We start from the raw sequence: 57,671 nt of genomic DNA, 5'->3' as shown, positions 1-57,671 counted from the left end.
CTTGTAGAGAATTCCAAAACTGAAGAAAAACATTTTACCCCAGTTCATGTTAAAGTTCAATATGTTAATGCATCTGATGAATTAGATATATATGGTTTGAAGAATGATGATGAGTTTGGGGAGGATTACGTAGATGCCATTTTTATTGGAGAAAGAGGGGAAATCATTAAAGGAGATAACGATGTTTATAAAGTAGGTCGCGAAGTCGAAAAAATGTCCAAATCCAAATACAACGTCGTCAATCCAGACCAGATTTGTGTGGATTATGGTGCAGACAGTTTACGTTTGTATGAAATGTTTTTAGGGCCATTAGAGCAATACAAACCTTGGAATACGGCTGGTATCACCGGTGTGCATTCTTTCCTAAAAAAAATGTGGAAATTGTATATTGGTGAAGAAGGTTTAAATGTTTCGGATGCAGAACCAAGTAAGGACAGTTTAAAAACACTTCATAAAACCATTAAAAAAGTTCAGGAAGATATCGAGAATTTCTCGTTCAATACATCAGTTTCTACCTTTATGATAGCCGTTAATGAATTGACTGCTCAAAAATGTACTAGTAAAAAGATTTTAGAACCGTTATTAATTTTATTATCACCTTATGCACCTCATATTGCTGAAGAATTGTGGAGTCAATTAGGACATAAGGAGTCTATTTCAACAGCTCCATTTCCAAAATTTGATGCGAGTTATTTGGTTGAAAGCAGTAAAAACTACCCAATCTCTTTCAATGGAAAAATGCGTTTTACATTAGAATTACCAATGGATTTTGATGCAAAGCAAATTGAAGAAGCGGTGATGGCAAACGAAAAAACCCAAGAACAATTACAAGGACGTACTCCTAAAAAAGTCATTATTGTTCCTGGAAAAATTGTAAATATTGTTGGTTAACGTCATTACGAGGAACGCAGCGACGTGGTAATCTGTTCAGTATAAAGTCTAATTAAAAGTTTGCCACAACTTTTTATCAAAAGTTTCGCAATGACGGTATAAATAAAATTTTTAAACTATGAAATATATATATTTTATTTCGATTTTTTTTCTGTTTGTGGCATGTTCAAACAGTAAAGCAAAAAAGCAAATTGTAGAATTATCTTGTGGTCAATGTCAGTTCGATATGAAATCTCAAAAAGGTTGTGATTTAGCTGTTCGCATCGATGGTAAATCTTATTTTGTAGATGGTGCACATATTGATGATTTTGGTGATGCTCATGACGAAGGCACTGGATTTTGTGAAGTTATTAGAAAAGCAGAGGTAGAAGGCGAAGTAATTAATAATAGGTTTAAAATAAGTTCGGTTACATTGCTGGATAAATGATAAAGACAGTCCTGCCATGATTTTCGCAAATGGCATTACTGTAATATCAGTTTTTGCTTTAGTGCTTTTCAAAATTAAGTATGGTAAGCAAAGTAAACTGACAAAATTTCATCTATAAAAAGTGGCTTTATTTTTGCTATATTTAGTTAAAATTAAAGATTAATAAAATGATAGGATATTATATATTAATAGGTGGCTTAGCCTTAGTAAGTTGGTTAGTAAGCAGCACCTTAAAACGTAAATTTGAGAAGTACTCTAAAGTACAATTGCGCAATGGGATGAGCGGTAAGGAAATTGCCGAAAAGATGTTGTCGGACCATGGAATTTATGATGTTGAGGTGATATCTACACCAGGACAGTTAACAGACCATTATAACCCAAAAAACAAAACAGTAAATCTTAGTGAATCGGTTTATAATCAGCGTAATGCATCTTCTGCAGCTGTTGCAGCTCACGAGTGTGGACATGCCGTACAGCATGCTAAAGCTTATGCTTGGTTAGAAATGCGTTCAGCTTTAGTGCCTGTTGTTAGTGTTACTTCAGGGATGTCTCAATGGTTAATCATTGGTGGATTGGTTCTTGGTGGTGCAGCTGGACTTGGTTTAGGCTGGTGGGTTGCCGTTGTTGGAGTTTTTATGATGGGTTTTGCAACCATTTTTAGTTTCATTACATTACCAGTTGAATATGATGCCAGTAATCGTGCGTTGGCTTGGTTGAAAAATAAAAATATGGTTACACCTGATGAATATGTGGGTTCTGAAGATGCTCTTAAATGGGCAGCAAGAACCTATTTAGTGGCAGCTATTGGTGCTTTGGCAAACCTATTATATTGGGCACTTCAAGTGTTTGGAGGAAGAGATTAAAACTTAAAAAGTTATATATAAAGCTCTGATAGATTCAGAGCTTTTTTGTTTATTTATAGTTAAACTAAAACCATGGATCAACCTTTAGAAAATTATCAAAAAAATTTAAAAATATATCAAAAAGAAGATGTTAAGCTAAACAAGCAGATTACCGTTTTGAGTATGCTTAGAGTATTGGTGTTTTTAGCCTCTGTTTTTGGTATTTACATGGTATTTAACTATTGGCAATTTGCCTTTTCGATTGGCTTGGTTGGAATCTTTATTTTCACATATTTGTTATCAAAATACACAAGCAAAAAAACAGAAAGAGATTTAAATAAAGCCCTTATAAATGTTAATGAAGAAGAAATTAATATCATTTCGGGAAATTTTCATCACAGGAATGAAGGGTTGCAATTTCAAGAAGCAAATCATTTTTACAGTTTAGATATCGATTTATTTGGAAGAGGTTCCTTTTTTCAATACATCAACAGAACGACTATAAATGAAGGAGCACAAAAGTTGGCAGATGCATTAAAAGCTAATAAGATTAGTGAAATACAGATACGTCAGGATGCTATAAAAGAATTAAGTGAAAAAACAAATTGGCGTCAATATTATTCGGCAACATCAAGCCTGGTTTCTGTAGATACATCGGCTCAAAATATTATAAAATGGCTGAAGGAACATAAACCTTTTTTACCAAAATCAATGACTTTTTTGCCAATAGCTTTTGGCATGATTTCTTTAGTCATATTAGCGCTGGCAATTTTTAATATTATTGATAAATCATTAATTGGTTATTGGCTTCTTGTAGGGTTAGGTATTACGGGAACGTATCTTAAAAAGATAAATAATTTAGCTTCAAATTCAGATAAGGTTAAAGATACTTTTCGACAATATGCCTCACTTCTAAAGCAAATTGAGAATGAAAATTTTGCATCAGAATTATTGCTTCAAAAACAAAATCAAATAAAGTCTGAAGCAAGAAAGGCGTCTGAGATTTTCAAAGAATTTTCAAAAGCTTTGGATAATCTTGATAACAGGAACAACCTGATTTCAGCAATTTTTGGTAACGGATTATTTCTTTTAGATTTAAAAAACAGTTACCATGTTGAGCAATGGATTTTAAAATATGCTGATAAAGTTGAGGATTGGTTTGAAGTAGTCTCATTTTTTGACGCTTATAACTCATTTGGAAATTTCGCTTTTAATCACCCAGATTTTGTGTTTCCTGAAATAGCAAAAGGCAAGCGTGTTATTAAAGCAACACAACTAGGTCATCCGTTATTGAATAAAACAAAGCGTATCGATAGTGATTTGTTAATTGATAACGAACAGTTTTTTATTGTAACCGGTGCTAACATGGCTGGAAAAAGCACTTTTTTAAGAACCGTTTCACTTCATATTGTTATGGCAAACGTTGGGTTACCAGTTTGCTCCAAAACAAGTCAATATAGCCCAATTAAGTTAATTACAAGTATGCGAACCAATGACTCTTTAACCGATGAAAGTTCGTATTTCTTTTCAGAATTAAAGCGGTTAAAATACATTGTTGAGGCCATTAAAGAAGAACCTTATTTTATTGTTTTAGATGAGATTCTAAAAGGAACAAATAGTACAGATAAAGCCATTGGCTCAAGAAAATTTGTTGAGAAACTGGTAGCTTCAAATGCAACGGGAATCATTGCAACCCACGATTTAAGCCTATGTGAAATTGAACAGGAATTAAAGGAAGTTAAAAACTATTATTTTGATGCTGAAATTATTAACGATGAACTTTATTTTGACTATAAATTAAAAGAAGGAGTGTGCAAAAACATGAATGCATCATTCCTTCTTAAAAAAATGGATATTGTTTAGGCGTTACTTTTTTGGATGAACCAATGTCATTTCATTAATTAAATTGGTTGCTCCTGCATATTTATCAATTATAAAAAGCACATAACGTAAATCGACCATAATGTTTCTGCAAATTTCAGGATCGTAATACATATCGCTCATGGTGCCTTCCCAAACACGGTCAAAATTTAAACCAACTAGGTTTCCATAAGCATCTAAAGCAGGACTTCCAGAATTTCCGCCTGTTGTATGGTTAGTTCCTAAAAAGCAAACAGGAACTTTTCCATTTTTGTCTACATATTGTCCATAATCTTTTGCTGCATATAAATCGCGTAATTTTTGCGGAACATCAAATTCATAATCTCCTGGTATATATTTTTCAATAACACCGTCTAAATAACTTATGGCATTGTAATACACAGCATCTCTGGGAGAATAACCACGTACTTGACCATATGTAACCCTTAGCGTACTGTTGGCATCTGGAAAATAACGAGCATTAGGTAAGGCTTCCATTAATGCCGTCATGTATTTGGTTTGTAAAGCCGTAATAGTTTCGTTTTTTTGTTGATATTCTGGATTGGTAGTATTATTAAACTCATCAATCATTGGTTTTGCGTATTGATAAGCAGCATCTTTATTCAATTTTTTGATAATATCCTTGGCGTCGCCTTCAAATATCTTTAGAGCATTGTCTAAATTGGTAAAAGCAGTATTGTTGTAAATAGAAGGGTCTGCATGTTTTCCGTATAAAGGCATCACGTTTATAAAAACACCTTTGTCTACACCAGCATCAAAATCTTTATGGATTCCTTTTAAAGTATTTGTTATACCAGCTTTGGCTTTTTCTAAATTTTCAGGGTTTGCTGTTATAGCTTGCTCAAACTGATAAGCTCTATATGTCATTTGCATCAATTCGTTGGTGGTTATAAAAACCTCAATGAAATTTCGACGTTTAATGTCGATAGGAGCAAAATCTTTATACAGACTATCAAATTCTGTTAAAATTGATCCATATTTATCAGTCAGACCTTTTTCTTTTAATGCTTTTGTGAATGTTTCTTCAAAAGCACGTCTTTTTTCAACAGCATTGCTTTTTTCAATTCCTAAATTTTCTCCTTTCCATTTTTTCCATGCATTGGCAATTCGTGCTTGTTTAGAGGCATATTTAATTCGTACAGCATCACTTTTTTTCATTTCTGTATCAATCACTTTTAGAGCTGCTTCGCGAATGGCAATATTCGTTGGGTTATAATTTTTAGTAATGTGTTCAATTGCAACAGCAGGTAAATACTCATTGGTGGTCCCTGGAAACCCAAATACCATCGAGAAATCTCCTTCTTCAATACCATCTAAAGAAATTGGTAAAAAGTGTTTTGGGGTATATGGTTTATTGTATTTGCTGAATTTTGCCGGATGATTATTGGCGTCGGCATAAATTCTAAATATCGAAAAATCGCCTGTATGTCTTGGAAAAACCCAGTTATCTGTATCACTACCAAATTTACCAATACTTGTTGGAGGAGCACCAACTAAACGGATATCTTCAAAACGTTCTGTAACAAACAGGAAGTATTGATTGCCTTTGTAAAATGATTTAATTTTTACATCTTGCCAAGGTTCTCTTGTCCAATTTTTCATGATACCGTTACTGGTTTTGGTTATAACAGACTGTTTGTCTTTCTCTGTCATATCATCAGTAATATTTGCCAATATTTCTTTTGTAACATCATGAATACTTACTATAAACTCTACGTATAAGCCATCATTAGGAAGTTCTTCATCAAGAGACATGGCCCAAAAACCATTTTTTAAATAATCGTTTTCAAGAGAAGAATGAGATTGTATCGAACTAAACCCACAATGATGATTTGTTAATATTAAACCTTGTGGTGAAATCACTTCACTTGTACAACCACCATTAAAATGACAAACGGCATCTTTCAAACTTGAATTATTAACATCATAAATATCTTTAGCTGTTAATTTGCTTCCAAGGCTGGTCATTTCATCCTCATTCATGCCATTTAAAAGAGAGGGAATCCACATACCTCCTTGTTGTGCAGAGAGATTAATTGTTATAAAAAACAGGAGAATTTTAATATATTTCATAAAGTTTAAAATTGAATGGGCGCAAAAATAAAATGCGACTAATTATTGTTGTAAATTTACTATATATTTAATAAATAAATGGAACTTATTTCTAAACTTCCCAATTTAGAGACCACCATATTTTCAGTAATGAGCGCTTTGGCTAAAGAGTACAACGCCATTAATTTATCTCAAGGGTTTCCTGATTTTGAAAGCGATCCAAAACTGATTGATTTGGTTACTCAAGCCATGAAATCTGGATATAACCAGTATGCTCCAATGGCTGGAGTTTTAGAATTGCGTGAACGTATTGCAGAGAAATATGATTTGCTTTATCAATCAGGGTACCATCCTGAAGCAGAAATAACCATAACATCGGGTGCAACCCAAGCTATTTCTTGTATTATATCTGCTTTTATTAGAAATAATGATGAAGTAATAATTTTTAAACCAGCGTATGATTGTTATGAACCATTTATTGAATTGAATGGAGGAAAGGTGATACCAATTCAACTCGAATATCCAAAATATGAAATTGACTGGGATACTGTAAAACAAAAAATTAATGCTCAAACCAAGATGATCATTATTAATACACCACACAATCCTAGTGGACGTATTTTTTCTAAAAACGACATGCTGAAATTGCAGGGATTAACAAAAAACTCGAATATATTGGTTTTAAGCGATGAAGTTTACGAGCATATTACTTTTGATGATGAAAAGCATCAAAGTGTTTGTTTGTTTCCTGATTTAAAATCTAGAAGTTTTGTAGTAGCTTCCTTTGGAAAAACATTTCATAATACAGGTTGGAAAATAGGATATTGTTGTGCACCAAAAGAGCTTATGGAAGAGTTTAGAAAAGTGCATCAATTTAATGTGTATTGTGTAAACCATCCCATGCAAATAGCCTTAGCTAATTATCTTAAAGAATCGAGTAATTATCTTGGATTATCGCAGTTTTACCAAGAAAAAAGAGATTTGTTTTTAAGTTTGATTAGCTCTTCAAGATTTAAGTTTATCCCTTCAAAAGGCACCTATTTTCAAGTGTTGGATTATTCTGAAATTACACAAGAAGCAGATATCGAATTTGCTAAACGATTAGCAATAAAACATGGCATTGCTTCCATACCCTTATCAGTATTTAATGTAAACAATTTAGACCATAAAGTATTGCGTTTTTGTTTTGCAAAAACCTCAGATACTTTAAGAAAAGCAGCCTATATTTTAAACTCTATTTAATCATGCAAGAACACCTCAAAATTGCGCTTATTCAAACTGATTTAGTTTGGGAAAATTCAAAAAAAAACAGAAAGCATTTAAAAGAAAAAATAGAAAGTCTGTCACAGGAAATAGATTTGATTGTACTTCCTGAAATGTTTTCAACCGGTTTTACAATGAATGTTAATGATGTAGCTGAACCTATGGATGGGAAAACCATTGAATGGATGAAAAAGAGAGCATATAATACTAATGCTGCCATTGTTGGAAGTCTTGTTATTTCTGAAAATAATAAGTTTTATAATAGGTTGTTGTTTGTAGAACCTTCGGGAGAAATTGAATATTATGATAAGCGACACAGATTTGCCTTATCAGGTGAGGACAAAGTGTATTCTGCTGGTTCAACCAAACTAATTATTGATTATAAAGGCTGGAAAATTTGTCCTTTAGTTTGCTACGACCTGCGGTTTCCGGTTTGGGCAAGAAATACAGAGGATTATGATGTTTTAATATATGTTGCCAATTGGCCAAAACCTAGAATTTTAGCTTGGGATACTTTGTTAAAAGCTCGAGCAATTGAGAATATGTGTTACTGTATTGGCGTAAACCGTGTTGGAATTGATGAAGACCAAAATGAATTTTCTGGTAATTCTGCTGCTTATGATGTTTTAGGAAATGCCATTAGTAATATTAAACCAAATAAAGAACAGATTGAAGTGGTTGCTTTAGAACGAAACCACATCAATTTTTATAGAAACAAACTCAAATTCTTGGAAGATAAAGACGCTTTTAGTCTTCTTTAAATTCTAGAGTTTCAGTAGTTCCCCAATCAGCTCTAATTTCTACTTCTTTAAAAAAGCTAACTTTCTCTGGTTGTATTTTTTTCAAGTAATTACCTGAGTCAAATTTTTTATTGCCATTAGCATCCCATATAACCCTAATAAAATATTTAGCAGGAGCTAAATTTAAAAAGTCTATAGCTTCAGGTTTTGTAGAATATTGCTCAAACTTTACATCTCCTTTATCATTTGTTAATTGAAAAATGATTGGATATTTGGCGTTTACTAAAGTAAAGCGAGCATAACCAAAATCAGATTCTTTTTTAGTTTTTAAATTATACTTTAAAGTGTCATTTGTTTTACCATATAAGTCTGAAAATGCTTCAGGTAATACTTGAACTCTATAAACGTTATCTTCTGTTTTTTTAAAATTAAAAGCATAACTGTTATTTATAGTGTCGAAAGAAGTTGTAAAGTCAACAAGTGTTGAATCTTTACTCATAATGGTCATTTTTGAAGCATCAAATGATTGAAAAGGAATACTCGCAGAAATTTTGAAATCTTCTTCATAACCAATGCTTCCAATAGGTGTAGATTTTATTGTTAATGAATCACGTTTTAAATTTCGTATTTGTACCGTATAGTCTTTTTCAAAATCATTATTTGTAACTTTAAAAAGAAGTGAGTCTGCTTCAAGTTTTGGAGAGTACCAATAGTAAAGCGAATCTGCTTTTATATCTTTAGTAATACTAAATTTAAAATCATCAGGAGTATCAGAAAGTAATTTAATTTTCATGTTTTTGTAATCGCCTTCGTAGCCAAACACAATTTTTTCTCCTGCCATTAATTGAGGTCTTAAAGCTTTAAAATCTGGTTCTTCTCTAAATAATTTTAAATCATAAAAAGTGTTTGTAGGAATTGTTATGAATTGATTGTGAAAAGCTATTTTGTCAATTTTTTGCTGAAATTTATTATCTGTATTCACATCTTTTAAAGCGTAAAGCATGTAAGTTCCTGCTTTAATATTTTCAATTGAAAATGTAGAAACGCTATCTAATGTATTGGTTATATATTTTGGGTTTTCTTTGTAAATGATAGAGTCGTTAAAGGTAGAATCTACCTCATATAATCCAACAGAAACAAAAGTATCGGGTTTTCTGTTTAAGGCATCAAAAATTTGCCCATTCACTGTCAATGAATCAATATAATCGCCGGTTGAAAACACATATCTGTAATATGGGAACGGATTACCTTCATTATTATCAGAAATACTATTTCCAAAATTAAAGGCATACGTGGTATTTGGTTGAAGCGTATCAAAAATTTTAATGGTTATAAACTTACTGGCACCACCTAAAGGCGTAATTTCAGGTTGCGTTTTCATTGGTGGAGAAATGATAAGTTGTTTTTGAACGTCTTTAATTTTAATATACTCGTCAAAATATATCTTAATTGTTTTTCCGCTAAAATTTATTGAATAGTTCTCAGGTTCAGACTTCAAAATTTTAGGAGGAGTTATGTCTTTTTCACCACCTTGAGGAGTTCCTCTATTAGCACAGTTAATAAAAATAAGGGCTATAAAGACTATAAAAATAAAATTTGAAAGCGTTTTATTCATTACAAAAACAAAATTTAAGCAAACCTACATAATTTTACAGATATAACGATAAAACTCATTATGCAATTGCCATAGCTGCTACACTTATTTTTACATTTTCTGCCTGTTGTAAAGCAGTAATGCAGGCTTCCATAGTGGCACCTGTAGTTATTAGATCATCAACCAAAAGAATATGCTTATTGGCAATGCTGTTTTTATTTTGAAGCATAAACAATTCGTCATTATTTGTCCAACGTGCCAAACGATTTTTAAGCGTTTGGGAATTGGTGTTGGTGACTTTTAAAAGCACATCGTCAGCATATAAAACATTTAAGGCTTCAGCAATATGTTGGCCAAATTTGGTTACTTGATTGTAACCTCTTTTTTTTAGCTTTTTTTTGTGCAACGGTACAGGAATCACCATATCAATATCTTCATAAGCTTTAATGGTTTTTAAATCACTTCCCAACCAATCGCCTAAAAATACGCCAATCTGTTCTTGACCTTTATATTTCAATCCATGAATAAGTTGCTGTACCATTCCTTTTTTTTCAAATCGCAACAATGCTGTCGCATTTTCAACTTTAACGCGGCCATAAAATATTTTTAAAACGGTATCATTATCATTAAAATGGAAATCAGTTACAGGTAAATTATTCCTGCAATTTGTACATAAATCAAGTTCATTATCATTTAAAAGTTCATGACATGTATAGCAAACCTTTGGAAAGAATAAATTAATGATGGACTTTAACATTGAAAAACAGATATGTACTTATGTAAACTTAACTAAAAAATATATCAAAATGTGACATAATTTTTAGCAAACAATTCCATTTGTTTAAATCGCTTTTTTATTTTTGCACCATGACAAATCAAGACGATCAATTTAAGAAGGTAATCTCTCATGCAAAGGAGTACGGATATGTGTTTCAGAGCAGTGAGATTTATGACGGATTAAGCGCTGTTTATGACTATGCACAAAACGGAGCCGAATTAAAGAAAAATATCCGCGAATACTGGTGGAAAGCCATGGTACAAATGAATGAAAATATTGTAGGTATTGATGCTGCAATATTTATGCATCCCACTACGTGGAAAGCATCTGGCCATGTTGACGCCTTTAACGACCCTTTAATTGATAATAAAGATTCAAAAAAGCGCTACAGAGCAGACGTTTTAATTGAAGACTATTGTGCTAAAATTGAAGCTAAAATTGATAAGGAAGTTGAAAAGGCTGCAAAACGTTTTGGTGACACTTTTGATAAAGAGCAATTTTTGGCAACTAATCAACGTGTTGTTGAATACCAAGAGAAAATAAATGCAACTCTTTCTAGAATGGCAAAATCTTTGGAAAATGAAGATCTAGCCAATGTGAAGGCACTTATAGAGGAGTTGGAAATTGCCGATCCGTTAACAGGGTCTCGAAACTGGACAGACGTGAAGCAATTCAATTTGATGTTTGGTACTAAGCTTGGTGCATCTGCAGAAAATGCTATGGATTTGTATTTGCGTCCGGAAACTGCTCAAGGTATATTTGTCAACTTTTTAAATGTTCAAAAAACAAGTCGTTTAAAAATTCCTTTTGGAATTGCACAAACAGGTAAAGCCTTTAGAAATGAAATTGTTGCAAGACAATTTATTTTTAGAATGCGTGAGTTTGAACAAATGGAAATGCAATTTTTTATAAAACCAGGAACGCAAGTTGAATGGTATAACCACTGGAAAGAAACAAGATTGAAGTGGCATTTAAGTTTAGGAATGGGTGCAGAAAACTATCGTTTTCATGATCATGAAAAACTAGCCCATTATGCCGATGCTGCTGCCGATATTGAATTTAAATTTCCATTTGGTTTTAAAGAACTTGAAGGTATTCACTCAAGAACAGATTTTGATTTAAGTCAGCATGAAAAATATTCAGGTAAAAAACTGCAATATTTTGATCCAGAAGAAAACAAAAGCTATGTGCCTTATGTGTTAGAAACCTCTATCGGTTTAGACAGAATGTTTTTAGCTGTGTTTTCAAATTCATTAAAAGAAGAAACGCTTGATGATGGAAGTACCAGAACGGTATTAGCTTTGCCAAGTGTATTAGCACCTATTAAAGCAGCAGTTTTGCCTTTAGTTAAAAAAGATGGTTTGCCAGAAATAGCGCGTCAGATTGTTGATGAATTAAAATGGGACTTTAATGTGGTTTATGATGAAAAAGATGCTGTTGGAAGGCGTTATAGAAGACAAGATGCCAATGGAACTCCATTCTGTATAACTGTTGACCATGATACGTTAGAAGATAATTCAGTAACCATTCGTTATAGAGATAACATGCTTCAAGAGCGTGTTAAAATTGAAGCTTTAAGAGATATTATTAAGCAAGATGTTGATATGCGTACTTGGCTTATGAAGATGTAATAAAACAGATGTTATCATGCTGAAGATGTCATTTTGAGCGAAGACGAAGGGTTGTTTCAGCATCACACAATATCACAAAACCCAAGCAACTGCTTGGGTTTTTATTTTAAATACTAATCTGCCTATCAATTTGTTGGTCTAAAGAAATAAAAGTTTCCGTTCTGGAAACGCCGGAAATGGACTGTATTTCTTTGTTAAGTAAATGCATTAAATGCGCATTATCTTTACAAAGTATCTTAATAAAAACACTCCAATTACCAGTAGTATAATGACATTCTAAAACTTCGGGTATTTTTTTTAGTTGCTTAACGGCTTCAGGATTGCTCATAGCTTTATCTAAATAAATACCAATAAATGCCATAGTTGTATAGCCTAAAATTTTTGGATTAATAACAAATTTAGACCCAGAAATCAAACCTGATTTTTCAAGTTTTCGTAAACGTTGATGTATGGCTGCTCCTGAAATTCCTACATTACGTGCAATTTCAAGAATAGGAGTTCTGGCATCTTCCATTAAAGCGCGAAGTATCTTTTTGTCGATACCATCTATATCTAGGGTTTGATTTGTGGTTTTCATTCTGTCTTACATTTTAAAATATAAATATAGATATATGATTTTAAACTGTAACAATAATTGGTGTTATAGATATTGAAAAAAATTAAATATTTAAAGGATTGTAACCAAGGTAAGGCACTTCTTTTTCTTTAAATGTAATGCCAAAATTAGTTAGCTCTTTTAAAATTGGCTCATACACCTCTTTTGTGATAGGAATTTGAACTCCAGGAGTTGTAATTTTTTTATTTAAAATAGCCAAAGTAGCAATAGCAACTGGTAACCCAACTGTTTTGGCCATAGCTGTATAAGTCTGGTCTTCCCCAAGCGATACCATTGTAGAGTCAATTTGATATTTCTTGCCATTTAATTCGTATCCAAACTTATGGTACATTACAAGCATATCTTTGTCATCTTTTGCTAGCGTCCAGCTATCCATTAATATTTTTTGAAGTATTTGGGCTGGTGTTGCTTTTTTGAGTTCAACCATTTTTTTAGGATTGAAAATATCCAACTCTACAAGTTTATCCCAAACAATATCATCTTGATCGATTTTTAAGGCATGCCTGAATTTTAATTCAACAGAATCAGATGGACTGTAAGGTAAAAATGCATTAATATAATCTCTGTAGCTCATATGCTCACTATCATCTATAGTATAACTATCATCAGTCAAACCAAGCATAACAAACATATTCCAAGCACGACTAAAACCAACACGTCTCATGGTACCTCTATATAGGGTTTTAATAGAATTTAACCCGTAAGCACTCTGATATTTTAAAGAATCCCGGTTAGCATATACTTCAAATCTGCCAAAACCATCTACTTCTAAAAATTCAGTACGTCTAAATAATCTATGGTATGGAATGTATTTATAAGTGCCTTCCTGCAAAAATTTTGCTGCTCCACCTTGTCCAGCAACAACAACATTTCTTGGGTTCCAAGTAAATTTATAATTCCAAAGATTGTTGTCGCTTTCAGGAGCTATTAATCCGCCAGTAAAAGATTCAAATAAAATCATTTTTCCTCCTTTGGCTCTAATTCTGTCTATCACTTGCATGGCACTCATGTGGTCAATACCAGGATCAACGCCAATTTCGTTCATAAAAACCAGTCCTTTATTTATTACTTCTTGATTTAAAGCTTCCATTTCTGGGCTTATGTACGAAGCTGTTACCATATTTTTCCCAAATAGAATACAGTCTTTTGCTACATTAATATGCAAACTTGCTGGCAGCATAGATATTACTATGTCACTGTTTTTAATGGCTTCAGTACGCGAGTTTGAATCAAAAATGTCCAACAAAAAGGCATTGGCATTTTGATGGTTGTTAATAAGATGTTTCGCATGATCAATATTAATGTCTCCAATAGATATTAATAGATTTTCAGATTCAGATTTATCTAATAAATATTTTATTAAATAAGAAGTAGATTTTCCTGAACCAATAATTAAAATCTTTCGCATAATGAATTTAGTTGAGTAATTTTGTTAGCACTAATGTAATAAATACAAAGGGTTTTATAAACTCACAATAACTATAAATATGAACAAAACAATATTAATTTCAGCCTCGCTTTTAGGTGTTACAGGAATAATTTTAGGAGCATTTGCAGCCCATGGATTAAAGCAATTAATCTCTATTGAATCGGTTCAAACATTTGAAACTGGTGTACGATATCAAATGTATCATGCACTATTTCTGCTTTTTGTGGGAAGCACGTCATATGTTTCTAATAAATCAAAGAAAGCTATTTATTATTTTACAGTTATTGGTTGGTTATTTTTTTCTGGATCTATTTATGGATTAGCTACTAATTTATTAACAAATTTTGATTTTAAAACGATTGCTTTTATAACTCCAATTGGAGGTTTGTTCCTCATAATTTCTTGGATTTTATTGTTTGTGAATTTCGTAAAAAAACAGTGATAATATTCAAAAAAAATAAGTGAAAACATTAAAATAATATTTTATTTTTGCCGAATAATTATTTTTAATCAAAATTATGGCAAATTATAACCAGTTTACGAAAACGATTGAGTTGGAGCAATACGGTATCAAAAAAGCGCAAGTTAGATATCAACTTTCACCTGAAGAACTTCATAATATTTCTATTGAAAAAGGTCAAGGTGTTGAAGCATCATCTGGAGCTTTAGCTGTTAATACAGGAGAATTTACAGGAAGATCACCTCAAGACAGATTTATTGTTGAAGATAATATTACTAAAGACAAAGTCTGGTGGGGAAATATTAATATTCCTTTTTCTTCAGATAAATTTGAAAAACTATATAATAAGGTAACAGATTATCTTTCAAACAAAGAAGTGTTTGTAAGGGATAGTTATGCTTGTGCTGATGAAAATTATAAATTAAATATTCGAGTGATTACAGAATTTCCTTGGAGTAATCAATTTGCTTATAACATGTTTCTTAGACCTACAGAGGAAGAATTATTGGCCTTTGAACCAGAATGGATTGTTATAAATGCCCCTGGGTTTTTAGCAAATCCTGAAGAAGATGGAACACGACAACACAATTTTGCTATTTTAGATTTCACAAGAAAAATTGCTTTAATTGGAGGAACAGGTTATACAGGAGAAATTAAAAAAGGTATATTTTCTGCTTTAAATTTTATCTTACCAGTTTATAAAGAAACCTTACCAATGCATTGCAGCGCCAATGTAGGTAAAGATGGTGATACTGCTATTTTCTTTGGACTTTCAGGAACCGGAAAAACAACACTTTCAGCAGATCCAAATAGAAGACTAATAGGTGATGATGAACATGGATGGACTAAAGAAAACAGTATTTTTAATTTTGAAGGAGGTTGCTATGCTAAAGTAATTAATTTGTCAGCAGAAAATGAGCCTGAAATATACAATGCTATTAAACCAGGAGCCATTTTAGAAAATGTTATTTTAGATTCTAATGGACATGTTAATTTTGAAAACACATCTATAACGGAAAACACAAGAGTTAGTTATCCCATTGATTTTATTGATAATATTTTAGTTCCATCAATTGGTAAAAACCCAAAAAATATCTTCTTTTTAACAGCTGATGCTTTTGGGGTCTTGCCTCCAATTTCAAAACTAACACCTAGCCAAGCGGCTTATCACTTTATTTCGGGTTATACTGCTAAAGTTGCTGGTACTGAAGCTGGTGTTGTAGAACCACAACCTTCTTTTTCTGCTTGTTTTGGAGCTCCTTTTATGCCATTGCATCCTGCAAAATATGCAGAAATGTTAAGTAAAAAAATGACTGAAGCGGGTGTTAATGTTTGGTTGGTAAATACGGGTTGGACTGGTGGCCCATATGGTGTTGGAACACGAATGAAACTAAAATATACTCGTGCCATGATTAATGCTGTATTAAATGGTGATTTAGGATTATATACTTATGATAACTATCATATACATTCTGTATTCGGAGTTGCTCAACCTAGAGAGTGTCCAGGAGTTCCAACTTCTGTTTTAAGTCCTAGAACTACTTGGAATGATGATGAGGCTTATTATAAAACAGCCTTTAAATTAACGAATGCTTTTAGGGAAAACTTTAAGAAATTTGAGGCTTTTGCAAGCGAAGAAATTCGTCGAGGCGGACCCCAACGATATACATTTTAACAAAAAAAAAAGAGCGACTTATTTAAGTCGCTCTTTTTTTTATATAAAATCTATTATTTAGCTTTATTAACTTTGTCTATATATTTTTCTAAAGCCATGGTCATAGATGGAGTTTCAGCAGTTGGTGCAGCAATATCTACACGTAAGCCTTTCTCTTCAACAGCTTTAATGGTGGTGTCTCCAAAAACAGCAATTCTTGTATTGTTTTGTTTAAAATCTGGAAAGTTGTGGAATAATGATTCAATACCAGAAGGGCTAAAAAACACTAATATATCGTAATATACATCTGCTAAATCTGAAAGATCACTTATTACTGTTTTGTAAAATGTGGCAAGTTTCCAGTTAACACCTAAGGCATTCATGGTGTCTGGAACTTCAGGTTTTACCTTGTCGGTATTTGGTAATAAAAACTTTTCGTCTTTATACTTTTTAATTAATGGGGATAATTCAGAAAACGATCTTTTTCCAACATATATTTTACGTTTTCTGTAAACCACATATTTCTGCAAATAAAAAGCCACGGCCTCTGATTGACAAAAATATTTCATAGTATCTGGCACCTTAAAGCGCATTTCTTCAGCGACTCTAAAAAAATGATCAACAGAATTTCTGCTAGTTAAAATGATAGCAGTATAGTTGTTTAAATCTACTTTTTGTTGTCTGATTTCTTTTGCCGAAACACCTTCTACATGAATAAAAGGTCTGAAATCTATCTTCACTTTTTGTTTCTCTTGAAGATCAAAATAGGGCGAATTTTCTATTTTAGGTTCAGGCTGTGATACTAAAATTGTTTTCACTTTCATAGGGCGCTAGTAGTTTCTGTTTTTATTATGAAATAAATACCTTGTAAATTATAATATAAGGCGCGATTTCAAGTGCGCAAAGATACAAAATAAAATAAAATAAGTTTTGTTTTATTAAACTTAGATTTGTTTTAATTGTAGTAATTAACCCTAAAATATTGATTAAAAGAAGAAAAATAACAATTGCAAAAAGGACCGTTAACGAAGGCTTAAAACTATAAACCAACAAAAGGTTTATAGGAATTAAGAATATGCCCAATAAATTCTTGTAACTTATTTTTTGAAACAGATATTGATCAATTAATTTATCAATTTCAAAAAGACTTCCTATAAGTCGTTCTAAAAGTACTTTTATTAAAATAAAAATACCAATTCCAAAAGTTATTTTAAACATGGAATCTATGGTTGGTGTTAAATTATTATTTTCAAACTGCAAACAGATAAATGTAAATATGCCTGCCGATAAAATTAAATTTATAAATATTAAGGCATCAAACTTATCAAAGAACTTTTGCTCTTTGGCGTAAATTTTAAGATACTTTGAGTTTCCTATCACATAAACAAAATCATTGAAACGCTTTGGATGAATTGCTTTAGCAATGGCAATAAAAAGAACACCTACTACAATTAAAATAGTAAACAATTCATATTTAGGAAGGTCTCTAAGCATGTCATAAAATTATTATAAATAATAATATATAGTTGTAATTATTAAGGAATATTTAAAAAAAAGTAAATTTTAAATAATGTACATTTGCCAAAATATTCGCATTTAATGTTTTGTCTGTTAAAATTAAATTTAGGTTTAAATTACATTAAAATAAGATTGGGGAATTTATGAAAAACGCCGTTGTAATTATACCAACATATAACGAAATTGAGAATATCGAAGCTATTATTAAAGCAGTGTTTTCTCAATCTGCTTTTGTAAACATTCTTATTGTTGACGACAATTCTCCTGACTTAACAGCATTGAAAGTTAAAGAATTACAAAAAGAGTTTCCTCAACGCTTATTTTTAGAATTAAGAAAAGAAAAATCTGGATTAGGTACTGCTTACATTCATGGATTTAGGTGGGCATTAAAAAACCATTATGAGTTTATTTTTGAAATGGATGCCGATTTTTCCCATGACCCAAAAGACCTTATTAAATTATATCAAGCATGCGATGAAATTGGCGCGGATGTTGCTATAGGTTCGAGGTACATAAAAGGAGTTAATGTTGTTAATTGGCCAATGAACAGGGTTTTAATGTCATATTTAGCCTCTGTTTATGTGAGAATAATTACAGGAATGAGAATTAAAGACACAACAGCTGGTTTTGTTTGTTACAGAAGAAATGTATTAGAAACTTTAGATTTAAATAAAATTAAATTCATAGGTTATGCGTTTCAAATAGAAATGAAATTTAAAGTGTATCTTAAAAAGTTTAATATAATTGAAGTTCCGGTGATATTTACAGATAGAACAAAAGGAGAATCAAAATTAAGTTCAGGAATAATTTCAGAAGCTATTTTTGGTGTAATTTCAATGAAACTTAATAGTGTTTTCAAAAAATAGAAAGGATTTATGAAGAAAAGAACAATACTTATAAAAAATGCACATATTGTAAATGAGGGTACAACATTTAGTGGTGACATATTAATAGAAGATGAATATATTAAAGAAATTGGTGAATCTATAAGCGCTAAGTCTTCTGACGTTTTTGTAATTGATGCTGAAGGAAAGCATGTGCTACCTGGAGTTATTGATGATCAGGTTCATTTTAGAGAGCCAGGATTAACCCATAAAGCTACTATTGAAACGGAATCTAAAGCAGCTATTGCTGGTGGAATCACATCATTTATAGAAATGCCCAATACGAATCCACAAACAACAACAATTGAGGAATTAGAAAAAAAGTTTGAGATAGCTTCAAAAACATCCTATGCTAATTATTCATTTATGTTTGGTGGAACAAATGATAATTTAGAAGAAATTTTAAAAGTAGATGCAACTCAGGTTGCTGCTTTAAAACTTTTTCTTGGATCTTCAACAGGAAACATGTTGGTTGATAACCCAAAAGTATTAGAAAATATATTCAAAAATACCAACCTGTTAATAGCGGTACATTGTGAAGATGAAGCTACAATTAAAGCGAATTTAGAAACCTATTTAGAAAAGTATGGAGAAGATATCCCAATTAAATGTCATCCAGAAATTCGTAGTGAAGAAGCTTGTTATTTGTCCTCTTCAACGGCTATTGAATTAGCTAAAAAAACTGGAGCAAGATTGCATGTGTTTCATTTGTCAACAGGAAAAGAAACAGAACTTTTCACTAATAAAATCCATTTAAAAGACAAGAAAATTACTGCTGAAGTTTGCATTCATCATTTATGGTTTACAGACGAAGATTATGAAAAAAAGGGGACTTTGATTAAATGGAATCCGGCAGTAAAAACTAAAAAAGATAAAGATCAACTTTGGGAGGCGTTGCTTGACGACAGGATAGATGTTGTTGCTACAGATCATGCTCCACATACATTGGCAGAAAAGAAAAATGTGTATACCAAGGCACCTTCAGGTGGACCTTTGGTACAACACGCGCTTTCTGCGATGTTAGAAATGTATCATAAAGGAAAAATATCCATTGAGAAAGTTGTTGAGAAAATGTGTCATAATCCGGCAATTTTATTTCAAATTGAAAAAAGAGGTTTTATTAAAGAAGGTTATTTTGCCGATTTGGTTTTAGTCGATTTGAATAATCCTTACACCGTAAAAAAAGAAAATATTTTATATAAATGTGGTTGGTCTCCATTTGAAGGCACCACCTTTAAATCGAGAATAACACATACGTTTATTAATGGTAATTTGGCTTATGAAAATGCTAAATTTCATAATTTTAAATCTGCAAAACGATTAACTTTTAACAGATAATGTTTAAACGAATCATCATATTCATTTTTGCCTCTTTATTATTGGTTTCCTGCTATAACATTAGCAAGCCAGAAAAGCCTAGTCATCTGCTTTCAAAAAAAGAAATGATCAATATTATTATAGACCTTAGATTGCTGGCTTCTGCAAACGGATCAAACCAAATTATTTTAAAAAAGAAAGGTATTTATTCTGAGGCTTATGTTTATGAAAAATATAAAATAGATAGTTCAACATTTGCTTTAAGCAACAATTATTATGCTTATCATATTGATGATTATGACGAGATTTATAATAAAGTTAGGGATAGTTTAGAAGCACTAAACAAATTCTATGACGAGCTATTACTTAAAGAAGAAGCAGAAAAAAAGAAACAAGATTCTTTAAACAGAATTAAGAAAAGAGATTCTTTAGACATTATAAAAAAGAAAGATTCGCTAAAATTGTTGAATGTAAACGATTCAATTATTGATGTTATATTGAAAAAAAAGAAAGTAACTCCAAAGCTTATTGAACCTGTTTCAAGTACAACGAACCAATCTCAGTAATACTTTCAGAAACTGGTTTAAAATCATATTGAAGCTGTGATTTGATTTTTGTATTTTCAAAAGTTTTTTGAGTACTTAAAGAAGAAACCAAATGTTTGGTGAGTTGTCTTCTTTTTCCAAACAGTTTATGGTTCAGCCAATCTAATCGCCAACCAATTTGCAATAATTTTATAGATGCAAGTTTCTCAGGTATTTTCGCATTTACAGCTTTTGCCATGGCTTGTAAAAAATCTTTATAACTCCAGTTTTCAGCAACCAAAATAAATCGCTCATTAGTAATATTACTTTTGGTTAAAGCTACCATAATGCTTACAACATCTTCAACGTCAACCAATCCAATAGAACCAGAAGTAAAATATTTAAGACCTTGATAAGCTTTTTTAAATAAGCTTCCGCTTCCATAACGCCAAATACCAGCTCCTAAAATAACACCAGGATTGACCATTACAATATCAAGCCCTTCTTGTGAACCTCTCCAAACTTCTATCTCGGCACCATATTTAGTAATGCCATAAATAGTATTGTTGGCTTCAGGATTCCATTCAGATGTTTCATTTATTATATTAGTGTTGTTGGGAAGCCCTAAAGTTGCAATAGAGCTTACATGGCATAGTTTTTTTATGTCATTTGAAAGACAAAGGTTTACAACATTGGCTGTTCCTTCAATATTTGTTCTTCTTAATAAATGATATTTGTCGGGTTCAAAAGAAACAAAAGCGGCACAATGATATACATATGTAATGTCTTTAAAAGCTTCTGAAAGAGAAGGAATATCAAGAATGTCTGCTTCAAACCATTCTATGGAATTAAAAATAGTTTCATAATTATCTGTGTAACAAGAGAACACATCTTTAATGTTAGCCAATTTTTTTTCATTTCTATAAATGGCTCTAACCTTTTCTCCATCACTTGCCAATTTGTATAACAAATGTGAACCAACCAAACCTGTGCTGCCTGTTACTAAAATCATGCAACTAATGTAAAGAATTATTCAGAATACATGAGTAATTCTACATTGATTTTTATCTTTGCCGTAGTTTACCAAAAATATTAAAAAATGATTAAAAATTTTGTAGAAGAATTGACTTGGAGAGGGATGATTCATACCGTAATGCCTGGTGCCGAAGAACATTTAATGGAAAGCATACGTAGTGCTTATGTTGGCTTTGATCCAACGGCCGATTCTTTACATATTGGAAATTTAGTGCCTATCATGTTATTGGCGCATTACCAACGTTGTGGACATCGTCCTGTTGCTTTGGTTGGTGGAGCTACCGGTATGATTGGTGATCCTTCAGGGAAATCTAACGAGCGAAATTTACTTGATGAAACTACGTTACGCCATAATCAAGAAGCTATTAAGAAGCAATTGGCTCATTTTTTAGATTTTGAAAGCAATGCTGAAAATGCTGCAATTTTAGTTAATAATTACGACTGGATGAAGAATTTTTCATTCCTTGAATTTATTCGCGATGTTGGTAAACACATTACTGTAAATTATATGATGGCAAAAGATTCTGTAAAAAACAGGATTTCTTCCGATTCTACAGAAGGGATGAGCTTCACAGAGTTCACCTATCAATTAGTTCAAGGCTACGATTTTTTACATTTATATAATGATAAAAATTGCACGATTCAAATGGGCGGTAGTGACCAATGGGGAAATATCACTACAGGAACAGAATTGATAAGAAGAATAGGAAATGGTAAAGGATTTGCTATTACATGTCCATTAATCACAAAATCTGATGGGTCAAAATTTGGAAAATCCGAAGGCGGAAATGTTTGGCTGGATGCCAATAGAACATCACCATACAAATTTTATCAATATTGGTTAAATTCAAGTGATGAAGATGCTGAAAAGTATATTAAAATTTTTACGTTTTTAACCCAATCAGAAATTGAAGCTTTGGTTAAAGAACATACGGAAGCACCACATTTGCGCATTTTACAAAAGCGTTTAGCTGAGGAAATTACTACCATGGTTCATTCAAAAGAAGATTTGGAGAATGCTATTAAAGCCAGTAATATTTTATTTGGAAACTCTACCGGTGATGATTTAAAGCATTTGAACGAGCAAACCTTTTTAGATGTTTTCGATGGTGTGCCACAAGCAGAAGTATCAATGGCAGATGTTGAAAATGGATTGGATGTTATTGGAGCCTTAGCTGAAAAAACAGGATTTTTAAAGTCAAATGGCGAAGCCAGAAGAGCACTAAAAGAAAATTCAATTTCGGTTAATAAAGAAAAAGTGGGTGAAGATTATAAAATCACTACGTCTGATTTGATTAATGATAAGTTTGTATTATTACAACGTGGTAAGAAAAATTACTTTGTGATACGTGTTCAATAAAAAAGCCTGACAGGGAAATCAGGCTTTTAAAACTAACCAACCAGCTAAAAAATTATTTTCTTTTTTATAGCTGGTTTTTTTGTCGGTAATATTTAATAATCCTTACAACTTAAAATCATTATTTTTTCAAAGAAACTATTTATAAAACCATAAGATTGCAACCGCGAATATCTGAATGGTCAAAACGTCCAATCACTTCAAACAAACCATCATCGTGAACGCGCCCTAAATCTTGTGTAGCAATAAAAGAGCAAGAATTAATATTTGCCAAGTCAATCACATTTATGCCACCCGTTTTTCCAATAGGTTGAATGCTCAAAGCATCTTCGGTATCGCGAGTTAGAATGCGCATCCAATGTGGCGAACTGTAAAATCCATTGCCTTTCGAATACGCCTGACTTAACAATTCAGTCATTCCATATTCACTATGGATATTGTCTACACCAAACCCTTTTTTTAATTCATGGTGAAGTTCTTCACGTATCAATTCTTTTCTTCGTCCTTTCATGCCGCCGGTTTCCATAACGATAGTATGTTTTAAGTTGAATTGATAGGTTTCTATTAAATCCAATAAGGCAAACGAAACACCAATGAGAAGCACTTTTTTCCCTTTTGAATCTAAATCAATCAACGTGTTTTTTAATTCAGATAAGTTGTTGAGATAAAACCCACTTTCCGGATGGTTTGATTGCTTAATCATGGCATCCACCATATAAATTAATGAAGAGCCTTCGCGTTCTAAATAAGAAGGTAATAAAGCCAGAATCACATAATCTTCAATGGCGCCATAAAACGTTTCAAACCCTTTTGTGAAACTTGATTTATAAATATTTAAATTGGTGACAAAATGCTTACTTGTAATTGCTCCTGTAGTTCCTGAACTTGTAAAAGTTGTTTGAATAGGATTTTGAGAACTTAAAACCTCATGGGTTTTAAAAAATTGAATGGGTAAAAAAGGAATGTCCTGAATGGTTTTTATATCACTTGGATGTTTGTATAACAAATCACAAAACGACCTGTAAACTTTGTTGTTTTTAAACTGATAGTTAAAAATATCCAAAGCCAATGCATTGAATGCTTGCTCAGTTTGAATATTAAAAATGGCGTTAAAATCTATCATTTAATGGCTGTCAGTTCGAGTGAAAATTGGCATACAATTTTTGTATCGAGAACATAAGACAAAAGTACTAAAATAAAAAAGCGTTACCATTGGTAACGCTTTTAAAATAATATGATTTTTAATGCTTATTCTATAACTAATTTTGTGGTAGAAATGGCATTGTCTTGAGACACTTTCATTAAGTAAAGACCAGAAGTTAAATTAGAAACGTTAAGAGTGTTGTTACTAACGGTTTCATTAATTACTTGCTTACCTAACATATCAAATACAGCGACAGACATTTTTGCATTGCTTTTGCTAGTAATGTTTACATAACCTAATGAGGTTGGGTTAGGATACATAGCAAAACCTTTAATTTGATTGAATTTTGTTGATAAAGTTAATTCAGATAAAGAACGAGCTGTAAATTGTTCTGCACCATTAAAATTACCTACAATAACAAGCATATTGGTTGCACCAGTTGGAATAGTTTGCCCTATATAATCTGCTTCAGAAAAATTAGTTCTAAATGTTGAGGCGGTACCATCATTTATCACATAATTTAAAGGTGCAGTAAAATTGTTTATGCCATTGCCATCTGCAAATGTAACTCCATTTAGACGAACTAATTTGCTTTCATAAGTTCCCAAACTAGCTTGAACATCTGCTATTGTAACCACTTCTGGTGTAATTATATTTCCTGTTGAACTTGGAGCACCCCAATCGGCAAATGTAGGAATGAGTTCCAATAACCCGTTAAAAAGTTCTAGATGTCCTCTTATGTTAGTGACACCATCTCCTTCGCTATAAACCGTGGAAATGTCAAAAAAGGGATCATGAACCAAAATGCCTCCTGTGGCATCTTGAAAATATTTTTGGTTGTTTAAAGACCTAGAATAGGTATTAATGACTTCTCCGGTAACACGATAATAAGTGTCTGGGTCAACAGTACCTGCTCTAAGCGTAGCTAAATCGGGCACATCATTATAGGCCGGGATAGTAATTGTAAATGAGTATGTAACAGCAGGCACCAATGAATTACCTGAATTGTCAACCAATTCTGAAAAGAAAAAATAAGTTTTGGTTACGGTCAACCCAGATATTGGGTATTCAAAGCCATCGTTAGATGTAAAGATGTTACCGCTATCCACCATACTATTATCACTAGTGTCTTCAACATACCAAGCAATATAGCCATCGCCGCTATTATCGCTAACACCGCCGCCGGCATCATTGGACATGGTAAAGTTTGTAGTAATGAAATCAATGGTAGCATTAACATCTTCGGGAGACCCAATAGTGTTGCTTCCATCTGCGGGACCGTTGTTAATGGTAAGGGTAGATATTAAAGCGCTAGAAGTTGCGGTAAATGAGAAATCATCAATAGCTAATATTCCATCTGATCCACTATCATTAGTGTCAACCCATTTAATCCATAAAGTCCCGCCATTCACCAATGGTGAGGACATGGTAACGGTAACGTTCATCGCCGCTTGATTGGCAGGTAAATTGCCATCAACCGCTGCTGCTGCTGTAGTTGTAGTTAAAATTTCATTAATGTCAAGTGTTGAAGCTGTTACCCATGTTCCATTATCTAAACCAGTAGCATCAATGCTGTAAGAAAAAGCGAGCACTTCATTTACAGAATTTGAACTTCCTGATCTCCATTGTTCAACCAACAATGCAATATTAAACTGGGTTATTTGATCTCCAGTATTATTGATAAATGACATTCCAAAAGCAGGAACTGTAGTGCCAGAAGCTAGAGAACCAAAGGCTCTATCGGGAGCAGAAGCTGTTCCAACATTATAAATATTTCCAGAAGTAGTAGCACCATCAGTAACCGCCATCGTTAAAACTTGATTTAATGTGCCACTTCCGGCAGCTCTAATAGCGGTCCAATTTGTTGGAAATGTAGTTCCTAAAGAGGTCATTCCATCAAAATTTTCAGAATAAGCATTATTTAATGCCGTTATAGAAGCCTGCCCAAAAGACAAACCAGAAATTAAAATACTAAAAAGCAAAATGTAAAGTTTTTTCATATTAAGAGAAATTAATTAATTAAGTTATAAAAATAACGATAAATTTGAATAAAAACTAAAAAACAGCCTATTAAGCTGTTTTTTAACAATGAAATAACATTTACGTTACTTTATCACTAATTTCCTGGTTTCACTAATATTATTTTCGGTAATCTTTAAAAAATAGACACCAGTACTTAGTTGTGCAATGTTTAATTCTTTACCAGATAAATCAGTAGTATATATTTGTTTTCCTAAAACATTGAAAATTTCAACTCTTTTAGTAAGGTTCTTATTGGTAGTAATATAAACGAATACTCTACCATTATTTACAGGGTTTGGGTATATTGAAAGACCATCAATATGTTCTTGCTGGGGCACATTATTTCGTCCTGTTTGAGAAAACCCTTGTTGGACCATCAAAAACAAAAAGGAAAAAATAAATAACACAAAGTAGTTTTTTTTCATAGTAGGCTTTTATAACTAGTAAAATTAATTAATTACTTCAAAAGTTGTACCAAAGTAATGTTAAAAGTTTCTGTTTTACGTCGAAAGATTAAAACACTGTAACTTATACGTTACCAAAAGGTTATTTATGCTAAATTTACTATAAATCTGTGTTATTAATTTTATCTTTACTTCTGGAAATAATTTTTCTAAACGTATTTAAAATATGAATAAAAAAGATATTAAAATTCTTTTAGTTGACGATGAGCCAGATATTTTGGAAATTGTTGGTTATAATTTATCAAACGAAGGCTACCAAATATTCACAGCCGAAAACGGTGTTGAAGCCGTTAAGAAAGCTAAAAAAGAGCTGCCGCATTTAATAATTCTAGACGTAATGATGCCAGAAATGGATGGTATTGAAGCTTGCGAAATTATAAGAAAGAATCCTGATTTAAAAGATACTATTATTACGTTTTTAACCGCACGAGGTGAAGATTATTCACAAGTAGCCGGTTTTGATGCTGGTGCTGATGATTATATAACAAAACCTATAAAACCAAAAGTTTTAGTTAGTAAAGTACAGGCGCTTTTAAGAAGATTTAAGCAAGAAGAAGTTGCAGATTCTGTTAAAATTGGAAATCTGGTTATAAACAGAGATGAGTATAAAATCGTTTTAAAAGGAACAGAAATTGTGCTTCCACGTAAAGAATTTGAATTATTATCTTTATTAGCTTCAAAACCTGGAAAGGTTTTTAAACGTGATGAAATTCTTGACAAAGTATGGGGTAATGAGGTTGTTGTAGGTGGTAGAACGATTGATGTACACATTAGAAAATTACGAGAAAAAATAGGAGACGATTGTTTTAAAACAATAAAAGGAGTAGGCTATAAGTTTGTAGATTAATGCGTCCAAAATTTAAAAAAACATATAAATTCGCGATCAAAACATCGCTGTATATAACTGTTTTTATAACGCTCTTAATGGGTGTTTTTTTATACAGTTTTTATACAATTAACTGGTTGTTGCTTTTAGCATTTGCCCTTATTTCATATGTGTTCTCATTTATAGTTATTCAGTTTAGAGTAGAAAGGTTTATATACAAAAGAGTTAAAAAAATATATGACGATTTAACGCTCTTAGAATCTACTAATTTAACACGCGGACCCATAAATACCGATATGGGAACCCTCACACAAGAAATTGATAAGTTTGCCAGAGACAAAAAACTTGAAATTGAAACTTTAAAAGTTAGAGAGCAATACAGAAAAGAGTTTTTTGGTAACGTTTCGCATGAATTGAAAACTCCATTATTTACAGTACAAGGATATATTTTAACATTGCTTGACGGTGCCATGGATGATAAAAAGATTCGTAAAAAATATCTTGAAAGGGCCAGTAAGGGAGTAGAACGCTTGGTTTATATTGTGAATGATTTGGATATGATTACCAAATTGGAAATTGGTGATTTAAGTCTGAATATTGAAAGTTTTGACATTGTTGAAATGGTAAGAAACGTGTTTGAAATGTTCGAAATGAAAGCCAACGAAAAAAAGTTAACCTTAACTTTTGATATTGAATATCCAAAACCAATTATTGTTAATGCAGATAAAGAACGAATACAACAAGTGTTAATCAATCTTATAGTTAATTCCATTAAATACGGACGAGCAAAAGGAACAACAGAAGTAAGTATAGAAAATCTTATAAAAAATAAAGTAATCGTTAGGATTACAGATAATGGAATTGGTATAGGAAAGTCAGATTTACCTCGTTTGTTTGAGCGTTTTTATAGAGTTGATAAAAGTGGGTCAAGGGCAGAAGGAGGTTCTGGTTTAGGACTTTCAATTGTTAAACATATTATTGAAGCTCACGATGAAAAAATTTATGTTGAAAGTGAATTTGGTGTTGGAAGTGAGTTTTCATTCACGCTTGAAAAGGCTAAATAAAGTTTCAAAATCAGTTTCTTTTTCAAGGCTCAAAAAACCATTATAGTTCTCTATTTTTTCAAGTTTTTCAATAGTAAATTCACTTTGTTTACAATAGGGTGCAATGTTTAGTTTTTCCAATCGTTTTGCTAAATATTCTTGTTCGTTTTGTCCTGGAGTTGGTATAAAAAAAACTTTCTTTTCAAGGATTGTTAAATCCATTATGGTAGTATAACCAGAGCGAGAAATAATTAAATGACTGCTTAGAATTGCTTTTTCAAGCTCAAGGCTTTTCATGAAATTATAAATAGTAAGGTTCTTGTTTTTAATTTTAGTTTGGGTGCTCTCAACAACACCTCGAACCAAAATGATGTGGCCTTTATAATTTTCAAATTCTTTTAGAATCTTTTCTTCTAAAACGCTTCTTTGAGGTTCAAGACCAGATAATACTACCAGTATGTCATTTTCTAAAGAGATTGAATTGTTTTTTGAGAACCTGCTTAAAACACCAATATATTTAAGGTTTAATTTATGAGATTCAATATGACCTAGTTTACCACTTAAATTCGAGTTATTTTCAAAATCTGGTATCCAACATTCGTCATGTTTATTAATAATTTTTTGATGAATTTTTGTTGTTAACCAAGTAGTAGTTCCACTATAAACTCTTAATTGGTGAGTTATATAAACAGAAGGAATTCCTTTTTTTGTACTATAAACACCAAATCTATTATCTGAGATAATTCCCTTAATATCATAAATTTTAATAATGTTTTGAACTTCTCTTTTTTCTTCATTAATGGCTTTAATTAGTTTTGGAAGTTTTTTAAAAAGCTGCCATTTCAAAAAGAATTTATATTTAGAATAAGAGATATGGTAAGTAGGAAGTTCTAAATGAATTAATGTTGGAAACTCTTTTTTAAGTAAGTTTAAAGCAGCTCCATCACTTGCAATAATAGGTTCAAAATTTTGTCCCATTAAGGCATTAATAATTGGAATGCACCTAGTAGCATGACCTAAACCCCAATTTAAAGGAGCAACTAAAATCCGTTTTTTATCATTCATCAGTCAGATGCAATTCTTTTTAAAAATGTAATTGATGTCTTTACAAAACATATTAATTGGCATTTCAAATAAAAACAAAGATAAAGCTAATTTGTTTCCTTAATTTTGCCAAAATTTTTAAAAGCGTGGGAAGTAAAAACAAACTTAAAAGATTTAAAGAAAACGAAACCTTTAAAAATGTATTTCAGCCAACTAGAGACGAACTTGTTAGTGGAGAATATGCATTAAAAGGACACTGGAATGAAACATATTTTAAAAATGATAATCCATTGGTCCTAGAATTAGGTTGTGGAAAAGGAGAATATACGGTGGCATTGGCTAAAAGATATCCTGATAAAAACTTTATTGGAATTGATATAAAAGGAGCTCGTTTTTGGCGTGGTGCTAAAACAACTGTAGAAGAAAATCTTGATAATGCGGCATTTTTAAGGACCCAAATTGAACTTATAGATTTTGCTTTTGAAAAAAATGAAGTTGATGAAATTTGGATTACATTTCCAGATCCTCAAATAAAATACAAGCGAACCAAACACCGTATGACCAATTCGGCTTTTTTAAAGAAATACAAATCAATTTTAAAACCTGATGGTGTTGTTAATTTAAAAACGGATAGCGAGTTTATGCACGGATATACACTTGGTTTGTTGCATGGAGAAGGGCATGAAGTGTTATATTCTAACCATAATGTATATAAACAAGAAGGAAGTCCTGATGAAGTTACCAGTATTCAAACCTTTTATGAGTCACAATATTTAGAAAAAAACAAAGCGATTACTTATATTAGATTTAAAATTAAATAACATTGAACATTACTTTTATCTTTTTTTTAGGGCTTTTTGTTGCATTAATTGGGGTTGTTCCACCTGGGTTATTAAATATGACAGCTGCAAAAATTAGCCTGAAAGAAGGTCATGTTAGAGGTATTATGTTCTCAATTGGGGTTTGTATTATAGTTTTTGTCCAAACTTACTTAGCTTCAATTTTCGCTAAATATTTATCTAATCATGCTGAGGTTATTGACATATTACAACGTGTCGCATTTGTAATTTTTGTATTAATAACAGTTTACTATTTATTTGTAGCCAAACAACAATTAAACCCACATATTGAACCACAAATACGAAGCAAACATAGCCGGTTTTTTCAAGGCATGTTTTTATCAAGCATTAATGTATTTCCAATTCCATACCAAGCCTATATGACAATAACTTTGGCTTCAATTGGCTGGTTAGAATTTGATATGACAAGCATTATTAGTTATGTTGCTGGAGCAGGAATGGGAACTTTTGTGATGCTGTATATGTATATTTTCTTTTTTGATAAGATTAAAAACAAGTCCATCACTTCGCAAAAAAGCATGAATTATCTTATTGGAGGTATTACAGGAATTATCTCAATAATTACTTTGATTAATATTATTAAAGAGATGTAATTGATGAAGGCCGAATCGTTAAATTTTTTTGAAAAAGTTTATGAGGTTGCTAAATTAATACCTTACGGTAGAGTAACAAGTTATGGTGCGATAGCAACATATCTTGGGGCTGCCAGAAGTGCTCGAATGGTTGGTTACGCCATGAATGGCTCTGTAGCTAAAGATGTTCCAGCTCATAGAGTTGTAAACAGAAAAGGACTCTTAACAGGAAAACAACATTTTGATGGAACCAATTTAATGCAACAACTTTTAGAAAGCGAAGGTATTAAGGTTGAAAATAATCAAGTTCAAAATTTCGAAACCCATTTTTGGGATCCTATAAAGGAATTATAAAACATCTCATCTTTTAAATTTATAGTGGCTTACTTTCTGATATGATTTATATCAGTTTAAATAATTTCAAAAGCACATATATTTACAAAATCATTTCAATAAATCTGCTTTATAATATTAACTTTTCAGTGTATATTTGTACTTTAGAATAAATCTAAATTATTGAAAATAAATTAGATTTATTGAGATGATTTGAAATTCAAATTAAAGAAAAAGCAAATGAAACATTCATGACTAATAATTTAGTTACACAAAGAAATGATTGTATGAATGTAACATGTGACAGAAAACAAACAATAAATTTAAACACATGAAATTAAGTAAACAAGACATACTTAAAGCTCTTGAAACGATATCAGTTCCAGGAGAAGGTGGTAATATGGTAGAAACTGGAGCCGTAAAAAATGTGATGACTTTTGGAGATGAAGTAATAGTAGATATTACTATTACTAACCCAAGTTTGCAAGCAAAAAAACGAACAGAGGTTGATATTATGAAAGCTATTCATGATATTGTATATGAAAAGGCTAAAATTACTGTAAACGTAAAAGTTGAAGCACCAGAAAAACCAAAAGTAAATGTGATAAAAGGGAATGCTATTCCTGGTATTAAAAATATTATTGCAGTAGCTTCTGGAAAAGGAGGAGTAGGAAAATCTACAGTTACAGCAAACTTAGCAGTATCGCTACAAAAAATGGGCTTTAAAGTTGGAGTTTTAGACGCAGACATATACGGACCATCAATTCCAATTATGTTCGATGTAGAAAAAGAGCGTCCTTTGGCAGTTGATATTCATGGAAAATCTAAAATGAGACCCATAGAAAATTATGGAGTTAAAATTTTATCTATTGGATTTTTTACACAACCAGATCAAGCCGTTGTTTGGCGTGGCCCGATGGCTGCAAAAGCCTTAAATCAGATGATTTTTGATGCTCATTGGGGAGATATTGATTTCTTATTAATCGACTTGCCTCCTGGAACCGGAGACATTCATTTAAGTATCATGCAATCACTTCCAATTACTGGAGCAGTAATTGTAAGTACACCTCAAGTTGTGGCATTAGCTGATGCCAAAAAGGGTGTTGCCATGTTTCAACAAGAAAGTATTAACGTGCCTGTTTTAGGAATTATTGAAAACATGTCATACTTTACACCAAATGAATTGCCAAATTATAAGTATTATATTTTTGGAAAAGATGGTGCAAAAAATCTTGCAGAAGATTTAGGTGTTAAATTTTTAGGAGCCATACCTTTAGTACAAAGTATTCGTGAAGCTGGCGATGTAGGAAGTCCTGCAGCATTACAAATTGACACGCCATTATCAGAAGCATTTAAAGAAATTACTCAAAATGTGGTTCAGGAATTGGTCAATAGAAATGAAGAATTGCCTCCAACAGAAGTAATAAAAATTACAACAATGGCAGGTTGTTCTTCCGTAAAAAATTAAAATATGACAACAGAAGAATTAAGAGAGAATATTGAAAAAGCTTTAGAAGAAATTCGTCCTTTTTTACAAAGCGATGGAGGTGATATTTCATTGATTTCTATTGACGATGATAAGCATGTGAAGGTTCAATTAAAAGGTGCCTGTGTAGGTTGTAGTGTGAACCAAATGACACTAAAATCTGGTGTTGAAATGACCATAAAAAAATATGCTCCACAAATTGAAACTGTGATTAATGTTCTTTAATTAATTATTTGAGATAAAATAAAAAGGGGGTTAATTTTAAATTAACCCCCTTTTTTGCAATAATCAGTTTAGTTTAGTTTAAATAATCTTTTCTCTTCTAAGAAAAGTATCTAAGTTATCAGCAGCGTCAAAGCAATTGCTTACTTTAGGTATTTCAGTGCAATACTGAGAATTTAAATGAAGTGCTCTACACTGAAAATCTGATAAGTCAACCTTTTCAAAGTTTTTATTAATAATAAGACATTGATTGTAAAGACTATCAATAGAATCACAATCTTCAACATCGACGCCATTTTTTATAAGATATCCTTTTAAATAGTTTTCAATGGCATATTGAGAGTTTTTACAAACCATATAAGATACCATATCTTCTTCTGGTCTAAATAGCTCTTCTTTAGCTTCAGTTAGTTTTTCTAGGGCAGTTGCAAAATATTCTTTGGCTTTTGTTCCCATATCTGATGGATTTTAAAGTTTATAATTGTAAAAGTTATATTCTAAATGCCAAATAATTTTGGCATTTAGAATGATTAACTTTTAAGGTGTTCAACTATTAATCCTTAAGATTTATAAAGATTACATTTCTCTATAAATTTCTAAGCGTTCCCATTTAGAATCAACTTCCTCTTGTGCCTGATTTAATAAAGCTTTTCCTAATACGGCATCATCTTTAACAACTCTTGTAAATCGGGTTTCATTGTACATGAAATCACTCAAAGGAATGGTTGGTTTTTTAGAGTCTAATTTAAATTTTTTCCCTTTTTCTTGTTGAGGATCAAATCTAAATAGAGGCCAGTAACCAGATTCAACAGCTTTTTCTTGTTGCTCAGCACCATGTTTTAAATCATAACCATGTTCACCACAATGTGAATAAGCAATAATTACTGAAGGTCCAGGATAAGCAGCAGCTTCTTCTAAGGCTTTTAGTGTTTGTAAATCTTTAGCACCAATAGCTACTTGAGCTACATACACGTTTTGATAAGAAACGGCTTGTAATGCTAAACTTTTCTTACTAGTACGTTTTCCTGATACTGAGAACTTAGCACTTGCGCCTAGTGGTGTAGCTTTTGAAGTTTGTCCACCTGTATTTGAATATACTTCAGTATCTAATATTAAAATGTTAATATCTTCACCAGAAGCCAATACATGGTCAACACCTCCATATCCTATATCATAAGCCCATCCGTCTCCACCAATAATCCAAACAGCTTTTTTACGAAGATATTCGGTTAATTGGCTTAGTTTAATAGCGTCATCGTTGTTATCAAGAATTTGTAATGTTTTCTTAAGTTCTTCAATATCTGCTATTTTTTTAGATTTTTCTGTTTCTGTAACTTCTGGGTTGTTTAAAATAGATTCAACTATTTCACTTCCAACTAAAAATTCTAATGATTTTAATAAATCAACAGCTATTTCTTGTTTTTTGGTTAATGCTAATCGCATACCTAAACCAAACTCAGCATTATCTTCAAATAATGAGTTTGCCCAAGCTGGTCCCCTACCAAACTGATTCGTTTTGTATGGAGTCGTTGGTAAATTTCCACCATATATTGAAGAACATCCAGTAGCATTTGCTATTAAAATACTATCTCCATATAATTGAGTAAGTAATTTGATATAAGGAGTTTCTCCACAACCAGAACAAGCACCTGAGAACTCAAATAATGGTTCTAAAAACTGTGAGCCTTTAACATTGGTTATTTGTAACTCGTTTCTATCATAATAAGGAAGATTTACAAAGTAATCCCAGTTGTTTACTTCATCAGCTTTCTTATCTAATTTTTTTCTCATGTTGATAGATTTAAAATCATCTATCTCTTTGCTTACGGCTGGACAAACAGCTACACAAAGGTCGCATCCTGTACAATCTTCAGGAGATACTTGTAAAACATAAGATTCTGTTGCAGCATCAAAAGGTCTTCCTTTTGCAGGAACATGTTTTAATGATGAAGGCGCATTTACCAATAAATCATTTGAAACAACTTTAGATCGAATAGCAGCATGAGGGCAAATAGCAACACACTTATTACATTGTGTACACAAGTTTGCATCATCCCATATTGGAATGAAATCTGCGATACCACGTTTTTCGTATTGTGTAGTGCCTGTTGGGAATGTTCCATCTACAGGGAATGCACTTACAGGAAGTTCATCACCAGCACCAGCTAATATTTTTTCTAATACTTCTTTTACAAATCCGTCAGGAGCATCTGTCATTGCAGATAATAATGGTTTTTCACTGCTTGAAGTTTTTGGATAATCTACTTTTTGTAGATTTTCAAGAGATTTATCAACAGCATTGAAATTCATTTTTACAATTTTTTCTCCTTTATGAGAATATGATTTTACAATAGCGTCTTTAATTTTTTGGATAGCTTCATCTTTTGGTAAGATTCCAGAAATTGCAAAGAAACATGTTTGTAAAACGGTATTAGCACGTTTACCTAAATTAGCATCTTGAGCTACTTTACTAGCGTCTATGATATAAAATTCAGCCTCTTTTTCAATGATTTCTTTTTGAAGTTTTTTAGGTAATTGATCCCAAATTTCTTCTTTTGAAAATGGTGAGTTTAATAAAAATGTACCTCCTAATTTAAGGTCAGATAGCATATTATATTTCTCAATAAAATTAAATTGATGACTTGCAATAAAATCTGCCTTATCAATTAAATAAGTAGAATGAATAGGATTTGGACCAAAACGTAAATGCGAAATAGTTTGAGCACCTGCTTTTTTAGAGTCATAAACAAAATAACCTTGAACATAATTATCGGTAGTATCACCAATGATTTTGATAGAGTTTTTGTTTGCCCCTACAGTACCATCAGAACCTAAACCATAAAACATGCAATTAATTGTAGAACGTTTTACAGTGAAATAATCATCAATTTCAAGGTTAGTATGAGTTACATCATCATAAATACCAACAGTAAAATGATTTTTAGGTTTAGCTTTCAATAATTCATCATATATACCTTTAACCATTCTAGGATTAAATTCTTTTGATGATAATCCGTAACGACCACCAACTACTGTTGGCATTGGCATTTCGCTTTCTGAAATAGCAGAAATAACATCTAAATATAAAGGTTCACCAACACTTCCTGGTTCTTTAGTTCTATCTAATACTGCAACCTTTTTAACAGTATTAGGAATTACTTTTACAAAATCCTTAATAGAGAATGGTCTGAATAATCTAATAATAAGAGCGCCTACTTTTTCGCCTCTTTCTACCATTTCATTAACAGTTTCATTAACTGCTCCTTCACCAGAACCCATAATGATAATCATTCGTTCTGCTTCTGGATGACCTATATAATCAAATAAATTATAACGTCTTCCTGAAAGTTCATAAAATTCATCCATTGTATTTTGTACAATTTCAGGAACTCTTTGGTAATATTTATTTGCTGCTTCTCTTGCTTGGAAAAATACGTCTGGATTTTGTGATGTACCTCTAATAACAGGATGGTCTGGATCTAAAGAACGTTTTTTATGCTCCATGATTTTATCTTCAGGCATCATGGCTTTGATGATGCTGTCTGGAATAGCGTCAATTTTTGAAATTTCATGAGAGGTTCTAAAACCGTCAAAAATATTTAAGAAAGGCACTCTAGATTTTAAAGTAGCTACTTGAGATATTAATGCAAAATCTTGTGCTTCTTGAACAGAACCACCAAACAACATAGAAAATCCTGTTTGTCTTGCTGCCATAACATCTGAATGGTCACCAAAAATTGATAAAGCATGTGTAGCAATAGTTCTTGCAGCTACATGAATAACATTTGGTAACAGTTCTCCAGCTATTTTATACATGTTAGGAATCATAAGAAGTAATCCTTGTGATGCCGTAAAAGTTGTAGTTAATGCTCCAGCTTGTAATGAACCATGAACAGCACCCGCTGCACCACCTTCACTTTGCATTTCAACAATTCTAGGAACGTTATTCCATATATTTTTTTGTCCTTTTGAACTATAAACATCTACATGTTCTCCCATTGGTGATGCAGGTGTTATTGGATAAATAGCGCAAACCTCATTGGTTTTATGCGCTACTCTTGCCACGGCTTCATTAGCGTCACATATGAGCTTTTCAAATCCTTTTTCCATAATACATTTATAATTTGTTAATTTCTGTACTTAATTTATGGGGTGAAATTATAAACATTGTATCAGTAATTCTATGACATATGTCAGGTTACAAATAAATTCAATCTGTTAATAATATGATATATATCATGTAAAGGTTCAATGGGTAATTCAAGCATAAAAAAAAGGTATAAACCAATTTGTGGGATATACCTTTTTTCAATATACTAATCTAAAAAATAGTATATTAATGACGCCTAAAGAAAATCAATTTATTTCTTAAACAGCGATTAATTTGTTTTGTTAGCGGCAAAAATTATTCGCCGTGTAACCAAGCTTTTTTAGCTAAAAGAGCTTCTTCAGATTCAACATGATTTTCATCAGGAATACAACAATCTACAGGACAAACAGAAGCACATTGTGGTTCGTCGTGGAATCCTTTACATTCAGTACATTTATCTGAAACAATAAAATAGAATTCGTCAGAAATTGGATCGTTTTCAGCATCAGCATCAACTTCTTTTCCAGAAGGAGTTGTTACAGTTCCTGATAAAGCAGTTTCGTCTGAATAAGACCAATTTTGATCTGGTTCATAGATTGCATTGTTAGGACATTCTGAAATACAAGCGTCACAGTTTATGCATTCGTCTGTTATAATTATAGCCATAATTTTTAATTTTTTTTATTATAATATAGTACAATATTAAACTTAATTCGACTTTCAGTAAATGACAAAAATCATATTTCATCTTAAAAAGTGAAATTATCTTTGATTACTTTAAATATAATGACAATTAGTCATTTTTCATAAATTAATAAGACATAAATTATGATAACAGAAAAATTGAAACTTCAACCAGAGGTCTTAGAAGCTGTAGTTATTAGATTTGTTGGAGATTCTGGAGACGGGATGCAATTAACAGGAACGCAGTTTTCTGATACATCAGCTATGTTTGGAAATGATATAGCTACATTCCCGAATTATCCATCAGAAATCAGGGCTCCTCAAGGTAGTTTATACGGAGTTTCAGGATTTCAAGTTCACATTGGTAGTGTTGAAGTAAGTACACCGGGTGACAATTTGGATTTATTAGTGGCTATGAATCCAGCTGGTTTAAAAACAAATTTATATGCTTTAAAACCGGGACATACCATTATTGTAGATACAGATGCTTTTAATAAAAAGAACCTAGAAAAGGCACAATATGACACTAATCCACTTGAAGACCATAGTTTAGATAACTATAGAGTGATTCAGGTTGATATGACTTCATTAACCAAAGAAGCTTTAAAAAATGTTGAAGGCTTGGATAATAAGGCTATTACAAGAAGCAAAAATATGTTTGCGTTGGGAATGGTGTATTGGATGTATGGAAGAGCTAAAGAACACACGATTGAATTTTTTAATAAAAAGTTTAAAGCTAAACCTAATTTAATTGAATCAAATACTAAGGTATTAAATGCCGGATACTATTTTGCTGAAACTTTAGAATTAATACCAAACGCCTATACTATTTCTCCAGCAAAAATGCCGTCTGGTACCTATAGAGTTATTATGGGTAATACAGCTACTGCTTGGGGGTTTTTAGCAGCTGCTGAAAAAGCTGGGTTGGAATTATTTTTAGGTTCTTATCCAATAACACCTGCTACTGATATTTTGCACGAAATGGTAAAGCATAAACATTTTGGTGTAAAAGCTTTTCAGGCAGAAGATGAAATTGCAGGTATAGCATCAGCAATTGGTGCCGCTTTTGCAGGAGACTTAGCAATAACAACAACATCGGGACCAGGTTTAGCATTAAAAGGAGAAGCTCTTGGGTTAGCTATGATTATGGAATTACCATTAGTAGTTGTAAATGTTCAGCGTGGTGGCCCTTCAACAGGATTGCCTACAAAAACAGAACAATCAGACTTAATGCAAGCTATGTATGGTAGAAACGGAGAAAGTCCTGTTATTGTCATCGCTGCAAGTACACCTGCGAACTGTTTTAACTTTGCGTTTCAGGCAGCTAAACTGGCTATAGAGCATATGACTCCAGTTATATTATTAACTGATGGTTACATTGCTAATGGATCAGCTCCTTGGAAAATTCAAAATACAGATGAGCTTCCAGAAATAAAAAATAACATTACAAAGACTGCTTATGAAAATTGGCAACCTTATACTAGAAATGAAGATACTTTAGCTAGAAATTGGGGAATACCTGGAACGCCAGGGCTTGAGCATAGAATTGGTGGTTTAGAAAAGGATAGTGTTACAGGTAATGTAAATCAGGCTCCAGAGAATCATGAGAAAATGACTAAAATTAGAGCCGAAAAGGTTAAACGTGTTCAAAATTATATTCCAGAGATAAAAACCGAGTTTGCAGATTCTGGAGACTTGTTAGTTGTTGGTTGGGGCGGAACCTATGGATCGTTGCATTCTGCCGTAAAACAAATAAACCTAGAAGGATATAAAAACGTTGGATTTGCTCACTTCAATTATATTAATCCACTTCCAAAAAATACAGAAGCTTTATTTAAAAGATTCAAAAAAATTCTGGTTTGCGAGCTAAACAATGGTCAGTTTGTTAATATTCTTAGAATGAATTTTAATGGCTTTGAATTTTTACAGTTCAATAAAATTCAAGGCTTGCCTTTTGGGAATAATGAACTTTTAGATGAATTTAAAAAACTAGTAAAATAATTATGGAAGCAATTGTAGAAAAAAAATATACCTATAAAGATTTTGAAAGTGACCAAGAGGTAAGATGGTGCCCAGGATGCGATGACTATGTTATTTTACGCTCAATGCAAAAGGCACTTCCAGAAATGGGTGTTAAAAAAGAAGAAGTTGTATTTGTTTCGGGTATTGGATGTTCATCGCGCTTTCCTTATTATATGGATACGTATGGTATGCACTCTATTCATGGTAGAGCACCTGGTATTGCATCTGGTATAAAATTGGCAAATCCAAAGTTAAGCGTTTGGGTTATGACTGGTGACGGTGATGCCATGGCAATTGGAGGGAACCATTTTATTCATGTATTAAGAAGAAATATAGATTTAAACATTGTTCTGTTTAATAATGAAATTTATGGTTTAACAAAAGGACAGTTTTCACCAACATCATTAGTGGGTCAAAAAACAAAATCATCACCTTACGGAAACACACAACCACCTTTTAGTCCTGGCGAACTAGCACTTGGTGCAAATGCCAGATTTTTTGGAAGAATAGGAGGAAACGTTCCTAAGGACATTAGTCAAATGTTAATTGAAGCACATAAATTTAAAGGGACTTCATTAATAGAAGTCTTGCAGAATTGTGTTATTTTTAATGACGGATGCTACAGCAACATTACCAATAAAGAGGTAAAAGAAGATAAACAGATTTATTTAGAACACGGAAAGCCAATGATTTTTGGTAAAAACCGTGATAAAGGCTTAATTTTAAATAAACTTAAATTAGAAGTTGTTACTATTGGTGAAAATGGCATTACTGAAGCAGATATTTTGGTGCATAATGCTAAGGAAAAAGATCCAACAATGCATCAAATGTTGGTAAGGTTAGAATACCCGGTTGCAACAGGAATTATCAGAAGTTTTGAAGATGTAACTCTTGAAGAACGTGAAGATGCTTTAACTAAACAAGTAAAAGCAAATTCTAAGTTTACCAAAACAAATGACCTGTTCTATTCAGGAGAAATATATATGGTAAATTAATTTTTTGAAAGCTAACATATGTCAGTTATCAGATTAATTATTACCACTAATTTTGAACTTTTTAAAAAGAATATATAAATGGGATCAGAAGCTATCATAGTCTTTTTATTATCTGGAATTGTTTTAGTTGCCGGAGCGAATTTTTTATCAAATTTAATTTCACATAAATCAGATAATGCTCAAAAAAGAGAACCTTATGAAAGTGGTATGTCCACTATTGGACCTACTTGGGTGCAATTTAAAGTAGGCTATTATCTATTTGCAATCTTGTTCTTGGTTTTTGATGTAGAGGTTGCATTTTTGGTTCCATGGGCAGTTGTTTTTAAAGATTTTGGAGCCGTTGGTTTTATCGAAATACTCGTTTTCTTATTTATTTTAGGATTAGGGTTAATTTATGCATGGAAAAAAGGAGCGTTAAAATGGGAGTAGAAGACAAAGAGAGATATTTATCTCAAGCTGAATATAGAAACACAGAAATTCCAAAAGATTTCCCTGGAAAAGTTATTCCGGCAGGAAATGGAGCTAACGTGATTGTTACTTCATTAGATCAAATAATCAATTGGGGGCGATCAAATTCACTTTGGTCGCTTTATTTTGGTACCAGTTGTTGCGCCATAGAAATGATGCAAACTGGAGCCGCAAGACACGATTATTCTCGATTTGGTTTCGAGGTTGCTCGCCCTTCCCCACGTCAAGCAGATTTAATAATAATAGCAGGAACTATTGTTAATAAAATGGCACCTGTATTACGTCGCTTGTACGATCAAATGGCGGAGCCAAAGTATGTAATAGCAATGGGAGCCTGTGCAATTTCAGGAGGGCCATTTTTCTATAACACGTATTCAGTAGTAAAAGGTGCAGACCATGTTATCCCGGTAGATGTTTATGTTCCTGGTTGTCCGCCTCGTCCAGAAGCTTTATTACAGGGTATGTTAATGCTTCAGGATAAGATTAGAACTGAAAGCATGAAGCAAAAAGAAAATCCTGTTGATGGATTTGATGAAGGTAAATAAATAAGAAGTTATGACTAATGAAGCCTTACAAAATTTAATAAGTAGCTGGATTCCGGAATTAGAGTTTTCTGAAGAAGGATCACAGTTTTTAAATATTACTGTAGCACCAGAAAATCTTCATCAATTAATGACAGATTTAAAGAATAATAGTGAAACTAAATTCGACTATTTATTCTGTTTAAGTGGCGTTGATTGGCAACCAGAATTAGGAGTAGTTTACCATCTTGAATCGACTACTTACAGACACATTGTTGTTGTTAAAGTAAAAACTTCAGATAGGGAAAATCCAATCTTAGATTCTGTTTGGAATATTTGGAGAACAGCAGAATTTCATGAACGCGAGGTTTTTGATTTCTTCGGAATAAAATTCAATAATCATCCTAATTTAAAGCGTCTGTTTTTAACAGAAGAATGGGAAGGCTATCCTTTAAGAAAGGATTATGAAGATGAGATTAATATGGTTATTAAATAGGCGATTATGGAAACAACTGTAGTTAAAAGTAATTTTAAATCAGAAGAATATTTCATCAATATGGGTCCTCAACACCCTGCTACGCATGGTGTGTTACGTTTACTTTTAACCATTGATGGTGAAATTATTAAAAAAGTAGAACCAGATTTAGGATATATCCATCGTTCTATTGAAAAAATGTGTGAGCGTGATAGCTATCAGCAAATAGTTCACCTTACAGATAGAATGGATTATCTGTCTTCTCACATTAATAATGAAGCGGTTTGTTTAACTGTTGAAAATGCCCTTCAACTGGAAATGCCAGATCGCGTAAAAGTGATTCGAACCATTCTTAGTGAACTTACCAGAATTGCTTCACATTGTTTATGGTGGGGCGTTATGGGAATGGACGTTGGCGCATTGACAACTTATTTTTACGGGTTTAGAGACCGTGAAATGATCAATGATATTTTTGAGGAAACTTGTGGAGCTAGATTAACCATGAATTACAACATTCCTGGTGGATTAATGTTCGATGTTCATCCTAATTTTGTAAAAAGAACAAAAGATTTTATTGCTCATTTTAAAACAAAACTACCAGAGTATGATACCTTGCTAACTGGCAATGTCATATTTCAAAAAAGAACAAAAGGAGTTGGTATTTTAACTAAAGAAGATGCTATTTCATTTGGTGCTTCCGGACCTGTTGGACGTGCTTCAGGATATTCTTGCGATGTTAGAAAACATCATCCATATAGTGCTTACGATAGAGTAACATTTAATGAAGCCATAAAAACTGAAGGAGACACGTTTGCAAGATATCAAGTAAGAATTCAGGAAATGTGGGAATCTATTTCCATTATAGAACAATTAATTGATAATATTCCTGAAGGGGATGTTCAGGTTGCAACCAATGCCGTAATAAAATTGCCAAAAGGGGAGTATTACCAAAAGGTAGAAACAGCACGTGGTGAATTAGGTGTTTACATTATTAGTACAGGAACAAAAAATCCATATCGTGTGAAATTCCGTTCTCCAGGATTTTCAAATTTATCATTATTAAATCATATTGCAGTTGGTGGAAAAATAGGCGATTTAGTAGCATCTATGGCAACACTTGACCTTGTAATACCAGATATAGACAGATAATTATGAGCACAATGATTATAACATTAAGCATAACAAAAACCATTCAGGATTGGCTTATAAGTATGATGCCCGAAGGAGTTGCAAGTATATTAGCTATGGTAATAGTAGCCTTAATATATTTAGCAATTTTTGCTGTAGCAGGGTTGTATTTAGTGCTTCTTGAACGTAAAGTCGCAGCCTGGTTTCAATTAAGAATTGGACCAAATAGGGTTGGATATTGGGGTTTACTTCAAACCATGGCAGATGCTTTAAAATTGGTTTCAAAAGAGTTGACAGGAACCATTAAAGCTGATAAATTTTTATACAATTTGGCACCCTATTTTGTAATTGTTTCCTCGTTAATGGCCTTAGCAGTCTTTCCTTTTACACAAGAATTTCAAGCTTTTGATATTAACATAGGAATCTTCTTCTTAATAGCTATTTCATCAATTGGAGTGATAGGTATTTTGCTGGGAGGGTGGAGCAGCAATAACAAATTTGCATTAATTGGAGCCATGCGTAGTGGTGTCCAAACCATTAGTTACGAATTATCGGTTGGGCTATCATTATTAACCATGATTTTATTGACAGGTAGTTTACAATTATCAGAAATTGTAGAAGTTCAAAAAGATGGTTGGCTCATTTTACAAGGACATGTACCAGCAATTATAGCCTTTATGATATATATGATTGCAGGAACTGCAGAAACTAACCGTGCACCTTTTGATATGGTTGAAGCAGAATCTGAACTTGGTGCAGGTTTCCATACCGAATATTCAGGGATGAAATTTGCCTATTTCTTTTTAGCTGAATTTATAAATATGTTCATTATTGCAGCCATAGCAACCACGGTATTTTTTGGTGGTTGGTTATCTCCTTTTGGAATAACCGAATCATTGCCTTGGTTAGGAATCTTTTGGTTTTTAGGTAAAACATTGGTGATAGTATTTTTAATGATGTGGTTTAGATGGACATTTCCAAGGTTAAGAATTGATCAACTGTTAACTCTTGAATGGAAATATTTGTTACCAATTAACTTGATTAACATCGTGATAATGGCAATAATTGTTTGGTTAAACTTAACAATTAAATTTTAGGGTTATGGGTTATTTTTCAGATATATATAAAGGAATAAAAACACTGCTTACCGGTATGAGTGTTACCGGAAAGTATTTTTTAACTTCTCGAAAAGGAGCTATCACTCAGCAATATCCAGATAATAGAGATACTTTAAAAATGTTTGAACGTTTTCGTGGTGAAGTTGTGATGCCTCACGATGAAAACAACGAGCATCAATGTACCGGTTGTCAAAAATGTGAACTGGCTTGTCCTAACGGAAGTATTGAAATAATCTGGGATAGAGGTATTGACGAGACTACAGGTAAGAAGAAAAAAAAGATAGATAAACACATTTACCACTTAGGATTATGTACCATGTGTGGGTTGTGTATTGAAGCCTGTCCTACAGATGCTATTGTTTGGGCTCAAAATTATGAGAACTCAACTTACGATAGAACACAATTAACAAAAGTGTTGAATAGACCAGGATCAAAAGTTAAAGCTGGTATAGAAGATTAAGGATATGGAAAAATATATATTTTACATTTTATCTGTTATAATAATAGTGTTTGCAGTGGCTTCAGTAAGTAGTCGCAAAATGCTTCGTTCTGTTATTTACCTGTTATTTGTTTTATGCGGAATCGCGGGTATTTACTTCTTGATTGACTATAATTTTCTGGCTGCAATTCAACTTACAGTTTATGCAGGTGGCATTATAGTGCTTATTATATTTTCGGTATTACTGGTTCATCATATTGAAATGGAACTGGAAATTGCAAAACCATTCAGAAAAATGATAACAGGGTTACTCTGTTTGTTAGGCCTTGGGGTTTTCTTGTACACCATTTATAATAACGATTTTAATGTTGTAGAAAACAGTATCACAACTTCTACAGCCGATATAGGCTCAAAACTTTTAAGCTATGATTCTGGTGGATTTATCTTGCCGTTTGAAGTAATAAGTGTTTTACTCTTAGCTTCAATGATTGGAGCTATCGTGATAGCAAAAGGAAGAAAATTAAATGATAAAAATGACGATGCCTTATGATAGCAGGAATTAGTATATATGAAATTTTAACGGTAACATCCATCTTATTTTTTATTGGTATTTACGGTTTTATAACAAGAAAAAATCTTATTTCAGTATTGATTTCTATAGAATTAATATTGAATGCATCTGTGGTAAATTTTGTGGTTATAAACAAGTATTTATATCCAGATATGCTGCAAGGCGTTATTTTTTCAATTTTTATTATAGCAGTTGCCGCTGCAGAAACCGCCTTGGCAGTTTCAATTATTATTAATCTTTACAGGCAAATTAGTTCTGTTGAGGTTAAAGACACTGAAGTTATGAAATATTAATATTTCGAATTATGAATATTAGTTACATTGTATTAATTCCGTTAATTCCTTTAGCAGTTTTTTTATTGTTAGGACTTAATAGTAAAAAAATTAAACCAGCAATCTCGGGCTATATTGGAGTTCTTGGGCTGTCAATTTCTGCTGTACTTTCATATTACACAGCTTATAAATACTTTTTTGTAAGTGGTAAAATAGATGGTGTTTATCAAACTTTTGTAAACAAATCTGTTTGGATGAATTTTACAGAAACCTTGCACATTGATATGGGAGTTTTAATAGACCCTATTTCGGTTATGATGCTAGTTGTAGTGTCAACAGTTTCTTTAATGGTGCATATTTACAGTAGAGGTTATATGAAAGGTGACGATGGTTACACCAGGTTTTTTGCCTATCTATCCTTATTTACATTTTCAATGTATGGGTTGGTTTTAGCAACCAATCTGTTCCAAATTTATATTTTTTGGGAATTGGTAGGTGTATCCTCATTCTTATTAATTGGATATTATTACACAAAACCATCTGCAGTTTCTGCAGCAAAAAAAGCCTTTATTGTAACTCGTTTTGCCGATTTAGGATTCCTTATCGGAATTTTAATCATGGGTTATTTTGCAGGAACTTACGATTTTGAAACTTTAAATAATCCAGAAGGAAGTGTTATTTTAAATTGGGCAGCTACCTCTTTTATGGGGCTTTCGGTTATCACATGGGCATTAATCTTAATATTTATTGGTGGTGCAGGTAAATCAGCAATGTTTCCATTACATATTTGGTTGCCAGATGCCATGGAAGGTCCAACACCAGTATCGGCATTAATCCATGCGGCTACTATGGTTGTTGCAGGTGTTTTTTTAGTAGCTAGATTATTTCCTATGTTCTATTTTGTTGAAAACGGATTTGCGTTGAATGTTGTGGCTTATGTTGGAGCTTTTTCTGCTCTTTTCGCAGCTATTATTGCAATTACTCAAACAGATATAAAACGAGTTTTGGCATTTTCAACAATGTCTCAGTTAGGATACATGATGTTGGCTTTAGGTGTTTCTGGTTATGATGGTCACGAAGGTGTTGGTTATATGGCGTCTATGTTCCATTTGTTTACACATGCCATGTTTAAAGCTTTATTATTCTTAGGGGCAGGTTCTGTTATTCATGCGGTTCACAGTAACTATTTAAAGGATATGGGTGGATTGCGCAAGTATATGCCAATTACTAATATTACTTTTTTAATAGCAGCTTTAGCAATTGCAGGTGTTCCCCCATTTGCTGGATTTTGGAGTAAGGATGAAATTTTAGTTGCAGCTTTTGAAAGCAATAAACTTATTTATTATGTAGGTGTATTTGTTGCAGGACTTACAGCTTTCTATATGTTTAGAATTTACTTTGGTATTTTCTGGGGAAAAGAAAGAGAGTATGAACATGCACCACATGAATCGCCACTATCAATGACAGTACCCTTAATAATTTTAGCTTTATTAAGTATTGTTGGTGGTTTTATTCCGTTTAGTGAATTAATTACTGCAGACAGACTTGGTTTTGAAGCGCATTTAAACTACCCTTTAGCTGGTATAGCAACAAGTGTTGGTATAATTGGTATTGCATTGGCTTGGGTATTTTATAAAAAAGAAAACAGCTTGTCAGATAAATATGCAACAGCGTTCGGACCTCTTTATAGATGGGCAAGCGATAAGTTTTATTTTGATGAAATTTATCTATTCGTAACAAAGAAGATTTTGTTTAATGGTATTTCCAGACCTTTTGCTTGGTTTGACAGACACGTGGTTGATGGTACCATGAATCTAATTGGTAATTCAACCGTAAAATCTTCAAATAAAATTAAAGGGTTACAATCTGGGAAGTTTCAAGATTATGCCTTTTCATTTGTCATGGGAGCTGTCATCATAGTATTAGTGTTTATTTATTTATGGACCAACTAAAAGGATTAATATGGATATTCTAACTCTTTTCATAATTGTACCTATAATAACTGTTATTGCTCTTGTCTTTTCAAAAGGACTGGAACGGTCTCGAATTGTTTCAATGATTGGTAGTTTTGTTCAATTGGGTATGGCAATCAATTTGTTGTTTGCATATTTTAAAGAACGTGCGGTAAACAGTGATATTATGGTGTTTACCAAAGATGTTGTTTGGTTTAAAAACTTCAACATTCATTATAATATTGGGGTTGATGGTATTTCGGTTGCCTTAATACTTTTAACAGCTATTGTGGTTCTCGCAGGTGTTTTTATTTCATGGAAAATGCAGGAATTGCCTAAGGAATTTTTCATCTCGCTTATAGTACTTTCTTTAGGAGTTTATGGGGTTTTTATTTCGGTTGATTTATTCACATTATTTGTGTTTTTTGAGATTGCCGTAATCCCAATGTATTTGTTAATAGGTATTTGGGGTTCTGGTCCAAGAGAATATTCTGCCATGAAGTTAACCCTTATGCTTATGGGAGCTTCTGCCATTTTATTGGTTGGAATTTTAGGAATTTATTTCAACTCAAATGCAGATGGAGGACCTTTAACATTCAATATATTGGATATTGCACAAGTGCATATTCCTTTAGCAGCACAAAAATTATTTTTCCCATTTGTGTTTATAGGCTTTGCTGTTATTAGTGCTTTATTTCCATTTCACACTTGGTCACCTGATGGTCATGCTTCGGCGCCAACAGCTGTTTCTATGTTGCACGCTGGTGTGTTAATGAAATTAGGAGGTTATGGTGTTTTTAGAATTGCAATGTTCTTATTGCCTCAAGGTGCATTACATTGGTCTTGGTTCTTTATTATTTTAGCCGCAATTGGAGTGGTTTATGGAGCGTTTTCAGCCATTAGACAAACCGATTTAAAATACATTAATGCCTATGCATCGGTGAGCCATTTAGGGTTGGTATTATTCGCGTTATTAACGCTTAATAAAATTGCTTGGAATGGAGCCATCATTCAATCTTTATCCCATGGGCTGTTAACAGCTATGTTTTTTGCGCTTATAGGAATGATTTACGGAAGAACACATACAAGAGATGTTACCAAACTGGGAGGAATGATGAAAATTTTACCATTTATCGGTGCTATTTATGTTATAACAGGATTGGCTTATTTAGGACTGCCTGGGTTTAGTGGATTTGTAGCTGAAATGAATATTTTCGTTGGAGCTTTTCAGCAAAATTCAGATACATTCAATAGAGTTCTTACAATACTAGTTGTGTCATCTATTGTGGTAACATCGGTTTATATTTTAAGATTGGTTGGAAAAATAATGATGGGACCATTAGAAACCAATGAAGTAAACGATTTGCCAAAGGCAACATGGTTTGAAAAAACAGGTATTTTATTATTAATGATTCCTGTAATTGGAATAGGTGTAGCACCTTTCTGGTTAAGTGAAATGATTATGAAAAGTTTAGAACCTTTTATTCAAGGGGTATTATAAAATTAAACAGATAACTAATGAATTTTAGTAGCTTTTTATTAATGCGGCAAGAAATTATACTACTCACAATTATTTTATTGTTGGTAGCAGCCGAAATTGCAATAAATAAAACCAAAAAGCAAAGTATTGTACATTTGGCTATTTTCTTATTTGGTATTCATACTATAATTGGGTTTTTACCAATGCAGTCAAGTAACTTGTTTGGTGGAATGTTTAGAACAAGTGAGTTAATTCACTTTTTTAAAAATGTACTTAATGTAGGGGTCTTTATTTTATTGCTCCAATCTGCAGATTGGTTGGAAGATAAAATCGTGAACAATAACAAAGGAGCAGAATTTTTCATACTCTTATTTTCTTCTTTGTTAGGAATGTATTTTATGATCTCTGCAGGCGATTTCTTAATGTTTTATTTAGGATTGGAACTTTCAACATTACCAGTTGCTGCTTTAGCTGCTTTTGAAGTGACTAAAAGAATTTCCAGTGAGGCCGGAATAAAATTTATATTGTCTGCTGCTCTAGCATCTGGAGTTTCCTTATTTGGTATTTCAATGCTCTATGCAACTTCTGGATCTATTTATTTTGACGATATTATCAAGGTGATTGCACCTACTAATCTGACTATATTAGGGTTTGTGTTGTTCTTTGCCGGATTAGCTTTTAAAATATCATTAGTACCATTTCATTTCTGGACCGCCGATGTGTATGAAGGATCACCGGTTAGTATTGCTTCATACTTATCTGTTATTTCAAAGGGTGCAGCCGTTTTTATACTCATGATTTTAATGTTTACTGTTTTCAAAGCGTTAATGCATGTTTGGGTAAATATTATTTATGTAATAGCTATAGCTACCATGTTTATAGGTAACCTATTTGCTCTTAGACAGCAAAACATGAAGCGCTTTTTGGCATTTTCTTCTATTGCTCAAGCAGGATTTATTTTATTGGGTTTAATTACTGGAACACATTTAGGAACCGCCTCCATCATTTACTTTGTATTGATTTATATCTTTTCAAACTTAGCCGCTTTTGGTGTTGTTCAAGCCATTTCATTAAAAACTGGTAAAGAGAATATGAATGACTATGAAGGCTTATACAGAACCAATCCTAACTTAAGTTTGGTCATGATGCTGGCTCTGTTTTCATTAGCTGGAATTCCGCCAGTGGCAGGATTTTTTGGCAAGTTCTTCTTATATACTGCAGCTGCAAGTGAAGGGTATTATTTATTGGTTTTTTTAGCGGTTGTTAATGTGACTATCTCTTTATATTATTATTTATTAGTTGTAAGAGCTATGTTTTTAAGAACTAGCGATCATGCTATCCCATATTTTAAGAATAGATTATACATGAGATTGGGACTTTTAGTAACCGTTATAGGTATTTTAGTTTTAGGTCTTTACAGTCCGTTATATGATTATATTTTTGAATTAAGTAAAAATTTAAATTAATAAGCTATGCCATTATCAGGAAGTCATATGTTTGGAAGTATTGAAGATACAAGAGTCACTTTTGTTGAAAAGGGAGTTTCTGAAAATCGCAAAGATTTTTTGAAAAAACTGCTTGAACATAATGGTCTTGAAGTTTTAATTGAAGAAGACAAAAAGAAAGCAGAAGACGACCCGCAATTATATACTGTAGCAGTTACCGATATGGTTTTCAATCCTACCATTTGGGTGTATCAAAGAAAATTAAAAACCTTTGATGGGAGAAAAGTAAACCAAGATTATTGGGAACAGCGCTCAGAAGATACCAAACCACAATACTGGAATAACGGCAAAAAATCTTAGCCCTTATATTTCAAATACTTTTTAAAATAATATTTAATAGAATCATTCTGTATTTCTATTAGATAAATCGTGGTTTTTCGTATTTAATCTACTATTCCTATTATTTTAATAGGAATTATTTTTTTATTTAAATTTAAGTTTTATTTTTGCCCCTATTTCGTATAATATTTTAAAGAATTTTATAGGAATAAAAAGAAATGTCCTGAAAAACCTATTTTAAAGATGCAAGATATTACAATAAAAATAACCGATAGAGAAGGAACCCAGCATCATGTTGTGGCTCCCACAGATATGGCAATGAATCTTATGGAAGTTGTACGTTCTTATGAATTGGCTCCGGAAGGAACCATTGGTGTTTGTGGTGGTATGGCAATGTGTGCTTCTTGTCAATGCTATATATTAAGCAATACCGATTTACCTGAAATAGGAGATGAGGAAGATGCTATGTTATCTGAGGCATTTTATGTAAAGCAAAACAGCAGATTAGGTTGTCAAATTCCAATTACGGCTCAACTTCATGGATTAGAAGTAGAGTTGGCTCCAGAGAGTTAGTCAAACTTTTAAACCAATGCTGTAAATCCTAAAAAGGCCAAAGCCAGAAGTCCTGCTACTAGCAGATTTATTGGCACGCCTTTCATCCCTTTTGGAATATTTGCTAACTCCAATTGTTCCCTTATACTGGCAAAAACAATTAAGGCCAAAGCAAATCCTAGAGAGTTTGAAATGGCAAAAAATACGGCTTTTATCAAGCTGCTATTTTCTAATCCTATGGCTAATATGGCAACACCTAAAACAGCACAGTTAGTTGTTATTAGAGGAAGAAAAACACCTAATGCTTGATATAGAGAAGGACTTACTTTTTTCAGAATAATTTCTACCATTTGTACTAAAGCAGCAATTACTAAAATAAACGAAATGGTTCTTAAATAATTTAATCCTGCAGGAACTAAAACATATTGGTGTAATAAATAAGTCACAGTTGTGGCAATGGTCATTACAAATAATACAGCACCAGACATTCCTATGGATGTTGATACTTTATTAGAGACTCCTAAAAAAGGGCATATCCCTAAAAACTGAGATAATACAATATTGTTTACAAAAACTGCGGCTATGAGTATAATTAAATAGTCCATTACGAAATTGTTTTAGAAGTAATTTTATTAAATAATACAGTTAAGTAAGACAATGCTATAAAGGCTCCTGGAGGCAAAATAAACAAGATAAATGTGTTGGCGTTTTCTGGAACAAATGAAAGCCCAAACAAACTGCCACTACCCAATATTTCTCTAACTGAGCCTAAAACGGTTAAGGCTATTGTAAACCCTAATCCCATTCCTAAGGCATCAATAACTGAGGAAAATACATTGTTTTTTGAAGCAAAAGCTTCAGCTCTTCCTAAAATAATACAGTTTACTACAATCAACGGAATAAAAATTCCTAATTGTTCATATAAAAAAGGCACAAAAGCCTCTAAAATCATTTCTACAATAGTTACAAAAGAAGCTATTATGATGATAAATGCCGGAATTCGAACTTTAGCAGGAATAACACCTTTTACTAATGAAACTACTACATTAGACATGAGTAGTACAAAGGCTGTTGCCATACCCATACCTAAACCATTAAAAGCTGATGATGTTACACCTAGTGTTGGACACATACCCAATAACATAACAAACGTTGGGTTTTCTTTTATAATTCCTTTTAAGAAATTTTGCTTTTGATTTAATTTTTCAGCCATAATTCTTAATGTTTCAATTCAATTAATGAACTATTATTTTTTATAAAAGCATCATAAGCCGTTTGTGTGGCATCACAAAATGCTCTAGATGAAATAGTAGCACCTGTTAAGGCTTCAACGTCACCGCCATCTTTCTTTACCTTTAATTTAAATGTGGAAATATTAACGCCTTTAAATTGTTGTAAAAATTTATCTTCCGTCATTCTTGTTCCTAAACCTGGAGTTTCCTTTTGTTCTAGAACGACCACGTTCTCGATATCGCCAGAAGGCTTGAAACCAATCATGATTTTTACTAATCCACTGAATCCTTTATCTGTTGAACCTATAATGGCTGCGCCAACAAATTGATTGTTTAAATACGCAGGATAAACTTCTATACTATCTGAGGACTTTTCAGATTTAACAAGTCTCATATCTTCAACAGGGTTGTTATCAAAAGTTGGTAAAACTAATTTTAAGGCGTTTATTTTCTTCTCTAATTTAGCTTTAGCTTTAGGTTCTATAGTTAAATCGTTTACATACCCTAATGAAAATCCGGATATTAGTGTGATTATCAAAAGCGATAACAACATCCCTAAAAAGGTTGATTCTTTCTTGCTCATAACTACATGATTTTAGCTTTTATTTTAGAGCCAAATCTTCGAGGCTTAAAATATTTATTGATTAATGGCACGAAGGCATTCATAATTAAAATAGCAAATGAAACACCTTCAGGATAAGCTCCGAAAAGCCTGATGACTATGGTAATAATTCCAATGCCAATGGCAAAAACTACCATACCTTTTTTAGTCATGGGGCTGGTAACCAAATCGGTTGCCATAAAAAATGCTCCTAGAATGGCACCACCAGATAAAATATGAATTATTGGATTCGCATAATGTTCTGGATCTATAAACCAAAAAACACCAGTCATAAGCATCATTGTTGTAAGCATGATAACTGGAATATGCCAGGAGATTACTTTTCTTATTATTAAAAATAATCCCCCAATAATTAAAGCTAACGCCGACATTTCTCCAAGAGAACCACCAGTAAAGCCAAGAAGCATATCTATTATTGAAGGTATTTTTGTGCTCATTTGGGTTATAGTTTCCCCATATTGCAAGCCCTCTTTAATAACACCTAAAGGAGTCGCTCCTGTAACGGCATCAACAACCGTTGAATTATTTACAATAGCAGTTGGCCATAAGGTCATTTGTACAGGGAATGATACTAAAAGAAAGACACGACCTACTAAAGCAGGATTAAAGATATTAAAACCTAAACCTCCAAATGATGACTTGGCAACGCCAATAGCAACCAAACTACCCACAATAATCATCCAAATAGGTAAGTTTGAAGGCAGGTTAAATGCTAATAAAATACCAGTTATTAATGCCGATCCATCGGTTATTGTTACAGCGGTTTTTAAAAGGTATTTTTGAATAAGGTATTCAAAAAGTAAACAGGAAATAATAGCTATTGAGGTTACAATTAATGCACCTATTCCAAACACATATAATGAAACTATAAATGCAGGAATTAATGCGATTACTACATCGTACATGAGTTTTTTTGACGTTCTATCTGAATGAACATGCGGTGAAGCAGATACAATGATTGGTTGCGTACTCATAGTTAGTTTTTTGATGTATTTAATTTTTTTACAATATTTTTTCCAAATCTTATGTAGTCTAACAAAGGGCGGTGTGAAGGACATATATAACTGCATGAACCACACTCAATGCAGGTCATGATATCTTCATTTGAAGCATCATCATACTTCCCTTTTTCTGTTAAATTCATTAAAAGATGAGGTTCCAATCCCATAGGGCAAACGTCTACACATTCACCGCAACGAATGCAATTTTTTTGTTCACCTCTGCTGGCTTCATCTTCATGAATCACTAAAATTCCAGAGGTGCCTTTTGTAACGGGAACGTCTAAGTTTTTTATAGCTTTTCCCATCATAGGGCCTCCATTTACAATTTTCCGAGTGCCTTCTGGTAAGCCGCCAACTTCATCTACCAAATCTTTGATTGGAGTGCCAATTTTCACCCAATAGTTAGAAGCGTTTTCTAATTTTTTCCCAGTAATTGTTACAACACGTTCTGTTAATGGTTTGTTGTACTGAATGGCTTGGTAAATGGCGAAAATGGTTCCTACATTATGCACAATAACACCAACATCCAGTGGTAATCCGTTTTTTGGAACTTCTCTATTTAAAATGGCTCTTACTAATTGTTTTTCTCCACCTTGAGGGTATTTTACTTTTAAAGCAGCTACTTTGATGCCTTTTTCTTTTGTAGTGAGATTTTTAAAAACTTCAATGGCGTTTTTTTTGTTGTTTTCAATCCCAATGATAGCCATATCAATATGTAGGGCAAACATTAAAATTTTTATTCCAACTATAATTTCCTCAGTTTTTTCTAGCATTAAACGGTGATCGGCTGTTAGGTAAGGTTCACATTCTACACCATTAATAATCAGGCAATCTAATTTTGCTCCTTCTTTAATACTTAATTTTACATGAGAAGGAAATGTTGCACCACCCAAACCTACAATACCAGACTCATTTATTTTTTGTAATATATCTTTGGGTTCTAAGCTGATATCTTTTTTCAAAGGATATTCTATGTCTTCAAAATTTGCTTCATCTTTAATATCAGTTCTTATAACAATACATTGTTTTTTATATCCGCTTGTATCAATAATCTTATCAAGTTTAGTTACTGTTCCTGAAACAGGAGAATGAATATTTGAAGATACAAATCCACTTGATTTTGCAATAACTTGACCAATTTCTACTTTGTCTTTTACATTAACGGTTATTTCTGCAGGAATACCTATATGTTGTGAAATAGGAACATACACTACTTTAGGGGTAGGCATTCTTTTTATAGATTTTGTTGAAGTTATTTTGTTTTCTGGAGGATGAATACCACCTTTTGGGAATGTTTTAAGCATCAGCATTTAATTTTACAGATTCAACATTTGCTTTAATTTCAGTCTCAACCTTTTTTACTTTTCTGGGAGGAAAGTTTGTTTCAATAATGGAGTGGGTTGGACAAACATCAACACATTTTCTACAAAGCGTGCAAATTACTGGGTCTATGTAAGCTAAATTATCAGCCATGCTAACGGCTCCTTTAGGACAAATGTCTTCACATTTTGAGCAACCAATACAAGCCACTTCACAAGCCTTTTTTGCAATGCCTCCTTTATCTTCATTTAGGCAACCAACAAATATTTTTAAATCTTTTTTGTGTCTAGGACGCATTTCAATAATATTTCTTGGGCAGGCATCAACGCAAGCTCCACAAGATGTACATTTGTCGGTAAGAATAACTGGTAAGCCAGTGGATTCATCCATATACATGGCATCAAACTTACAAACAGACACACAATCGCCATCACCTAAACAACCAAATTGACAATCGGTTTCACCACTATATATTAAGGCTGATATCGCACATGATTTAGGTCCCTGGTATTCAGTAGTTTTTGGCCTAACGTCACAACTTCCTTGACATCTTACTACAGCAACAGTAGGGTCTTTTTCTGCAACTTCTTTTCCTAAAGTTTCGGAAATGAGTTTCATGGTTTCATTACCGCCAACTGGACAAAACAGGCTTGAAATATCTTCAGAATTTACCAATTTTTCTGCGAATGCTTTACATCCAGGTGAGCCACAACCTCCACAATTTGCACTAGGTAAAATATCTTCTACTTCACCTATTAAAGGGTTTTCATAAACATAGAATTTTTTTGAAGCCACATATAAAATAATTGCTGCAATTCCGCCTAAAGAGGATAATAAAAGAACGCTATATAAAACCGAATTTGTCATTCTTAATTATATTTTAATATTGATATTTTAAAGGCTCTTTTTAGTTTGTTTTGTAATAAATAAAGAATAAAATAATATGGTAATAGCACAAAAATTGAAGCTAATCCAGCTAACCATTCTTTAAAAAAAACATTTGTTATTATTAAAGTGGAAAACATTAAAATAAATGGGAAAACATAGGCCCAAAACACCGCTTTTAAGCCTAATGATTTTTTTAAAACCACATTTACATTTTCATTAATTTTAAAGGAATCGATAGAATTAATTATTTCAATTTCTTTTGTGCTAGATTCTGAAATACCACAGGCTCCTTTAGCATGACAAGCTTCACAGTTAATGTTTTGCCCTAAAGAAACAATGACAGAATTACCTTTAATTTTTGAAATAATTCCTGAATGAACAAAAGTGTTTTTTTTAGACAATTGAGAATTCATATATCCTTTTAATTATAAGCATAATGTTTATAGCTAAGTTAGTATATGAGTTTTTCAGATTTTATGATTTATGTCAGTTAAAAATAATAATAGCTTGATTTGCACGACTATAACGTTATAGTTAATGAAGTAATTGAAAAAATGCAATTGATTATCTTCATTTATTGAAATAATAGTATTTACATATAATTCTTGTTACTATTTTAAAATCTGTTTAAAATGTATGGGAGGTATTATGTTATTTTTTCTGAAGCATTTTATGTAAAACAAAACAGCAGATTAGCTTGTCAAATACGTATCACCCCAAGTCTTCATGGATTAGAAGTAGAGTTGCACCATGAGAGCTAAAAACATAAAAAACACAACATACCTAAGCAGATTTATTTTTCAAATATGTTTATAGGTATGTTGTAAAAAGCTAAAATTCTACATTTGTGGTGGTATTGCAGAAGGTACTATGTTTTCAACAGGTTTTATGCTTTTAAGATAGATGAAAATAGATTTAAGATCTTGATCTGTTAATTTTGCAAAGTCTTCCCAAGGCATTGGAGGTAATAATTGCCTACTACTTTCTAATCCTTTAAATTTCCCTTTTCGTATAGCCATAAAAAATTGCTCTTCAGACCATGTAGCGATACCAGTATCATCAGGTGTGAGATTAGCAGCAAAGGAAGTTCCCCATGGCCCTTTAAATGATGTAAGGCCCATAGAAAGCAACAAATATCCATTAGCTGT

General features: G+C 32.4%; 59 protein-coding genes (2 of these 59 cut by a window edge). 36 read left to right on the top strand and 23 right to left on the bottom strand.

What is annotated here, in order from left to right; genetic code table 11:
• The 4 genes from V8G69_RS00795 to V8G69_RS00780 form a co-directional block, all read left to right on the top strand.
• Positions 1-891 carry the 3' portion of a leucine--tRNA ligase gene (locus V8G69_RS00795; protein ID WP_394879769.1) on the top strand. 2,112 nt of this gene lie to the left of the window's left edge, so only the last 891 of its 3,003 coding nucleotides appear in the window; the start codon falls outside the window, past its left edge; the stop codon is at positions 889-891.
• A gap of 118 nt (positions 892-1,009) precedes the next feature.
• Positions 1,010-1,318 (top strand): DUF6370 family protein, encoded by a 309-nt coding sequence (locus tag V8G69_RS00790; protein ID WP_394879768.1) that lies wholly within the window; start codon positions 1,010-1,012, stop codon positions 1,316-1,318.
• A 167-nt stretch (positions 1,319-1,485) separates the two neighbouring features.
• A complete protein-coding gene (locus V8G69_RS00785) occupies positions 1,486-2,181 on the top strand; it encodes a zinc metallopeptidase (protein WP_394879767.1) in 696 nt (231 codons plus the stop codon).
• Positions 2,182-2,253: 72 nt separating this feature from the next.
• Complete coding sequence (locus V8G69_RS00780; RefSeq protein ID WP_394879765.1) at positions 2,254-4,023, top strand: DNA mismatch repair protein MutS; 1,770 nt, start codon at positions 2,254-2,256, stop codon at positions 4,021-4,023.
• Positions 4,024-4,026: 3 nt separating this feature from the next.
• Here V8G69_RS00780 and V8G69_RS00775 read toward each other — a convergent pair whose 3' ends face one another.
• Entirely contained in the window at positions 4,027-6,114 is a 2,088-nt protein-coding gene (locus V8G69_RS00775) for a S46 family peptidase (protein WP_394879764.1), read from the bottom strand.
• Between the two features lie 78 nt (positions 6,115-6,192).
• Between V8G69_RS00775 and V8G69_RS00770 the strand changes: the two genes are divergently transcribed.
• Both V8G69_RS00770 and V8G69_RS00765 read left to right on the top strand, forming a co-directional pair.
• Positions 6,193-7,335: a methionine aminotransferase gene (locus V8G69_RS00770; RefSeq protein WP_394879763.1), complete on the top strand. Its 1,143-nt coding sequence runs from the start codon at positions 6,193-6,195 to the stop codon at positions 7,333-7,335.
• Between the two features lie 2 nt (positions 7,336-7,337).
• Positions 7,338-8,117, top strand: coding sequence for an amidohydrolase (locus tag V8G69_RS00765; RefSeq protein ID WP_394879761.1), 780 nt, complete (start codon positions 7,338-7,340; stop codon positions 8,115-8,117).
• On the opposite strand, the gene V8G69_RS00760 is transcribed toward V8G69_RS00765, so the two are convergent.
• Together V8G69_RS00760 and V8G69_RS00755 are read right to left on the bottom strand one after the other, a co-directional pair.
• Positions 8,104-9,711: an Ig-like domain-containing domain gene (locus V8G69_RS00760; RefSeq protein WP_394879759.1), complete on the bottom strand. Its 1,608-nt coding sequence runs from the start codon at positions 9,709-9,711 to the stop codon at positions 8,104-8,106. The two genes, V8G69_RS00765 and V8G69_RS00760, sit on opposite strands and share 14 nt — an antisense overlap.
• Positions 9,712-9,769: 58 nt before the next feature.
• Entirely contained in the window at positions 9,770-10,447 is a 678-nt protein-coding gene (locus V8G69_RS00755; RefSeq protein ID WP_394879758.1) for a ComF family protein, read from the bottom strand.
• 110 nt (positions 10,448-10,557) lie between these two features.
• Between V8G69_RS00755 and V8G69_RS00750 the strand changes: the two genes are divergently transcribed.
• Positions 10,558-12,099, top strand: coding sequence for a glycine--tRNA ligase (locus tag V8G69_RS00750; protein ID WP_394879757.1), 1,542 nt, complete (start codon positions 10,558-10,560; stop codon positions 12,097-12,099).
• Positions 12,100-12,205: 106 nt separating this feature from the next.
• Here the strand turns inward: V8G69_RS00750 and V8G69_RS00745 are convergent, their stop codons facing one another.
• Together V8G69_RS00745 and V8G69_RS00740 are read right to left on the bottom strand one after the other, a co-directional pair.
• The gene (locus V8G69_RS00745) at positions 12,206-12,676 is read right to left on the bottom strand and encodes an Lrp/AsnC ligand binding domain-containing protein (protein ID WP_394879756.1); all 471 of its coding nucleotides are present in this window, start codon (positions 12,674-12,676) and stop codon (positions 12,206-12,208) included.
• Positions 12,677-12,758: 82 nt separating this feature from the next.
• Entirely contained in the window at positions 12,759-14,123 is a 1,365-nt protein-coding gene (locus V8G69_RS00740) for a saccharopine dehydrogenase family protein (RefSeq protein WP_394879754.1), read from the bottom strand.
• A 79-nt stretch (positions 14,124-14,202) separates the two neighbouring features.
• Here V8G69_RS00740 and V8G69_RS00735 point away from each other — a divergent pair, with 79 nt between their 5' ends.
• On the top strand, positions 14,203-14,586 hold the full coding sequence (locus V8G69_RS00735; protein WP_394879753.1) for a DUF423 domain-containing protein: 384 nt from the start codon (positions 14,203-14,205) through the stop codon (positions 14,584-14,586).
• A gap of 76 nt (positions 14,587-14,662) precedes the next feature.
• Positions 14,663-16,279: a phosphoenolpyruvate carboxykinase (ATP) gene (gene pckA / locus V8G69_RS00730; RefSeq protein ID WP_394879752.1), complete on the top strand. Its 1,617-nt coding sequence runs from the start codon at positions 14,663-14,665 to the stop codon at positions 16,277-16,279.
• A 53-nt stretch (positions 16,280-16,332) separates the two neighbouring features.
• Here pckA and V8G69_RS00725 read toward each other — a convergent pair whose 3' ends face one another.
• Positions 16,333-17,082, bottom strand: coding sequence for a uroporphyrinogen-III synthase (locus tag V8G69_RS00725; protein ID WP_394879750.1), 750 nt, complete (start codon positions 17,080-17,082; stop codon positions 16,333-16,335).
• Between the two features lie 25 nt (positions 17,083-17,107).
• Entirely contained in the window at positions 17,108-17,752 is a 645-nt protein-coding gene (locus V8G69_RS00720) for a DUF4271 domain-containing protein (protein WP_394879749.1), read from the bottom strand.
• A 167-nt stretch (positions 17,753-17,919) separates the two neighbouring features.
• Here V8G69_RS00720 and V8G69_RS00715 point away from each other — a divergent pair, with 167 nt between their 5' ends.
• The 3 genes from V8G69_RS00715 to V8G69_RS00705 are packed head-to-tail and all read left to right on the top strand — an operon-like array spanning position 17,920 to position 20,543.
• Entirely contained in the window at positions 17,920-18,642 is a 723-nt protein-coding gene (locus V8G69_RS00715; protein ID WP_394879748.1) for a polyprenol monophosphomannose synthase, read from the top strand.
• Between the two features lie 9 nt (positions 18,643-18,651).
• Complete coding sequence (locus V8G69_RS00710; protein ID WP_394879747.1) at positions 18,652-19,998, top strand: dihydroorotase; 1,347 nt, start codon at positions 18,652-18,654, stop codon at positions 19,996-19,998.
• Positions 19,998-20,543 (top strand): DUF4296 domain-containing protein, encoded by a 546-nt coding sequence (locus tag V8G69_RS00705; protein ID WP_394879746.1) that lies wholly within the window; start codon positions 19,998-20,000, stop codon positions 20,541-20,543. Before V8G69_RS00710 ends, V8G69_RS00705 begins: the two co-directional genes overlap by 1 nt.
• Here V8G69_RS00705 and V8G69_RS00700 read toward each other — a convergent pair.
• Positions 20,503-21,513, bottom strand: a complete 1,011-nt coding sequence (locus tag V8G69_RS00700; protein ID WP_394879745.1) for an NAD-dependent epimerase/dehydratase family protein — start codon at positions 21,511-21,513, stop codon at positions 20,503-20,505. The two genes, V8G69_RS00705 and V8G69_RS00700, sit on opposite strands and share 41 nt — an antisense overlap.
• Positions 21,514-21,600: 87 nt before the next feature.
• Here V8G69_RS00700 and tyrS point away from each other — a divergent pair, with 87 nt between their 5' ends.
• Positions 21,601-22,896: a tyrosine--tRNA ligase gene (gene tyrS, locus V8G69_RS00695; RefSeq protein ID WP_394879744.1), complete on the top strand. Its 1,296-nt coding sequence runs from the start codon at positions 21,601-21,603 to the stop codon at positions 22,894-22,896.
• A gap of 139 nt (positions 22,897-23,035) precedes the next feature.
• On the opposite strand, the gene V8G69_RS00690 is transcribed toward tyrS, so the two are convergent.
• The 3 genes from V8G69_RS00690 to V8G69_RS00680 all read right to left on the bottom strand — a co-directional run bounded on the left by V8G69_RS00690 (position 23,036) and on the right by V8G69_RS00680 (position 26,484).
• Positions 23,036-24,016, bottom strand: a complete 981-nt coding sequence (locus V8G69_RS00690) for an acyl transferase (protein WP_394879743.1) — start codon at positions 24,014-24,016, stop codon at positions 23,036-23,038.
• A gap of 125 nt (positions 24,017-24,141) precedes the next feature.
• Positions 24,142-26,037, bottom strand: coding sequence for a T9SS type A sorting domain-containing protein (locus V8G69_RS00685; RefSeq protein WP_394879742.1), 1,896 nt, complete (start codon positions 26,035-26,037; stop codon positions 24,142-24,144).
• A 105-nt stretch (positions 26,038-26,142) separates the two neighbouring features.
• Positions 26,143-26,484 carry a T9SS type A sorting domain-containing protein gene (locus V8G69_RS00680; protein ID WP_394879741.1) on the bottom strand — a complete coding sequence of 114 codons (342 nt, stop codon included), beginning with the start codon at positions 26,482-26,484 and terminating at the stop codon, positions 26,143-26,145.
• Positions 26,485-26,689: 205 nt separating this feature from the next.
• On the opposite strand from V8G69_RS00680, the gene V8G69_RS00675 reads away from it, so the two are divergent.
• Entirely contained in the window at positions 26,690-27,370 is a 681-nt protein-coding gene (locus V8G69_RS00675) for a response regulator transcription factor (protein WP_394879740.1), read from the top strand.
• On the top strand, positions 27,370-28,413 hold the full coding sequence (locus V8G69_RS00670) for a sensor histidine kinase (protein WP_394879739.1): 1,044 nt from the start codon (positions 27,370-27,372) through the stop codon (positions 28,411-28,413). Before V8G69_RS00675 ends, V8G69_RS00670 begins: the two co-directional genes overlap by 1 nt.
• Here the strand turns inward: V8G69_RS00670 and V8G69_RS00665 are convergent.
• On the bottom strand, positions 28,387-29,457 hold the full coding sequence (locus V8G69_RS00665) for a glycosyltransferase (protein ID WP_394879738.1): 1,071 nt from the start codon (positions 29,455-29,457) through the stop codon (positions 28,387-28,389). The two genes, V8G69_RS00670 and V8G69_RS00665, sit on opposite strands and share 27 nt — an antisense overlap.
• A 125-nt stretch (positions 29,458-29,582) precedes the next feature.
• On the opposite strand from V8G69_RS00665, the gene trmB reads away from it, so the two are divergent.
• From trmB to V8G69_RS00640, 5 genes are all read left to right on the top strand, one after another.
• Positions 29,583-30,257 carry a tRNA (guanosine(46)-N7)-methyltransferase TrmB gene (trmB, locus tag V8G69_RS00660; protein ID WP_394879737.1) on the top strand — a complete coding sequence of 225 codons (675 nt, stop codon included), beginning with the start codon at positions 29,583-29,585 and terminating at the stop codon, positions 30,255-30,257.
• Between the two features lie 2 nt (positions 30,258-30,259).
• A complete protein-coding gene (locus tag V8G69_RS00655; protein WP_394879735.1) occupies positions 30,260-30,889 on the top strand; it encodes a LysE family transporter in 630 nt (209 codons plus the stop codon).
• A gap of 3 nt (positions 30,890-30,892) precedes the next feature.
• The gene (locus V8G69_RS00650; protein ID WP_394879734.1) at positions 30,893-31,222 is read left to right on the top strand and encodes an MGMT family protein; all 330 of its coding nucleotides are present in this window, start codon (positions 30,893-30,895) and stop codon (positions 31,220-31,222) included.
• Between the two features lie 310 nt (positions 31,223-31,532).
• Positions 31,533-32,669, top strand: a complete 1,137-nt coding sequence (locus V8G69_RS00645; protein WP_394879733.1) for a P-loop NTPase — start codon at positions 31,533-31,535, stop codon at positions 32,667-32,669.
• 3 nt (positions 32,670-32,672) lie between these two features.
• Complete coding sequence (locus V8G69_RS00640) at positions 32,673-32,912, top strand: NifU family protein (RefSeq protein ID WP_394879732.1); 240 nt, start codon at positions 32,673-32,675, stop codon at positions 32,910-32,912.
• Positions 32,913-32,990: 78 nt separating this feature from the next.
• On the opposite strand, the gene V8G69_RS00635 is transcribed toward V8G69_RS00640, so the two are convergent.
• The 3 genes from V8G69_RS00635 to V8G69_RS00625 all read right to left on the bottom strand — a co-directional run bounded on the left by V8G69_RS00635 (position 32,991) and on the right by V8G69_RS00625 (position 37,665).
• Positions 32,991-33,365, bottom strand: coding sequence for a HEPN domain-containing protein (locus V8G69_RS00635; RefSeq protein ID WP_394879731.1), 375 nt, complete (start codon positions 33,363-33,365; stop codon positions 32,991-32,993).
• Positions 33,366-33,485: 120 nt separating this feature from the next.
• A complete protein-coding gene (nifJ, locus tag V8G69_RS00630) occupies positions 33,486-37,019 on the bottom strand; it encodes a pyruvate:ferredoxin (flavodoxin) oxidoreductase (RefSeq protein ID WP_394879729.1) in 3,534 nt (1,177 codons plus the stop codon).
• A 295-nt stretch (positions 37,020-37,314) separates the two neighbouring features.
• Entirely contained in the window at positions 37,315-37,665 is a 351-nt protein-coding gene (locus V8G69_RS00625) for a 4Fe-4S dicluster domain-containing protein (protein WP_394879728.1), read from the bottom strand.
• A gap of 162 nt (positions 37,666-37,827) precedes the next feature.
• Here V8G69_RS00625 and V8G69_RS00620 point away from each other — a divergent pair, with 162 nt between their 5' ends.
• The 15 genes from V8G69_RS00620 (at position 37,828) to V8G69_RS00550 (ending at position 51,481) form a co-directional block, all read left to right on the top strand.
• A complete protein-coding gene (locus V8G69_RS00620) occupies positions 37,828-39,684 on the top strand; it encodes a 2-oxoacid:acceptor oxidoreductase subunit alpha (protein ID WP_394879727.1) in 1,857 nt (618 codons plus the stop codon).
• Between the two features lie 2 nt (positions 39,685-39,686).
• Positions 39,687-40,700, top strand: a complete 1,014-nt coding sequence (locus tag V8G69_RS00615; RefSeq protein ID WP_394879726.1) for a 2-oxoacid:ferredoxin oxidoreductase subunit beta — start codon at positions 39,687-39,689, stop codon at positions 40,698-40,700.
• Positions 40,701-40,778: 78 nt separating this feature from the next.
• Complete coding sequence (locus V8G69_RS00610; RefSeq protein WP_394879725.1) at positions 40,779-41,129, top strand: NADH-quinone oxidoreductase subunit A; 351 nt, start codon at positions 40,779-40,781, stop codon at positions 41,127-41,129.
• Positions 41,120-41,713, top strand: a complete 594-nt coding sequence (locus V8G69_RS00605; protein WP_394879724.1) for an NADH-quinone oxidoreductase subunit B — start codon at positions 41,120-41,122, stop codon at positions 41,711-41,713. The genes V8G69_RS00610 and V8G69_RS00605 overlap by 10 nt, the downstream gene beginning before the upstream one ends.
• 10 nt (positions 41,714-41,723) lie before the next feature.
• Complete coding sequence (locus V8G69_RS00600) at positions 41,724-42,185, top strand: NADH-quinone oxidoreductase subunit C (protein WP_394879723.1); 462 nt, start codon at positions 41,724-41,726, stop codon at positions 42,183-42,185.
• Positions 42,186-42,191: 6 nt separating this feature from the next.
• Complete coding sequence (locus V8G69_RS00595; protein ID WP_394879722.1) at positions 42,192-43,313, top strand: NADH-quinone oxidoreductase subunit D; 1,122 nt, start codon at positions 42,192-42,194, stop codon at positions 43,311-43,313.
• Positions 43,314-43,324: 11 nt separating this feature from the next.
• A complete protein-coding gene (gene nuoH, locus V8G69_RS00590; RefSeq protein WP_394879720.1) occupies positions 43,325-44,389 on the top strand; it encodes an NADH-quinone oxidoreductase subunit NuoH in 1,065 nt (354 codons plus the stop codon).
• Positions 44,390-44,393: 4 nt separating this feature from the next.
• Entirely contained in the window at positions 44,394-44,870 is a 477-nt protein-coding gene (locus V8G69_RS00585) for a 4Fe-4S binding protein (protein WP_394879719.1), read from the top strand.
• A 4-nt stretch (positions 44,871-44,874) separates the two neighbouring features.
• Positions 44,875-45,399, top strand: a complete 525-nt coding sequence (locus V8G69_RS00580; RefSeq protein ID WP_394879718.1) for an NADH-quinone oxidoreductase subunit J — start codon at positions 44,875-44,877, stop codon at positions 45,397-45,399.
• A complete protein-coding gene (gene nuoK, locus V8G69_RS00575; protein ID WP_394879717.1) occupies positions 45,396-45,713 on the top strand; it encodes an NADH-quinone oxidoreductase subunit NuoK in 318 nt (105 codons plus the stop codon). The genes V8G69_RS00580 and nuoK overlap by 4 nt, the downstream gene beginning before the upstream one ends.
• Positions 45,714-45,724: 11 nt before the next feature.
• A complete protein-coding gene (gene nuoL / locus V8G69_RS00570) occupies positions 45,725-47,644 on the top strand; it encodes an NADH-quinone oxidoreductase subunit L (RefSeq protein ID WP_394879716.1) in 1,920 nt (639 codons plus the stop codon).
• Positions 47,645-47,654: 10 nt separating this feature from the next.
• On the top strand, positions 47,655-49,145 hold the full coding sequence (locus V8G69_RS00565; RefSeq protein WP_394879715.1) for a NuoM family protein: 1,491 nt from the start codon (positions 47,655-47,657) through the stop codon (positions 49,143-49,145).
• A gap of 17 nt (positions 49,146-49,162) precedes the next feature.
• Positions 49,163-50,590, top strand: a complete 1,428-nt coding sequence (locus V8G69_RS00560) for an NADH-quinone oxidoreductase subunit N (RefSeq protein WP_394879714.1) — start codon at positions 49,163-49,165, stop codon at positions 50,588-50,590.
• A 6-nt stretch (positions 50,591-50,596) separates the two neighbouring features.
• The gene (locus tag V8G69_RS00555) at positions 50,597-50,929 is read left to right on the top strand and encodes a hypothetical protein (protein WP_394879712.1); all 333 of its coding nucleotides are present in this window, start codon (positions 50,597-50,599) and stop codon (positions 50,927-50,929) included.
• Between the two features lie 222 nt (positions 50,930-51,151).
• On the top strand, positions 51,152-51,481 hold the full coding sequence (locus V8G69_RS00550) for a ferredoxin (RefSeq protein WP_394879711.1): 330 nt from the start codon (positions 51,152-51,154) through the stop codon (positions 51,479-51,481).
• Between the two features lie 8 nt (positions 51,482-51,489).
• Here V8G69_RS00550 and V8G69_RS00545 read toward each other — a convergent pair whose 3' ends face one another.
• Genes V8G69_RS00545 through V8G69_RS00515 form a run of 7 tightly spaced genes read right to left on the bottom strand, consistent with a single transcriptional unit; the run spans position 51,490 to position 56,936 of the window.
• Positions 51,490-52,065 carry an electron transport complex protein RnfA gene (locus tag V8G69_RS00545; protein ID WP_394879710.1) on the bottom strand — a complete coding sequence of 192 codons (576 nt, stop codon included), beginning with the start codon at positions 52,063-52,065 and terminating at the stop codon, positions 51,490-51,492.
• The gene (locus V8G69_RS00540) at positions 52,065-52,673 is read right to left on the bottom strand and encodes an RnfABCDGE type electron transport complex subunit E (RefSeq protein ID WP_394879709.1); all 609 of its coding nucleotides are present in this window, start codon (positions 52,671-52,673) and stop codon (positions 52,065-52,067) included. Before V8G69_RS00540 ends, V8G69_RS00545 begins: the two co-directional genes overlap by 1 nt.
• A gap of 5 nt (positions 52,674-52,678) precedes the next feature.
• A complete protein-coding gene (locus V8G69_RS00535; protein WP_394879708.1) occupies positions 52,679-53,275 on the bottom strand; it encodes an RnfABCDGE type electron transport complex subunit G in 597 nt (198 codons plus the stop codon).
• Positions 53,276-53,277: 2 nt separating this feature from the next.
• The gene (locus V8G69_RS00530) at positions 53,278-54,288 is read right to left on the bottom strand and encodes an RnfABCDGE type electron transport complex subunit D (RefSeq protein ID WP_394879707.1); all 1,011 of its coding nucleotides are present in this window, start codon (positions 54,286-54,288) and stop codon (positions 53,278-53,280) included.
• Positions 54,289-54,290: 2 nt separating this feature from the next.
• Entirely contained in the window at positions 54,291-55,619 is a 1,329-nt protein-coding gene (rsxC, locus tag V8G69_RS00525) for an electron transport complex subunit RsxC (protein WP_394879706.1), read from the bottom strand.
• Complete coding sequence (locus tag V8G69_RS00520) at positions 55,612-56,502, bottom strand: Fe-S cluster domain-containing protein (protein ID WP_394879705.1); 891 nt, start codon at positions 56,500-56,502, stop codon at positions 55,612-55,614. The genes rsxC and V8G69_RS00520 overlap by 8 nt, the downstream gene beginning before the upstream one ends.
• Positions 56,503-56,504: 2 nt before the next feature.
• Positions 56,505-56,936 carry a SoxR reducing system RseC family protein gene (locus V8G69_RS00515; protein WP_394879704.1) on the bottom strand — a complete coding sequence of 144 codons (432 nt, stop codon included), beginning with the start codon at positions 56,934-56,936 and terminating at the stop codon, positions 56,505-56,507.
• Between the two features lie 219 nt (positions 56,937-57,155).
• On the opposite strand from V8G69_RS00515, the gene V8G69_RS00510 reads away from it, so the two are divergent.
• The gene (locus V8G69_RS00510) at positions 57,156-57,284 is read left to right on the top strand and encodes a hypothetical protein (RefSeq protein ID WP_394879703.1); all 129 of its coding nucleotides are present in this window, start codon (positions 57,156-57,158) and stop codon (positions 57,282-57,284) included.
• A gap of 78 nt (positions 57,285-57,362) precedes the next feature.
• On the opposite strand, the gene V8G69_RS00505 is transcribed toward V8G69_RS00510, so the two are convergent.
• A protein-coding gene (locus V8G69_RS00505; protein WP_394879702.1) for a diheme cytochrome c-553 crosses the window boundary here: on the bottom strand, positions 57,363-57,671 show its 3' portion. Its footprint extends 273 nt past the window's final position; the window shows 309 of its 582 coding nt (coding positions 274-582); the start codon falls outside the window, past its right edge; the stop codon is at positions 57,363-57,365.

This window comes from Gaetbulibacter sp. M235, from assembly GCF_043876835.1.
Taxonomy (GTDB): domain Bacteria; phylum Bacteroidota; class Bacteroidia; order Flavobacteriales; family Flavobacteriaceae; genus Yeosuana.
The sequence above is the reverse complement of the archived record's forward strand: the minus strand, read 5'-3'. Positions and strand labels throughout refer to the sequence as shown.

What these genes read in the sequence shown, in the direction of transcription:
- V8G69_RS00595 (WP_394879722.1), top strand. Translation starts at nt 42,192, where the DNA reads ATGGAAACAACTGTAGTTAAAAGTAATTTTAAATCAGAAGAATATTTC.
- pckA (WP_394879752.1), top strand. Translation starts at nt 14,663, where the DNA reads ATGGCAAATTATAACCAGTTTACGAAAACGATTGAGTTGGAGCAATAC.
- V8G69_RS00610 (WP_394879725.1), top strand. Translation starts at nt 40,779, where the DNA reads ATGGGATCAGAAGCTATCATAGTCTTTTTATTATCTGGAATTGTTTTA.
- tyrS (WP_394879744.1), top strand. Translation starts at nt 21,601, where the DNA reads ATGATTAAAAATTTTGTAGAAGAATTGACTTGGAGAGGGATGATTCAT.
- nifJ (WP_394879729.1), bottom strand. Translation starts at nt 37,019, where the DNA reads ATGGAAAAAGGATTTGAAAAGCTCATATGTGACGCTAATGAAGCCGTG.
- V8G69_RS00580 (WP_394879718.1), top strand. Translation starts at nt 44,875, where the DNA reads ATGGAAAAATATATATTTTACATTTTATCTGTTATAATAATAGTGTTT.
- V8G69_RS00645 (WP_394879733.1), top strand. Translation starts at nt 31,533, where the DNA reads ATGAAATTAAGTAAACAAGACATACTTAAAGCTCTTGAAACGATATCA.
- V8G69_RS00785 (WP_394879767.1), top strand. Translation starts at nt 1,486, where the DNA reads ATGATAGGATATTATATATTAATAGGTGGCTTAGCCTTAGTAAGTTGG.
- rsxC (WP_394879706.1), bottom strand. Translation starts at nt 55,619, where the DNA reads ATGCTTAAAACATTCCCAAAAGGTGGTATTCATCCTCCAGAAAACAAA.
- V8G69_RS00530 (WP_394879707.1), bottom strand. Translation starts at nt 54,288, where the DNA reads ATGAGTACGCAACCAATCATTGTATCTGCTTCACCGCATGTTCATTCA.
- V8G69_RS00665 (WP_394879738.1), bottom strand. Translation starts at nt 29,457, where the DNA reads ATGAATGATAAAAAACGGATTTTAGTTGCTCCTTTAAATTGGGGTTTA.
- V8G69_RS00535 (WP_394879708.1), bottom strand. Translation starts at nt 53,275, where the DNA reads ATGAGCAAGAAAGAATCAACCTTTTTAGGGATGTTGTTATCGCTTTTG.
- V8G69_RS00755 (WP_394879758.1), bottom strand. Translation starts at nt 10,447, where the DNA reads ATGTTAAAGTCCATCATTAATTTATTCTTTCCAAAGGTTTGCTATACA.
- V8G69_RS00600 (WP_394879723.1), top strand. Translation starts at nt 41,724, where the DNA reads ATGACTAATGAAGCCTTACAAAATTTAATAAGTAGCTGGATTCCGGAA.
- V8G69_RS00585 (WP_394879719.1), top strand. Translation starts at nt 44,394, where the DNA reads ATGGGTTATTTTTCAGATATATATAAAGGAATAAAAACACTGCTTACC.
- V8G69_RS00650 (WP_394879734.1), top strand. Translation starts at nt 30,893, where the DNA reads ATGAAGGCCGAATCGTTAAATTTTTTTGAAAAAGTTTATGAGGTTGCT.
- V8G69_RS00780 (WP_394879765.1), top strand. Translation starts at nt 2,254, where the DNA reads ATGGATCAACCTTTAGAAAATTATCAAAAAAATTTAAAAATATATCAA.
- V8G69_RS00765 (WP_394879761.1), top strand. Translation starts at nt 7,338, where the DNA reads ATGCAAGAACACCTCAAAATTGCGCTTATTCAAACTGATTTAGTTTGG.
- V8G69_RS00705 (WP_394879746.1), top strand. Translation starts at nt 19,998, where the DNA reads ATGTTTAAACGAATCATCATATTCATTTTTGCCTCTTTATTATTGGTT.
- V8G69_RS00715 (WP_394879748.1), top strand. Translation starts at nt 17,920, where the DNA reads ATGAAAAACGCCGTTGTAATTATACCAACATATAACGAAATTGAGAAT.
- V8G69_RS00615 (WP_394879726.1), top strand. Translation starts at nt 39,687, where the DNA reads ATGGAAGCAATTGTAGAAAAAAAATATACCTATAAAGATTTTGAAAGT.
- V8G69_RS00555 (WP_394879712.1), top strand. Translation starts at nt 50,597, where the DNA reads ATGCCATTATCAGGAAGTCATATGTTTGGAAGTATTGAAGATACAAGA.
- V8G69_RS00620 (WP_394879727.1), top strand. Translation starts at nt 37,828, where the DNA reads ATGATAACAGAAAAATTGAAACTTCAACCAGAGGTCTTAGAAGCTGTA.
- V8G69_RS00790 (WP_394879768.1), top strand. Translation starts at nt 1,010, where the DNA reads ATGAAATATATATATTTTATTTCGATTTTTTTTCTGTTTGTGGCATGT.
- nuoK (WP_394879717.1), top strand. Translation starts at nt 45,396, where the DNA reads ATGATAGCAGGAATTAGTATATATGAAATTTTAACGGTAACATCCATC.
- V8G69_RS00735 (WP_394879753.1), top strand. Translation starts at nt 14,203, where the DNA reads ATGAACAAAACAATATTAATTTCAGCCTCGCTTTTAGGTGTTACAGGA.
- V8G69_RS00550 (WP_394879711.1), top strand. Translation starts at nt 51,152, where the DNA reads ATGCAAGATATTACAATAAAAATAACCGATAGAGAAGGAACCCAGCAT.
- V8G69_RS00690 (WP_394879743.1), bottom strand. Translation starts at nt 24,016, where the DNA reads ATGATAGATTTTAACGCCATTTTTAATATTCAAACTGAGCAAGCATTC.
- V8G69_RS00745 (WP_394879756.1), bottom strand. Translation starts at nt 12,676, where the DNA reads ATGAAAACCACAAATCAAACCCTAGATATAGATGGTATCGACAAAAAG.
- V8G69_RS00520 (WP_394879705.1), bottom strand. Translation starts at nt 56,502, where the DNA reads ATGACAAATTCGGTTTTATATAGCGTTCTTTTATTATCCTCTTTAGGC.
- V8G69_RS00680 (WP_394879741.1), bottom strand. Translation starts at nt 26,484, where the DNA reads ATGAAAAAAAACTACTTTGTGTTATTTATTTTTTCCTTTTTGTTTTTG.
- V8G69_RS00540 (WP_394879709.1), bottom strand. Translation starts at nt 52,673, where the DNA reads ATGGCTGAAAAATTAAATCAAAAGCAAAATTTCTTAAAAGGAATTATA.
- V8G69_RS00625 (WP_394879728.1), bottom strand. Translation starts at nt 37,665, where the DNA reads ATGGCTATAATTATAACAGACGAATGCATAAACTGTGACGCTTGTATT.
- V8G69_RS00710 (WP_394879747.1), top strand. Translation starts at nt 18,652, where the DNA reads ATGAAGAAAAGAACAATACTTATAAAAAATGCACATATTGTAAATGAG.
- V8G69_RS00565 (WP_394879715.1), top strand. Translation starts at nt 47,655, where the DNA reads ATGGATATTCTAACTCTTTTCATAATTGTACCTATAATAACTGTTATT.
- nuoL (WP_394879716.1), top strand. Translation starts at nt 45,725, where the DNA reads ATGAATATTAGTTACATTGTATTAATTCCGTTAATTCCTTTAGCAGTT.
- V8G69_RS00725 (WP_394879750.1), bottom strand. Translation starts at nt 17,082, where the DNA reads ATGAAAGTGAAAACAATTTTAGTATCACAGCCTGAACCTAAAATAGAA.
- V8G69_RS00675 (WP_394879740.1), top strand. Translation starts at nt 26,690, where the DNA reads ATGAATAAAAAAGATATTAAAATTCTTTTAGTTGACGATGAGCCAGAT.
- V8G69_RS00670 (WP_394879739.1), top strand. Translation starts at nt 27,370, where the DNA reads ATGCGTCCAAAATTTAAAAAAACATATAAATTCGCGATCAAAACATCG.
- V8G69_RS00635 (WP_394879731.1), bottom strand. Translation starts at nt 33,365, where the DNA reads ATGGGAACAAAAGCCAAAGAATATTTTGCAACTGCCCTAGAAAAACTA.
- V8G69_RS00685 (WP_394879742.1), bottom strand. Translation starts at nt 26,037, where the DNA reads ATGAAAAAACTTTACATTTTGCTTTTTAGTATTTTAATTTCTGGTTTG.
- V8G69_RS00750 (WP_394879757.1), top strand. Translation starts at nt 10,558, where the DNA reads ATGACAAATCAAGACGATCAATTTAAGAAGGTAATCTCTCATGCAAAG.
- V8G69_RS00740 (WP_394879754.1), bottom strand. Translation starts at nt 14,123, where the DNA reads ATGCGAAAGATTTTAATTATTGGTTCAGGAAAATCTACTTCTTATTTA.
- V8G69_RS00515 (WP_394879704.1), bottom strand. Translation starts at nt 56,936, where the DNA reads ATGAATTCTCAATTGTCTAAAAAAAACACTTTTGTTCATTCAGGAATT.
- V8G69_RS00770 (WP_394879763.1), top strand. Translation starts at nt 6,193, where the DNA reads ATGGAACTTATTTCTAAACTTCCCAATTTAGAGACCACCATATTTTCA.
- V8G69_RS00510 (WP_394879703.1), top strand. Translation starts at nt 57,156, where the DNA reads ATGTATGGGAGGTATTATGTTATTTTTTCTGAAGCATTTTATGTAAAA.
- V8G69_RS00640 (WP_394879732.1), top strand. Translation starts at nt 32,673, where the DNA reads ATGACAACAGAAGAATTAAGAGAGAATATTGAAAAAGCTTTAGAAGAA.
- V8G69_RS00720 (WP_394879749.1), bottom strand. Translation starts at nt 17,752, where the DNA reads ATGCTTAGAGACCTTCCTAAATATGAATTGTTTACTATTTTAATTGTA.
- V8G69_RS00605 (WP_394879724.1), top strand. Translation starts at nt 41,120, where the DNA reads ATGGGAGTAGAAGACAAAGAGAGATATTTATCTCAAGCTGAATATAGA.
- V8G69_RS00545 (WP_394879710.1), bottom strand. Translation starts at nt 52,065, where the DNA reads ATGGACTATTTAATTATACTCATAGCCGCAGTTTTTGTAAACAATATT.
- V8G69_RS00560 (WP_394879714.1), top strand. Translation starts at nt 49,163, where the DNA reads ATGAATTTTAGTAGCTTTTTATTAATGCGGCAAGAAATTATACTACTC.
- V8G69_RS00760 (WP_394879759.1), bottom strand. Translation starts at nt 9,711, where the DNA reads ATGAATAAAACGCTTTCAAATTTTATTTTTATAGTCTTTATAGCCCTT.
- V8G69_RS00775 (WP_394879764.1), bottom strand. Translation starts at nt 6,114, where the DNA reads ATGAAATATATTAAAATTCTCCTGTTTTTTATAACAATTAATCTCTCT.
- V8G69_RS00700 (WP_394879745.1), bottom strand. Translation starts at nt 21,513, where the DNA reads ATGATTTTAGTAACAGGCAGCACAGGTTTGGTTGGTTCACATTTGTTA.
- nuoH (WP_394879720.1), top strand. Translation starts at nt 43,325, where the DNA reads ATGATTATAACATTAAGCATAACAAAAACCATTCAGGATTGGCTTATA.